The following is a 57671-nucleotide window of genomic DNA, read 5'->3' as shown; positions in this document are numbered from 1 at the left end:
ACCGGGCAGAAGCTTGGTGCCGCCGCTAAAAAACGCCGGCGCCGAGCACTCATCGGTCTCGATATGGGCCAGCCGGTGGCAGACGACCGCATCATAGGGCCGGCACAGCGAGGCGAGCGCCAGAGCATTGCCGGCGGTGCCGTTAAAGACGAAAAACACCTCGCAATCGGCCTCGAACAGTCCACGAATACGATCGATTGCCTGCTTTGTCCACCAGTCGTCCCCATAGGCCGAGGCGTGTCCCTGATTGGCCTCGGCCAAAATGGACCAGGCCTGCGGACAGATTCCGGCGTTGTTGTCGCTGGCAAATTGCTGCGCTGCTTTCATGGTCTGCACTCTCCTCCCCCTGTTCGGCTGGACGAATATACTTGTTCCAGCGATTTTTGCAAGGAAAGTACGTCACCTCGGACGCCACCGGAACCTTTGCGGCGCCGGCGCGACAGGCGTAATCGGGATCAGCCGTTACTGATCCGGAAGTGAACACTCAACGGGTTGTGGTCGGAACTCTGAACCGGGTAACTGCGCGCGCTGACGACCTCAAGTCCCCTGCAGTAAACGGCATCAACAGTGCGGTTGAAAAAGCGACTGCGATGATCGGGATGAAACGCTACCGGCTGCAGGTCCAGCGCCGCCATTGCCGAATCGATCAACTCCAGCCGCGCCTCACTCCAGGTGTTGAAATCACCGGCAACGACCACCGGTCCGCGATGGGAACGGATCATCCCCTTTATCTCATCAATCTGGCTGCGCACCGAATCGAGGGCGAGGGTAAAATTGACCACGTGGACATTGACGACCAGCAGCACCTCGGACGTGCCATGCAATGGATAGGTGCTGGTCAGGGCCATTTTGGGGATCCTGATAATCGGTTCCGTCTCTCGCAGGGCGCAATAATCGTGGGGCCTGACCGGGGAAATCGACATCACGCCGGTCTCTCCCGCGGCCGATTGAAACGCCGGCGCCAACTGCCAGTCCCGGCCCATCAGGGAAAGCTGGGTCCGAAGATTTTCTCCGAGAGCGGCCTCCTGCAGCAACACGATATCCGCATCGTTTCCGAGAGAGACGAGATCTCGTTGCCACTCCGGATCGTCGCCCTTATGGGTGTTCCAACTGAAAACGGAAAACCCGGCCGGATCGATGCCGACGACCGGTTCTGCAAGGCCAGCGCCGTCGCCGCCACAGGAACCACTGCTGCGGATTGACACCTTACCTTGGCCCCCGCTCAAAACATAGGCGTGGTCCGGCACGGCGAAGCCATCGCTCAACAGGATCGACAGCGCTCCGATTGCCGCCAGGGTCAGGACCAGAAAAAGCTGGCCGCGCATTGTCTTCATTGTCTGCATCACTACCTCATCATCAATAAACGCATATCCTGACAACTATAAACCACCATACCGATAGACGCAATGAGCAAAGTCCGGCTGCACGTCCTGATCGCCTCCGCCCTGACCGAAGAGAAGCTATGACAAAGCCCAGCCATGCGCTGCGCATCTGCACCGTGAAGCATCGAGCGTCGCATCTTGTGCCGACGGTCGATACTCAGGCCGGATGGGTGCTGAATTGATAACGGGTGGTGTGCTGATACCTCTTTCCTGCCGGCAGGATAACCGAGGGGAAGGCGCGGTGATTGGGCGAGTCGGGGAAGTGCTGGGGCAGCAGGCAAAGTGCTGCGCGCCGGGGCAGCGGCCGGCCGCCGTTGTCGAACATTTGTTCGTCCAACTGATTGCCGGTGGAAAGCTGCAGGCCCGGCTGGCTGGTCCTGATGGTCAGAGCTCGGCCGGAGCCTTGATGGTACAACGTGGCGGCGACCGCGTCTGCGTCACGACCGCCGTCAAGCACAAAGAAGTGGTCGAGCCCCCCGTCGATCAGCAGGTCCGCGCTGATTTCGTCGATGGCCCGGCCGATCAGCCGCGGTGAGCGAAAATCCAGATCGGTACCATCAACCGGTTTCAGCATGCCGACCGGGATCCGATCACGATCCATCGGGATATACCCGGAAGCGCGGATCTGCAAACGGTGGTTGTCAATCGTGCCGCTGCCGGCCAGATTGAAGTAGGCGTGCTGCGTCAGGTTGACCACGGTCGACCGATCACCGGCCGCGGTGTATTCGATAATCAAAGAGTTATCGGCAGTGAGCAGGTAGAGTACCCGAACATCGACAATGCCCGGATACCCCTCGTCACCATCCGGGCTGGTCAAGAGCAGCCGCAAACCGCAGCCGCGGGCTTCGCGGACCGGCTCGGCTTCCCAGATCTTCTTGCTGAACCCTTCATGTCCGCCGTGCAGATGATGCGCGCCCTCATTGGCCGCAACCCGGTGTAATTTGCCGTCGATCTGGAAGCGGGCCTGGCCGATACGATTGGCACATCGGCCGATGATCGCCCCGGCATACGCCCGATCGTCGACATAAGCGGCCAGATTATCATAACCGAGAACGACATTGCCCGGGACGCCGCGACGATCGGGAACCCGGATAGCAGTGACAATGCCCCCGAAATTGGTCAGCGAGACGACCAGACCATGATCGTTGCTGAAGGTATAGAGATCGATATCTCTGCCCTGGTGGCTGCCAAACGGTTTCCTGACAAGATTCACCCGCGTCACCCCATCTCGAACGATAGCGAAAGCCCCGGCACAACCCCGAGTCCCTCCCTGCGCCTGCACGTCTTTTTGCACCATCTTCGCCGGGGAAAAAGATTTTCCGGTCACCGGCTCCCGTTGGGTTTCCGCTCCGGCAGATCGATCACCATGGTCGAGTGATCGTCCAGGTCGGTGACCAGCAAGCGGTTTCTCAGGGCTGCCGGCCGCCCGAGGGCCACGGCAACCACCTCGGCGCATTCCACGGCGGCCATGGCCATTGCGGTAAACGGTAGGGTTCCCAGCCTTCCCTCGGCACCGACCACTGTCGCTTCGTTGCCGCGATAGATACGGTAGAGCCCCTCATCTCCGGGCATAATCACCGTTGCCTGACCCGATGTGCCGCCGATCGCGGCAGAGACCAGGACAAGTTCCTGCGATGCGCACAGATCCTGGAGGAGCAACCGGGCCGGTATCGAATCGAGGCAATCGACGGCGACGGTGACTCCGCCCAGCAGATCGACACCGTTTTCGGTGGTCAAGAACTCAGGAACCGGCCGACAGATCACCGCCGGATTGACGTTTCCGATTCGCCGGGCGGCAACCTCCGCCTTGAAGTGACCGAGCGATTCGGTGCTGGAGAGGAGCTGACGGTTCAGGTTACTGTCCGCGAAGCGGTCGCCGTCGATCAGGGTGAGTCGGCCGATGCCGATCCTGGCGAGCATTTCACAGACGGCGCCGCCGAGCCCCCCGAGACCGATGATCGCGACCCCGGCACGCAGCAACTCGAGCTGCTCCCGACAGGATAAACTCGTCTGGTTGCGCGCGTAAACCTCCGGGACAATGTCCAGCTGCAATGCCGCAATTTGGACGGCGTGATGATCGCTCCCGGATTGCGCAGCCAGCTGCTGCTGCTCGGCGTAGGGCAAGCTGCGATAAGCCGAGCCATCGGGTCGTCGGCGAATCTCGGCAACCGCACTGATCTGCTGCTCCAGGCTCATTGCCATGCTCCGAGCATTGTTGTCGAAGCGAACTCTCTGGTGAAAGCCGCACAGCCGACCGGCCGCAGATCATCTCCTCTTCCAGGTCTTCTCCTCACGACGCCACAACCTCCCGATGTTTTCGTGATGCTTCAACCAGATCAACGCCGCGACGATACCACCTGCCAGCACGGTCGCCGGCGGATGGCCGAAGAAAAACAGCCAGCAGGGAAACAGCGCTGAGGCGGCCAGCGAGCCGGCCGAGACGAACCCGGACGACAGCACTACCCCGATAAAGACTGTCAGGCTGATGGCAATAACCGGCGGAGACAAGAACAAAAACACGCCGAGCGCAGTGGCCACTCCCTTGCCGCCTTTGAAACCGAGATAGATCGGAAACATATGGCCAACTACCGAGAGAATGCCGCAGAGCAGCACAAGCCAGTGGCGATACGGCCCGGCGGGCAACAAGAGTGTAGCGAGAAAAATCGGCAGAAATCCTTTCAGGCAGTCGAGTACCAGCGTTATCACACCGAATTTTTTGCCGAGCAGACGATTGACATTGGTCGCGCCGATATTGCCGCTGCCCGCCGTCCGCACATCGATCCCCGCCAGTCTGCCGACCAGCAGGCCAAAGGGAATGGCACCAATGAGATAACTTGCAATTGGCCACAGGATGTTCATAATATAGTCGATAATCCCCCGCGCATGGTGTTGAGATATGGTTCCGGCAGGCCGCCAGTTTACCGTTTCGCCATCGACAAAGCAACAGCTCTGCAACGCCCATGGGGCCGGGGCAGCAATCACCATTGGTCAAGAAAACGTTGCTGTGGTACATTGTCCGCCCAGCGCCGATCTTGATGAAAAACAAACGTGCATACCAATGACCATACAGACAATCAAGGAATACCCCGAACCCGTCCTGCGCCTGAAGGCACAGCCGGTCAAAGCGTTTGACGATAGCCTGCGAACCCTGATCGCGGACATGGTCGAAACCATGTACGATGCCCCCGGCATCGGCCTGGCCGCGCCGCAGATCGGCCGGTCGTTGCGGGTAATCGTCGTCGACACCACCGCACCCGATGAACCGCAGCGCTACCTGGCCATGATCAACCCGGAAATCATCGCCCGCGAGGGACATCAGGTCGACGAGGAAGGCTGCCTCAGCGTGCCCGAGCTGACGGCCCAGGTCCAGCGGTATCTCAAGGTCACCGTCACCTATCAGGACGAAGACGGAACAGCGCATCAGCTGGAGACGGAAAATCGCTTTGCCGTTGTGCTGCAGCATGAGATCGATCACCTCAACGGGGTTCTCTTTATCGATCACCTCAGTCCACTTAAACGAAATCTCTACAAGAAAAAGCGAAAAAAAATGCTGGCCGCGGAGCAGGCCGCTTAATGGCTCAAGAGAGATTTCGCATCATTTTCATGGGAACGCCCGACTTTGCCGTTCCCAGCCTGAACGCACTCATCCATGGCCCTGACCGGGTCGTCGCCGTGGTCAGTCAACCGGATCGACCGAAAGGCAGGAGCAGGCGGCCGATGCCGCCCCCGGTCAAGATCTTGGCCGGCGAACACGACCTGCCGGTCCTGCAGCCGGAAAAAATCAAGACTCCCGAGTTCGCCGCCGCCCTGGCATCCTATGAGCCCGATCTCATCGTCGTGGCGGCCTATGGCAGGATCCTGCCGCCGCCTCTGTTGAACCTGCCGAAGCACGGCTGCATCAACGTTCACGGCTCACTGCTGCCCCGTCATCGGGGCGCCGCGCCGATCCAATGGGCCCTGATCAAGGGTGATGCCGAGGTCGGGGTGGCCATCATGCAGATGGACGAGGGCATGGACACCGGGGATATCCTGCTCACCGCCGCACTGCACCCCGATCCGGATGAGACGGCCGGGTCACTGCTGCCCAAGCTGGCCGAACTCGGCAGCCAGGTATTGATGGATACCATCGACCTGCTCGGTCAGGGTGGGCTGGCAACCATTAAACAGGATGAAACGCTGGCAACCGTCGCCCCGATGTTGAAGAAAGAGGACGGTTGTATCGACTGGCACCGGCCGGCATTGCACATCCACCGTATGATCAGGGGGCTCGATCCGTGGCCGACCGCTTACAGCTATCTCGACGGCAGAAAACTGCAGCTCTTTGCCCCGACCGTGATCGGCGAAGAGAGCAGTCAGGAGCCGGGCACCATTCTGCGCGCCGACCGTGAGGGCCTGCTGGTGGCCACGGCTCATAATTGTCTGCTGATCAGGGAAGTCAAACCGGAAGGACGGGGTCGGATGAGCATCGCCTCCTTTCTCAACGGTCATCCGCTGACGACCGGCTGCCGCCTGGCGGGCCTGCCGGCATAATCCGATGAAGATCGCCTACCTCGATTGTTTTTCCGGCATCAGCGGCGACATGCTGCTCGGTGCGCTGCTGGACTGCGGCCTCGATGTCGAGCAACTGCGCGGTGAGTTGGCCGGTCTCGTTTTCGATCCCTGGGAAATGAAGGTTCGCCGGATCACCAGACAGGGTATCAGGGCCACAGCGGTGCAGATCAACGCCCCTGCCGTCCGGTCGCTGCGCACCCTGCCCGATATTTGCGCAATCCTGGAAAAGAGCCACCTCGATCCGGCGGTTGCCCGGCGCGCGCTGCAGATTTTCACCCGTCTGGCTGAAGCCGAGGCCCGGGTTCACGACCTGCCGGTGGAGCGGGTCCACTTTCACGAGATCGGTGCCATCGACACCATTATCGATGTGGTCGGTGCGGTCGTCGGCCTACAGCTCATCGGCGTCAACGCCGTGCACTGCTCACCGCTGCCGCTCGGTCGCGGTTTCGTCTCCTGTGCTCACGGCCGGTTGCCCTTGCCGGCCCCGGCCGTTTGTGAACTGCTCCGCGACATCCCGGTCCGCGGTATTGAGGCCGAGCGGGAGCTGGTCACGCCCACCGGCGCCGCCCTGGTTGCCGGGCTGGTCGAACGCTTCGGTCCGCTGCCACCGATGCGCATCGAGGAAACCGGCTACGGCGCCGGTCAAGCGGAGGGTGAAGAGCAGCGGCCCAATCTGCTCAGGATGATGATCGGCCAGACTCAATCCGTCGGCGAGGCGGCAGAAGTCGAGGTGATCGAGACCCATCTCGACGACTGGCACATGGAAGGATTTCCCCTGCTCTGCGACAGACTGTTCGCCAGCCGTGCCCTTGACGTGAGCCTGACGCCGATGCAGATGAAGAAAGGGCGCCCCGGCTTCTGTCTGCGGGTGATCGCCGCTCCGGTCCACGGAGCGCACCTCAAGGAATTGATCCTCAGTGAGACCTCGTCGATCGGGTTGCGCTTTCGCACGGAGCAGCGGCTCACTCTGCCGCGCCGCAGCGTCACCGTTACCACTCGCTGGGGCGCAGTGACCGCCAAAGAGGTGGACACCCCCATGGGTTCGAAGGTCTATCCCGAGTATGAAGCCTGCCGGGCCGTTGCCGAGCAACACCGGGTATCGCTGGACCTGGTCTATCGCGAGATTCTGCTGCGCAGCGAGCAGGGAGAATGACCATGGATCGGCTAATCGTCGCCATAGCCACCGGGCTCTATACCGGCCTGATCCCAAAGGCACCCGGCACCTGGGGCTCGGCGTTTGCGCTCATTCCGTGGTTTTTCTGCCGCAATCTGCCGCTGCCCACCTATCTGCTGGTCATGAGCGGCATATTTATCGTCGGCTATCTGGCGGCCGGTTCGGCCGAGAAGATCCTCAACCGGCCCGATCCGGGCTGCATCGTCATCGACGAAATACTCGGCATTTTCGTCACGCTGACGCTGGCACCCAATCACCCGTTGGCCTGGCTGCTCGGTTTTTTGCTGTTCCGGCTCTTCGACATCGTCAAGCCGTTTCCGGTCTCATGGCTTGACTCCCACCTGCACGGCGGCATCGGCATCATGGCCGACGATATCGCCGCCGGCCTCTACGCCTTGGTCTGCCTGCAACTCTGCTGGCCGCTGCTGATCTGGCTATCCGCCTGAGACACGGCGGCAGATCCAGCCCGGTTACAGTGGCTGCCCGTCCGCGTTCAGCAGCGTGGAAAACGGCGGCAGCCGACGATGCACCCGCTCGATGGCCGCATCGTCGCGCCTGAGCTGCTCGAGGCTGTCCCAAGTTCCGCCGAGCAGGGCAGCCCGCGCCGCCTCGTTCATGGCCAGAGGGAAGCGCTCGTCAGCACAACCGAACAGTAAGTTTTCGATATCGACCAGCAGCGGCAGCAACGGATCCCGCTGCACCCGGGCCTGCAGGTCGACCACGAGCGGCCGGGCCATGGTGGCAACGACCAGACCGATGCCGGCGCAGTTACCGGCGAAGATCTCGGCGAAGGATTCACCGACAATGGCTTTGATGCCGAAGCGCAGCAGGGCCTGCGGCGCATGCTCCCGACTCGAACCACAGCCGAAATTGGTGTTGACGATGAGGATTTCGGCGCCGTGATAGCGTTCGTCGTTGAACGGATGAGGCCGCGGCGCGCCGTTTTCGTCGAAACGCTCGTCACGAAAGACCTGCTCGCCCAGTCCGGCGAAGGTGATGGCGCGCAGGAAACGCGCCGGAATGATCTGGTCGGTGTCGATATCGTTGCCCGGCAGCACCAGTCCCCGTCCCTCTACTCGCTTGATAATGGACATCTGGCTGCTCATCTGGGCCCCTCCAAAAAATCCCTGACATCGGCGACCTCTCCGGCCACCGCGGCGGCGGCGACCATTGCCGGACTCATCAGCAAGGTACGGCCAAGCGGCGCGCCCTGTCGGCCGATGAAGTTGCGGTTCGACGAGCTGGCACAGAGCTGTCGGCCACTGAGTTTATCCGGATTCATGGCCAGGCACAGCGAACAGCCCGGCTCCCGCCAGTCGAATCCGGCCGCGCGGAAGATCTCGTCAAGCCCCTCCTCCTCGGCCCGGCGCTTGACACTGCGCGAACCGGGAACGGCCAGAGCCCGGACTCCGGGGGCGACGCGACGCCCCTTGAGTATGGTGGCAGCGGCGCGGAAGTCGGCCAGCCGGCCGTTGGTGCAGGAACCGACAAAGGCGACATCGACCGGTTCTCCGGCCAACCGCCGGCCCGGTCGAAATCCCATGTGCTCATAGGCCTTGCGCACGCCGTCCCGCTCCTCTTCGGCGCAATTGTCAGGCTCAGGCAACGGCTCGTCGATCCCCGTCACCTGACCCGGGTTGATGCCCCAGGTCAGCTGCGGCGCCATACCGGTGATATCGATGGTTACCCGGTCCGCGTAATCGGCATCATCGTCCGAGGTCATGGCCTGCCAGCGGCGAACGGCGGCGGCAAAATCATCGCCTGCCGGGACGAATGGACGTCCCTGCAGGTAATCAAATGTGGTCTGGTCCGGATTGATGTAACCGGCCCGGGCGCCGCCCTCGATACTCATGTTACAGACGGTCATCCGCTCTTCCATCGACAGGGCCTCGATCACCGGCCCGCCGTATTCATAGGCGTAGCCGATCCCTCCTTTGACGCCGAGGGTGGCGATGATCTTCAGAATGATATCCTTGGCATAGACTCCCAATCCCCGCCGGCCGACCACATCAATGCGCCGGACCTGCAACCGCTCCAGAGCCAGGGTCTGGGTCGCCAGCACGTCACGGACCTGCGAGGTGCCGATGCCGAAGGCCACCGCTCCGAAGGCACCGTGTGTCGACGTATGCGAATCTCCGCAGGCAATGGTCATCCCCGGTTGGGTCAGGCCGTTTTCGGGACCGATGATGTGGACGATACCCTGGGCCGCCGAGTCAAGGCCGAAGAACGGCAAACCGAAGACCCTGGTGTTGTTCTCCAGCGCTTGCAGCATCTCTTCGGCCAGAGAGTCGCCATAAGGCCGTACCAGCTGCTGCTCGGTGGGTACGATATGATCGACGGTAGCCACGGTCCGCTCCGGATATTTCACCGGCAGGCCACGCTCACGAAGGGCTTGAAAGGCCTGGGGTGAGGTGACCTCGTGTACCAGGTGCAACGCGATAAAGAGCTGGTCCCTGGTCTCCGACAGAGCGGCCACCTTGTGCTCGTCCCAGACCTTGTCAAACAGGCTTTTTCCCATCCTTCACTCCTACTCATGCTCTCCCGCCGGACAGGGCAAACCGCCTGCCGACCGGCCGGAGATCTTTACATCTTCTTGGATTTTTCGAGCACCTTGACCGATAACCCGTAGGACACGACAATCAACAGGCACCACAAAACCATTAATACCAGGTTCATCTCTCACACTCCTTGCAAAGAGCTCAATAGGCCTTGGAATCTTCAAGATCGTCGGGACCGACCTTTCTCGCGTTCATCAATTTCCAGACATAGGCGATGTAGCCAAGCACGAGCGGGATCACCAACGCCACATAGGTCATGGCCGTCAGCGTGTAATGGCTCGACGAGGCGTTATGAATGCTCAGGCTGGACTGGAGGTCTGCCTTGGACGGATAAAACGGCGTGTCGTTATACCCGGCAATGGCAAACACGGCCAGACCGACCAGAACCGTTCCCAAACCGCCGAACCAGATACCCCGGCCGCCGCCGAGAAACGCGGTGGAAACCACTCCCCAGATCACCAGCACCAGACCGGCGACGAGCAGGCCGAGGGTCACCGGCATGGCCAGCAGGTTCGCCAGATACTTGCCGGGAACCAGTGAAACCACCCCGCTGCCGTCAACAGAATAGCCCGGCATGACCAACAGTGAACCGAGAATGAAAAGCAAAAACGGCAGGGCACAAACGAGATTGACCAGGCAGGCCCGGCGCAACCGCTGCTCGAGCTGTGGCACCGTGGTGCAGTCGATATTGTTAACCAGGTACATCGCCCCAAGGACTCGGGCGTTGAATACGAGAAACAGGCCGAAGGACAGATTGAACAGCGAGAAAGCCGCCTCGAGTCCGTGCAGCGGGTGGGTCCAGCGAGCCTGATTGTACTGGTTCAACTCGAAATTGGAACCGGTAAAAAAGGTGCCGACCGCCGCCCCGATCAGCAGGATACCGATCGATCCGTTGATCAGCAGGAACAATTCAAAGACCCGAGCACCGAGCAGGTTATCGGGCTTTTTCCGGAACTCGTAACTGACGGCCTGGACGATAAAAGTGAACAGAATGAGCATCCACACCCAATAGGCGCCGCCGAAGCTGGTAGCATAGAATTTCGGGAACGCGGCAAACAAAGCCCCGCCGAAAAGGACCAGCGTGGTAAAGGTCAATTCCCATTTCCGGCCAAGCGAGTTGATGACCAGCGACTTTTCCGTCTCGGTTTTCGCCACCTGCCAGAGCAGGCTCTGCCCGCCCTGGACAAAATTCATGAAGAGAAAGAGCGAGCCGACAACAGCGACGAGCAGCCACCAGATCTGCTGCAATACGGAGATATCGAGTGAACCGATCATTTCGCGCCCTCCGGTCCTTTTTTGATCTGACTGAGCATGATTTTAATTTCGGCCAGCAGCAGCAGGGTGAACAGCGCGGCGAAGATCCAGAACGTAGCGATCACATTGCCCGTCGCCAGGTTGCTGGTGGCCATGCCCACCGGCAGCATATCCTGGATCGCCCAGGGCTGGCGGCCGACTTCGGCCGTCACCCAACCGGCCTGGCTGGCGGTCAGCGCCACGAAGAAAGAAGAGATGCCGAACGGCAGCAGCCAGCGCTTTTGCTCGATGGTGTCTTTCATCGTGTAGTAGAGATAGGCGGCACAGATAAAACCGAAGAACAGAGCGAGAAAAACCATGATGTGAAACGAATAGAACGAGGTCTGCACCGGTGGTACCGCGTCTTCCGGCTTTTCCAGATAGCCATGCCCGAGAAACTCGCTATTCTGCTCGAACCGGGCCAGCGCGGCGGCAGCCGCCGCCGTGTCATCGGCCGCCTTGGCCTCCTTATAGGCGGCCAGATCGGCAACGGCAATACGGCCGCGCTCGATCTTCTTGTCAATCCCGACAAGCCCTTCCGCTTCATTGCCGTATAGAAGATCATTGATCCCGGGAACGAAGGAATCAACGGATCGGTTGGCCAGGACCGACAGCAGATAGGGGATCTTGATCTCGAAGAGAAACGGCTGGCGATCATCACCTGGCCGTTTTGCCGGGTTAAGTATTCCGAGAGCAACAATATCCGCAGGTCGCTCGCCGTCATAGAGACCTTCGTATGCGGCCAGTTTCATCGGCTGGGTCCACGCATTGGAATAAGCCGACTCGTCACCGGTCAGGCTGACATAGAAAAAGGAGAGCAGGCCGAACACCGAGGCTACCAGGATCGAACGCTTAGCCATCAACAAGTGTCGGCCTTTCAACAGGTACCACGATGACACGGTGATCACGAACAGGGAACCGACGATAAAGCTGGCACTGGTCGTGTGGGTGAACTTGGCAACGGCCACCGGCGAGAAGAGCACCTCCCAGAAGTTCTGCATCTCGAAGCGGACCGTCTCAGGGTTGAACTGCATGCCAACCGGGTGCTGCATCCAGCCGTTGGCCACCAGAATCCAGAGCGCCGACAGGTTGGAGCCGACGGCAACCATCCATGTTGAGAACAGATGAAACCCCTTGGATACGCGGTTCCAGCCGAAAAACATCACGGCAAAAAAGGTGGCCTCGAGGAAAAAGGCGACGATGCCTTCGATGGCCAGCGGCGCGCCGAAAATATCACCGACCATCCAGCTATAGTTGGACCAGTTGGTTCCGAATTGAAATTCGAGGATGATCCCGGTGGCAATACCGATCGCAAAGTTGATGCCGAACAGAGTCATCCAGAATTTTGTCAGGTGCTTCCATTCTTCCTTGCCGGTCCGGACATAAATCGTCTCGAAAAAGGCACAAAGAAATGAAAGGCCAAGGGTCAACGGTACGAAGAGCCAATGATACATGGCCGTCAAGGCAAATTGTGCCCGGGACCAGTTGACCAGGCCCAGATCAATCTCGCCCATGCGAATTCCTCCTCTCGTCTTGGTTGGCGGCACCATTGGTTATCTGCTCCAGCACATAACCGGCCCGCTGTTCGTCTGTGTCAAACCGTGTCGTCAAAAAATCGGGAAAGAAAAACACCTTGAGCACCGCAAACATGATAAAAAGCTTGATAAAAATCAACTTCCACAAGGTCCGCCCCACGGTCATCGCAGCAAACCCGTCCCGGTAAAAGCGGAAGATCCTGATCGGATAGGACCAGATGGTCATGCCTTCCTCCTGCACGATCACATGTTTTCAGTGCAAAACTGAGCGGAGTTTCGTTCGTAGTGTACCCGCTTCGCTACCGTGATGACAACCCGGAAGGCGAAGTTTTTCACCATATTCTCAGGCAACGTAGCGACATTGCGATAACTTGTCAATAATAATTACCATTACCAGCAAACCCATCCGCTAAACCGTTCTGCTCCTCCGTCATCAGTTCACCTGCAGCAACGACGGCCTAGGTTTTCCTGGCACAATAAAAAAAAGCAGGCCCAGTGGTTGACCGCAGCCTGGAGGTTGATGATAATGCAGTGACACTTCTTTGAAATTTCTCCGTGCTTATTAAAACGTTCTCAGAGGAAACGATCATGAAACGAGTTTTCACCTACGGTCTGTTCGCCATCGCCGCCCTGATTCTGCTCCTGGTCGGAGCAGTCCTGATCGTGCCGCGTTTTCTCGATCTCCAGCGTTACACCCCCACCATCGAGAAAACCATCAGCAAACACACCGGCATGCCGGCCCACCTCAACGGCGAAATCACTCTTTCCCTGTTCCCCTGGATCGCCCTCACGTTCGAGGACCTGCAACTGGATGGCCCGAGCGGGTCCGGCCAGCAGCCGCTCCTCCAGGTCCGCTCCTTTGAGGCACGACTGAAGACGTTGCCGCTGCTTACCAAAAATATCGAAATCAGCAGGTTCATCATCGACGGACCACAGCTTTACCTGGAAAAAGACGAACAGGGCGGCGGCAACTGGCAGAAGCAGGCACACGGCGCGTCCTCAGCACCTTCGCCAACGGCAACCGCCGACCCTGACCGGGAGGGCAGCGGACCACCGGAAGCAGGCAGCCCTGCCGCCGCCGGCGCTTTCCAGCTCAATTCGCTGGAGGTTGCCGAGTTTTCTCTCAAAAACGGCAGCATCCGGGTGGTCGATCGTACCTCCGGGACCAGCCATGAGATGTCCGCCATCAATCTGCAGCTCAACGATGTCTCCCTTGATCGCCCGATCTCGTTGAACTTGGAGGCGCTGTTCGACAACCAACCGCTGCGCATAACCGGTTCAATCGGCCCGCTCGGCGCTCAACCCGGGAGCACCCCCCTGCCGATCGACCTGAATTTCACCGCCTTCGATACGATGAAGAGCCGCATCACCGGCTCTATCCAGGAGTTGGTCGCCAATCCGTCGTACCAGTTCGATATTACCGTCGATCCCTTCAATCCGAAGCAGCTGATCGACCGGGTCAAACCGGATGTCTCACTGCAGACCGCCGACCCGCAGGCGCTGGAGAATTTTTCCCTGAAGGCTAATCTGCGCGGCACTGCGCAGCAGCTGGAAGTTGCGGACGGCACCATCGTCATTGACGACACGACCCTGTCACTGGAGCGGATGATGACCGTGTTTGCCGGACCACGAATCGATTTGGCCATGACGATCGACCGTATCGATCTTGATCGGTATCTGCCGCCGGCGTCTGCCGACCAGGCAAGCCGTCCGAGCAGTGGTGCGCCTGTTGCACAGCAGCCCGAAAACACCGGTTCACACCCCCAGGACGACGCCCGAGATCAGCAGTCCACCGGTGAACAGACCGACACCGGTGCCAACCAGGAGACCGGCGCCGAGCCACCGACGTCGGCGGAACGCCCCGCCGCAACCTACGAGTCGCTGCGCAACCTGGTGTTGACGGCTGTCATCAAGCTCGGCGAGGTTCGTGTCCATGGGGCAACCGCCACCTCTGTCACGCTCGATCTCTCCGGAGAAGACGCTCTGTTTACCCTCAACTCGCTGGCCCTGGATCTCTACGAAGGGCATCTCAGCGCCACCGGCAGCGTCGACCTAGGCAAGAATGTGCCCGCTTCATCGATCACGGCTGCCATCGAATCGGTACAGGTTGGTCCGCTACTGCGGGATTTTGCCGACAAAGACCTGCTGGAAGGACGCCTCACCGCAGACCTTGATCTCGCCGCTAGCGGAGATCGGTCGGCGGACATCGTTTCATCTCTGAACGGTACCGGCACGCTCCACTTCAACGATGGCGCCCTGATCGGTCTCGACCTGGCCCGGCTGGCCCGCACCATCACCTCCGGTTTTTCCCTCGACGAGCAGGGCGAACGGCCGCGTACCGATTTCTCCGAGCTGAACCTGCCCGTCACCATCGCCCATGGTCTGATCACCATACCGGAGGCGACCCTCAAGTCACCGTTTATCAGGGCCGACGCCAGCGGAACCGCCAACCTGGTGACAAAAACGCTCGATCTGCGCCTCAGACCGGAACTGGTGGCCACCATCAAGGGTCAGGGGGACGAGGAGCAACGATCCGGCCTCGCGGTTCCCGTATTGGTCGGCGGAACCTTCTCCGACCCGACGTTCCTGCCGGATCTCGAGGCTCTTGCCAGAGAGCAGCTCCTGAATCGGCAGGATGTCCAGGACATCATCAAGGACGGTACCATCACCCCGGAACGCCGGGAACAACTTAGCGAGGAAGTGGAAAAGGCCAAGGGACTGCTGAAGGGATTGTTCGGCAATTGAGCGGTGCCGTGCGGACCGCCCGGCAGGTCGGCCCGCAGGGAGTCTCAGGGTTGCAGCAGCTTGAGGTCCAGCGGCGCCTCGTCGGCCCGCTTTGCCGTGGTATCGCAGATCTCGAATAGGATCACCTCCATCACATGCCAGACCGCCACCCCTGAGCGGATGCAGCCGGTAACCGTCTTCTCCCCGCGTCCGCAGGCCAGGTGCATATGCAACAGCGGCTGACCGTCCTCGTCGCGAAACAGTGTCCCGGTTCCGGTTATCTCGTGGGCGTGTTCCAGAATTGTCTGCATCGGTCGCAACGGCAAGCCGCGGTCCGTTTCCGGGCCGACCACGAGACGGCTGCCGCGATCGGCGCCGCCGACGATAATCAAGGCCGCCGCCGCTATCGCCTGTTCCTTTGCGAATCGTTCAATCTCCTGATGGACGATATCGCCATCTTCCAAGCGCAGGATAAATACCCGGCCCTGCCGTGCCTCTGAAAAACGCATGTTCGCTCCCCGGCTGTTCGGCAGTTCAGACCACAGCCGGAAAACAGCCGGCTTTGGTCTGAACTGCCCACGTTCACGATTTCACCTGCGCTCATATATACCATTTCTCCCTCACCCGGCAATAGTCTGGCCGACGACGCCCCGGTGATGAGCATCGGGGAAACCACTTGACTAATTCTTATTTTATAATATATTATTGTAGGATAATTTATTGTGAAATGATGTGCCGCTCAGCACCGAGCGCATTCCTCTCTACCGCCGATTTTCTCGACGGTGTTTTTTAGGCTGACCACTGAAACTGGACACTGAATTCACGCTCGCGGAGGTGCGTGACTGTCATGAATAATAATCATAACAATTCGGACAACAGCGAACCAATCGAGAAGATCGCCGTTAAAAACCTCTACAAGATTTTCGGGCCGGAACCACAGCAAGCCCTGGACCTTCTCAAGAAGGGAAAAAACAAGGAAGAGATTTACGAACAGACCGGACACACCGTCGGCGTCCAGGACGCCAGCATGAGCATCAACCAAGGCGAAATCTTCGTCGTCATGGGCCTTTCGGGCTCAGGCAAGTCGACGCTGGTGCGGATGTTCAACCGATTGATCGAACCGACATCGGGCGAAGTGATCGTTGACGGCGAGAATGTAATGGCGATGAACCATAACCAGCTGGTCAACTTTCGCCGCTCCAAGACGTCCATGGTTTTTCAGTCTTTTGCACTGATGCCGCATCTCAATATTATCGACAATGTCAGTTTCGGCCTCGAACTGTCCGGCATGAGCAAGGACAAACGGCAGGAACGGGCCCTGGTGGCCCTTGAACAGGTCGGTCTGGAGAGCTGGGGAAATGCTCACCCCCGGGAACTGAGCGGCGGCATGCAGCAGCGAGTCGGGCTGGCCCGCGGTCTGGCCGTCGACCCGGCCATCATGCTGATGGACGAGGCCTTCTCCGCCCTTGACCCGCTGATTCGCACCGAAATGCAGGACGAACTGCTCAAACTGCAGGATCAGCACCAACGCACCATCATCTTTATCTCCCACGATCTTGACGAAGCACTGCGCATCGGCGACCGCATTGCCATCATGGAAGGCGGCCGGGTCGTACAGGTCGGTACCCCCGAGGAAATTCTGCAGAACCCGGCCGACGATTACGTTCGGGCCTTTTTCCGCGGCGTCGATCCGACCGGGGTCATCTCGGCCGGCGACATCGTCCGCGACACCCAGCCGACGGTTATCTGGCATACCAGCCAGGGCGGCCTGCGGGCCACGCTGGAAAAGCTCAACGACCTCGACCGGGAGTACGCCTATATCCTCGATTCCCAGCGCCGCTTCTGCGGCGTCGTCTCTATCGACTCACTGCGCGACACCCTGGAGCGCAAGACCAGCGGTGCCAAGATAGAAGATGCCTTTCTACCCGAGGCGACCGCCGTTCTCGAGACCGACAGCCTACAGGATATCCTGCCGCTGGTCGCTTCCCATTCCTGGCCGATCCCGGTCGTCAACGAAGAGAAGAAATACCGGGGCGTCGTGTCGAAGAACCGTTTCCTGCGAACCTTGCATCGTGCGGAAAACGGTGACCATCAACAAAAGAGCACCGAACCGGGAGAAAACTGATGTTTCTGTTTGACGATAAGCTTATTCCGCTCGATGAATGGGTCAGTTCGTTCATCGACTGGCTGGTGGAAGGGTATCGCTGGTTTTTTCAAATGATCAAATGGCCGGTGGAAGTCACCCTGACCGGTCTGGAAAATGGACTGCACGCCGTGCATCCACTGGTCATCGTGGTATTGGTCGGCGTCATCGCCTGGCGGGTTTCCGGCCTGAGGCTGGCGATCTTCAGTGTCGTTTCAATGGTTTTCATCGGTATGCTCGGCCTCTGGCCGGACACCATGACCACGTTGGCGATGGTCTTCTCGTCGGTCATCTTCTGCACTATCGTCGGCATCCCGCTCGGGCTGTTAGCCGGGCGCAGTGATCGGTTCGATTCGATTCTGCGGCCCTGTCTCGATGCGATGCAGACGACACCGGCGTTCGTCTATCTGGTTCCGATCGTCATGCTCTTCTCGGTCGGCAACGTTGCCGGGGTACTGGCGACCATTATCTTTTCGTTGCCGCCCATCGTCCGCTTGACCAGCCTCGGCATCCGCCAGGTCCACCCGGAACTGGTCGAAGCGGGATTGGCCTTCGGCGCCACCGACTGGCAGGTGCTGCGGCGCGTCCAGATACCACTGGCGCTGCCGACCATCATGGCGGGGCTGAACCAGACCATCATGATGGCATTGTCGATGGTGGTCATCGCCGCACTGATCGGAGCCGGCGGACTTGGCGCCCCGGTCATCCTCGGTCTCAACACACTCGATATTGGTCGGGCAACCATCGGCGGTCTGGCGATCGTGTTGATGGCTATTATTCTCGACCGTGTAACCCAATCCATGGGTAAGAAAAAATAACAGAAAGTAAAGGAGGAATTCTGATGATGAAAAAATTCGTAATCTCAGCGGCAATCGCTCTGCTCACCGTGGGAGGAACCGCCCTCACCACCTCGGCGGCCGACATGCCCGGCGAGGGAGTTACCCTGAATCCGGCCCGGGCCACCTGGAACACCGGTTTTTTCCAGGAAGCATTGATCCGTCGCGCCATGGAAACCCTCGGCTATACAGCCAATGCCCCAAAAGACCTGACCAACCCGATTTTCTACAAATCAGTCACCCTGGCCGATGTCGATTACTGGGCCAACGGCTGGTTTCCGATGCATAACGCCCAGCTGCCGAAAGATTTTGATGAAAAAGCTGAAAAAATCGGCTTTGTCGCCAAGGCCGGCGGTATGGGCGGCTACCTGGTCTCCAAGAGAGATGTGGAAAAATTCGACATCAAAAGCCTTGAAGACTTCAAACGGGACGACGTGAAAAAAGCCTTTGACAGCAACGGCGACGGCAAGGCCGATCTGACCGCCTGCCCGCCCGGCTGGGGCTGTGAGAAGGTCATCGATCACCATCTCAACGCCTATGGCCTCAACGACCATATCAACGCCTCCAAGGCTTCCTACGAAGCCGGTATGGCCTCGGCACTCGGTAATTACAAAGATGGAAAACCGGTCTTTTTCTATACCTGGACGCCGAACTGGACCGTCTACAAATTCAAGCCCGGCGAAGACGTGATGTGGATTAACGTCCCTGAAATCAATGCCAGCGACGCCCAGAAAGGGTTTGAAGACCGCATGGAGGTCTCTGGTGTTGTCGGCGCGGTATCCGATCCCGTCAAGCTTGGCTTTGTCGCCTCCGATATCCGAGTTGTCGCCAACAAGGAGTTCCTTGCAGCCAACCCTGCCGCGAAGCGGTTTTTCGAGGTATTCACCCTGCCGCTCGCAGACATCAACGCTCAGAACACGCGGATGAACGAAGGCGAGAAGAGTGAGAAAGACATTGAACGTCATGTCGATGAATGGATAGCCAACAACCAGGAAACCTGGAACGGCTGGCTTGAAGAGGCCCGCAAGGCAGCGATGTAACACAGGATCCATCCCTGCGGCCCGGAGCGAACCATCGCTCCGGGCCGTTCTGCAGCACCCCCGCTCCCCGGCCGAACAAGTCCGCAATAAAAAGACTGGAAGAGAACTGCACAAACGTTTAAATAGCGTGACGGCAGACCTTCTTCCGGGAGAATTCATGAGCACCAGGACAACACACATACACGAGATTACCAGGGATCTGCGTATCTTGTTCAGGTCCATCCAGGCCCACGCCAAGCATGTCGAAACGACCTGCGGCCTGAGCGGCGCAAAACTTTGGATGCTCTACGAAATCAACGCCAATCCGGGAATCAAGGTCTCGGAGCTGGCAGCGGCCTTGACCATTCACCCGTCCACCTGCAGCAACATGCTCGATAAACTCGAGCAACAAGGGCTGATCAATCGCGACCGCAGCGGCAGGGATCAGCGGAGCGTCCACCTTTCCCTGACCAAACAGGGTGAATCACTTCTCAGCCAGGCCCCGCAGCCGGCTCAGGGCGAGTTGAGCAGGGCCTTGCAGCGGCTTTCCGATAAACATCTCGCCACGCTGCACAGCGGCTTGGCCGGCCTTGTCGAGGTTCTCAACGGGACGGGTGAGGATGACGATCTGCTGCCGATACCCGAAGATTGACAAGGTTCAAGCTCAATACCCCCACTGATCGGTCTCGCCTTTCTCAGGCAGAAGATTATCCGGATTTCGCATCTCACCGTCACTGGTAACAAAAACGGCCGCCCGTCCGGGCAGCGGGCATTTGGTCTCGCAAATTCCGCAGCCGATACACAATTCATCGACGATAAAGGGGCGCCGGATCTCCTGCTGTTGGCCTGTCAGGTCATCGACCATCACCACCGTTCGGAACTTGATGGCCTTGTCCGGTGTCGGGCAATGCTCTTCACAGACGATACAGGGTATCCCCTTGGCGTACGGAAGACAACGATCCTTGTCGAACCAGGCGTTGCCGATCTTGGTGCGATGCTTTTCAGCCCGGGTCAATTCCTTGATGGCCCCGGTCGGACAGATCTGCCCGCAAAGAGTGCAGTTGAATTCGCAATAACCGGTCCGGGCTACCAGGTGCGGCGAGAATATCCCCTCAATACCAGCCTCCAGCAGGACCGGTTGCAATCCGTTGCCGATGCAGACCTGGATACACTCGGCGCAACGGACGCAACGCTGCAGAAACTCGGCCTCGGTCAGGGCGCCGGGCGGCCGGATCAGCAGCGGGTTCGGTGCCGCCGTGAGCCTGCGCACCCCGAGTATCGGCGGGATCACACAGCCAAGGGCAATTGTACCGACCAGGCGCCGCCGCGACAGCGATACCCCGACACCGCGACTACCCGGCAGGAACGATCGAAAAGAGATGACCTGCCGCGGACAGCGGACCAGACAGTCGATGCAAAGGCTGCAGCGTTGCGGATCGATCCGCCGCCGCTCATCGATTGCCCCCATGCGGCAGATCCGGCTGCACAGCCGGCAAGCCCCGCAATCGTCGTCGCCGCCTCGCAGACCGGTCGGCCCGAGCCGGGCAAACCAGCCGAGCAGAGCGCCGAGCGGGCAGATATTGCGGCAGAAAAAGCGGCGCTGCACCGCTTCGGCAAGAAACACCGCCGCCAAAATGGCCAGGCTGAGCAGTGACAGAGAGAAATACTTCCGTTCGAAGGGCAGCACCGTCTCTTTCAAAAAACCGTAAACCGGTTCGGTAATCTGGTTGACCCATGCCGGTGCATGCAGGTAGGTCATGGTGAAAAAAGACTCGGCCAGGTTGTGGCTGGCCGGATAAACCGCCTGGGCGAGACCGCGCACGAGAATTGAAAACGGATCGACATAGCCGGCCAGCGGCAGCCCGAGCAGCGCCGAGACGAGCACAAAGATCAGCAGCGTGGCGGCCAACTGCGGAAACAGCGTGGTCTGCCGTCGCCGCCCCTGCTTCATTGCCGGCTGCACGCCGTCCACCAGACTGCCGAGCGGACAGACCCAGCCGCAAAAAAACCGCCCGAGCAGCAGACTCAGGCCAACAAGCAGCAGGGCCGGCAACATCAGCGCGATCACTGCCCGAACGGCCAGCATCGCCGTGATCGCCAACAGCGGGTCGATGCGAAACAACAGGTTGACGGCGTACTGGATGGTATCCGAGCCGCTGTAATCGGTATTGACGAAGAGAAACAGAAAGAGCAGTAGAAACCCGAGCTGACTGGCCATGCGCACCAGACGCAGCCGCCGGTACAGAGGTTTCTGCGCCGCCGGATCGCCAGGCCTCACAACCGCTGCTCGCTGATATGAATCCGGCTTGGGTCCATCTGGCCTAGACCCATCTGGAACGCGGCCACCGTCGTTTCGATCCGCTCCGGTTCGAGACCGAACAGCGTGGTGGCCACCGCATCTGCCGCCACCGGATCGGCCGAGGCGATGACCGTGTCGACCTGCCGAACATCCTCGAGCCGGCCACCCTGCGGTCCGTTTCTCAGCAGCAACCGGGTGGCATCGATCACCGTCAGGGTCGGTCTGACGACGGTGGCCAGATCGGCAAGTTTCTGCGCCAGTCCGTGATGCAGCCGGCCCCGGTTACCGCCGACCACACCCATCACGTTTTTCAAGCCGAGCGTCAACCCGCTCAGTCCGTGATGTTTGGCCACCGGCACGTTGATGTAGCAATCGGCGGTCAAGGCATCCCGATAGATCTCCCAACTGTCCAGCGACCGGCCGCCGGTGATCTTCACCTCGACGAACTTGCGACTGTCGATGTAGTCCAGCTTGACCCGCCGCTCAGCCATCGCACCAACGATGTCGGCGATGCCGCTGTTGACGTAGCAGCGCCTCTTCTCATTACAGGTATGATCGAAGATCCGCACTTCACCGGCCCCGGCTTGAAGCGCCAGTTCGACCAGCGTTTTCACCACCAGCGGATGAGTGGTCGCCCCATATTCCGGAGTCCGGTCCCAGGCGATATTGGGCTTGACGACAACGCTGGCGCCCGGTCGAACAAAGCGTTCCATGCCGCCGAGCAGCTGCAGGGCCCGGCGAACGACGGCCGAATAGTCGGCACCTGAGACCAGGGACAGCTCTGCTGCCCCAGTCGTTTCAGCCCCGGTCGCAGCCACCCCAAAACGGGGGGCAGACAATGACAGCCCCAACGAATAAAGGAGCAGCTGCCTGAGAAATGTCCGCCTTTCCATATGCTATCCTCCCGGTCTTTACGGTGCGTCCGACCATAGTAACATAAATGATAATTATTCTTCAATAACTGCCCGAACCTTTATCTTCCTCATGACAATTATCGTTTCAAACATTGCGTATCGACATGGTTTTCTACTATCATCACGATGATGCCCCATGACGAACCGGCTGCGCCCCCCTTCCGGAGACCGATGGATACCGACTGGACACAACGCGACATAATCGATCTCGAATATTGCCTCGATCGCGACAGCAACGAATCACACGAACAGCTGCACCGACGGGATCGGGCCATTTTTCTGGAATGCTGCAACGACCGGGAAGACAATCCGCGACGGCTGCTCCACCACTGGCTCACAGCCCGCAGGCGGGCGCTGTTCGACGCTTCCGGCATGAAAAGCCCCGGCAGCCAGGTCGCCACCTCGTTGCGGCTGCTGACCCTGCTGCTCTATGGCCTCGGTCTGGTCCTGGGCGGGGCAGCCGGACTGAGCTTTTTCAATTACTCCGGCACCAATCCGGTCAATGTCTTCCATTTTCTCCTCCTGTTCATCGTCCCGCAGCTGATCATGCTCGTGCTGCTGCTCGGCGCAACCGTCCTACGCCTCACCGGCATCAGGCTCTGGCCGTCACTGCTCGTCCGTCTCTTCATCGGTCTGCTGCCGTTTCTGAGCGGTCGGCATGGCGCCGGGGCCAAACGTCTTTCCGGCTTGCTACGGCGCATCACCACGGCCTACAGCTCTCTGCTCTATTGGCCGCTTTTCCTGATGGCCCAGAAGTTCATGGCCTTTCTCAACACCGGGCTGCTGGCGGCAACGCTTTTGAAAATAAGCACCACCGATCAGGCCTTCGGCTGGCAGTCAACCATCCAGCTGTCCACACCGCTGATCCATCGCATCGTAAACCTGCTTGCCGCTCCGTGGTCCTGGCTGGTGCCCGAGCGGTTCGCCTATCCCTCTCTTGCGGAAATCGAGGGGAGCCGGATCATCCTGAAAGACGGCGTCTATCACCTGGCCACCCAGGATCTCGTTTCCTGGTGGCCGTTTCTGGTACTCGCGCTGTTGACCTACGGCCTGCTCCTGCGCCTGCTCCTGGTACCGTTTGGCGCCATAATGCGCCATCGTTCTCTGCGTCGTCTGAACCTGCACCGTCCCGATCTGCTGCGCATCGTTCAGCGGATGCGCACCCCGCTGCTCGATTCCGTCGCCGCCGACGCCCCCGATCAACTGTCTGCATATTCTGCCGACGGCGACCGACAGCCCGCGTCAACACCGGATCGCTACACTCCGAGCGACCGACCGCTGCTGACCGTCGTTCCCGACGACCTTGCCGACAAACGCTTCACCGTACCCCTCGATCATCTCCTCAGCCGGCATGGTCTGCCGGTCGGAGACCGCGAAATCCTCAGGTCCGACGAACCGCTCCCGGCCGATCAACTGCAGCGCATAGCCGAAGCGTGCCGAAGCCAACAGACCGGCCTGCTGCTGATCACCGAAGCCTGGCTGCCGCCGATTAACGAATGGCTGCACACCCTGCGGCAGATCCGCGCAGCCATCGGCACGACAACTCCGATCTTTGTCGGCCTGGTCGGCAGCCCGACCGAGACGGACACCTTTGCCACCCCGCTGCCCCAGGACCGCCTGCTCTGGCAGCACAAACTGCAGGAACTCGGCGACCCCTTCCTGAGCGTCTTCGAACTCGGCGCCGGCAACCGCAGAGCAGGCCAGGACAGCCCATGATTCCGGAAATCGCCATTATCGGACACCCCAACGAAGGGAAATCCTCCGTCCTCTCGACACTGGCCGAGGACGACACCGTCCGGATCAGCCCCTTCCCCGGCGAAACGAGGCGCTGCCGCACCTTCCCAATTGTCATCGACAATCGCGAGATCATGCGCTTTACCGACACCCCCGGCTTCCAGAACCCGGCCCGGCTGCTGGCCGAACTGCGACGCAGCGGTGAAACCGGCCCGGCCGGACTGCGCCACCTGGTCGAGCTGACCGCCAGCCAGCTCGAATTTCGCGAGGATCACGAGCTGCTGCAACCCCTCGTGCGCGGGGCCGGCGTCATTTACGTGGTCGACGGTTCGCGGCCGCTGAGGCAAATCGACAAGGCCGAAATGGAACTGCTGCGCTTGATCGGACGGCCGCGCATGGCGGTCATCAACTGCAAGCGAAATGAACAGGGGTTTCTCCAGGCCTGGAAGGATGAGTTGGGGCAGCATTTCAACTCCTGGCGGCTGTTCAACGCCCATCGCGCCACCTATGCAGAACGGATCGACCTGCTGACCGCACTGCAAGCCATCGATCAAGACTGGCAGCCGGTACTGGCCGAAGTGGTCCGGACCTTCCAACAGGATTGGCAGCAGCGCTGCCGACGCAGTGCCGAGATCATCTGCTCCCTGCTCACCGAGATCCTGTCGCTGCAGTTGACTCATCAGTGTCGGCCGCAAGACGATGAAGAGATGCTGCGCACTCGCCTGCTGGAAAGATACGGCGGCGCGGTTGCGCAGGCCGAAAAAAAGGCCCAGCAACAGATCCGCACGCTGTTCAAACACAATATCTTCAATTGTGAACTGCCGCCTCACTCCATCCTGCACGAGGACCTGCTCAGCGAACGCGCCTGGCAGCTGCTCGGTCTGACTCGCCAGCAACTGATCCTGCTTGGCCTGTTCAGCGGCGCCGCCGTCGGGGCAGGTGTGGATGTCGCGGCGTTGGGTCACGGTCTCGGGCTATTCACCGCGCTCGGCAGTGCCGCCGGTGTGTTCGGTGCGCTGAGCGGCCGCAAACGGCTGAAGACCGGCGCCTCACTGCTTGGCCTGCGGCTGGCCGGGGCCGAACTGCACGTCGGCCCGGCAAAGGACATTTCCTTGATGTTCGTGCTGATCAACCGGGAATTGCTGTTCTTCAGTCACATCATCAACTGGGCCCATGGCCGCCGCGATTACTCGGAACAACCCGGCAAACAGCAGCACACCTCCCCCGACACCTTCACCGACACCTGGAGTGCTGCCGAACTGCGAACCTGTCACGCATTCTTCCGTTCGGCTCGTCGCACCGTCCCGCCGTCAGGGGATGACGTCTCCGAACAGATGGAAAATATCATCGTCAAAACGCTGATGAACATTAGCCTCGACACACGGGAGCAACGCTGAAAAAGGGGCTGTCTCTGTCATTGACGGGCACGTTATTCAGCCAGACAAAGCCACGTTGACAAACAGATTCCGCCGCTTAATTTTAAGCCAGCGAGATTCATACGCCGACAACAAGAAACCGGTCGCCACAGCGGAGAGCATCCCGAACCGGTACCTTGGGCAAGCAGTGTTTCGCAACGGTCGGCAGAAGTGATGGCCACCACCGAAATCATTCGCCAGCTGACATAAACGTTTCACCTCAACCCTGGAGGTATGGTTATGGCCGTTCCCAATCAGCCCACCGCTCATTACCAGTATCTGATCAAGACCTTTCCGGAAGTGATGGCGGCCGTCGAACAGGTCGGATCGACCGTTCGCCAAGCCGGCCCACTGGACCGAAAAACCACCGAGTTGATTCAATTGGCGGTTGCGGCTGCTTCCCAGTCAACCGGTGCGGTGCACTCCCATACCAAACGGGCACTGGCCGCCGGGGCCACCCGGCAGGAAATCGAACACGCGTTGCTGGTGCTCATTTCGACGATCGGCTTTCCCAAAGTCGCCGCCGCTCTGTCATGGGTGGCAGAGATCTCGGAATAGCTCGGTCCGGTCTGCCGGCGACCGATCATGGTTTACGGCATGCAGCGCCGTACGATCGGTCGCCCTCAGGCCCGCTTCTGCTCCAGCTCTTCCCAGCGCCGGTACAGTGCGTCCACTTCCTGCCGGGCCGCAGCGTGATCTTCCCAGCACTGGTGCAGGGCTTCGGGATCGACACCGATACCCGGGTCACCGAGCCGCCCCTCCAGGTATTCGAGCCGTTCCTCGGCCGCCATGATCTGCTCTTCGATCCGTTCGTATTCCTGCTGCTCCCGGTAGGTAAGGCGCGTTCCCTTTTTTGAACTGCCACCGCCCCGCTCCTTTTTTACGGGCGCGGCCGGTGCGGGCTTGCCGCCTTCCTTTCCTAATTCGTCAAGATCACGCAGCCATTGCTCATAGTCCCCGTAACGGCGCACGGTTCCGTCGCCGGTAAAACCGAGCACACTGTCGCAGACCCGATCGAGCAGGTAGCGGTCGTGGGTAACGAGCAGCAGGGCGCCGTCAAAATCGAGCAGGCCTTCTTCGAGAACATCAAGCGAAGCGATGTCGAGATCATTGGTCGGCTCATCAAGCAGCAGAATGTCAGCCGGCTGCCGCATCAATTCAGCGATCAGGATGCGTGCCTGCTCACCGCCGGACAGTTGCTCGACCGGAGTTTCCAACTGATCCGGGCGAAAGAGGAAGCGTTTTGCCCAGGAGACCACATGAACCGGCCGTCCCCGGAAGATAACACCGTCACCTTCCGGAGCGAGAGCCCGGCGCAGGGTCGCCTGCCGATCGATTCCGGAGCGGTCCTGGGTAAACGTGGCCACCTGCACGCCATCGGCAACATTGATCTCGCCGGCATCTGCGGTAAATGTCCCGTTGGCTGCCGAGGAGAGGATCTGCATAACGGTCGACTTGCCGCAGCCATTGGGCCCCACCAGGCCGATCCGGACACCGGGTGAGAGAACGAGGTCAAGCCCGCTGAACAGGAGTGTACCACCGACGCTTTTGTTCAGTCCCCGTGCTTCAAGTAGTTTTTTCGTTTTTCGTCCGGTCTCGCTGAAATCGATCCCGACCCGACCCTCGGCCCGGTTCAACGCTTTGACCCGGGCCAACTCATCCTGCAGCCGATACGCCTCGTCGACCCGATAGCGGGCCTTCGTCGCCCGGGCTTTCGGCCCGCGGCGCAACCACTCGTTTTCCCGCCTGACCTTGTTGGCCAGCCGCTCTTCCTGCTGCGCTTGCTGGTCCAGAAACTCCTGGCGTTTCTCGAGAAAAAGAGAATAGCTGCCGTCCACCTGGAACGTGCCGGACGGGTAACTACGGGACAACTCCACGATCCGGTTGACACTGGTTTCCAGGAAGCGCCGGTCATGACTGACCATGATAAGACCCGACGACGATCCGCCCGGAGAAGCCAGCACCTGCTCGAGCCAGACAATACCGGCGATATCAAGGTGGTTGGTCGGCTCATCAATGATCAGCAGGTCCGGCTCGACCACCAGCGCACAGCAGATTGCCACCCGTTTTCGCCAACCGCCCGACAGCCGGGACACCGGCAACTGCGGTTCGGGCAGCTGCGCTCGGCTCAACATAGCCTCGGCACGGCTCTGCCGTTCGGCCGGTTCAAGCGGCAAACCGGCCAGTGCCTGCAGCAGATTGTCCACACCGTTCAGATCGCCGTCCAGTTCATCTTCCTGGGCAAGGTGACTCACCACCAGATTCCGGCGGCGGATCACCTCTCCATGATCCTGTTCATCTCGGCCGGCGATGATCTTGAGCAGGGTCGACTTCCCGGAACCGTTGGGGCCGATCAAACCGATCCGATCACCCTCGGCGATAACAAGATTCAGCTCGGAAAACAGGAGCTGGGCGCCAAAAGACTTGGAAACCGAGCGGCAGGAAACGATAGCGGACATGAAAATAGTCTGTCGCTTTTCAGCGACGAAACGGCTTTTAAAATCAGCCTATTTTACCTTGATAGTTTGACACGATACGAGTATAAGCAAAGCATTGTTCGGGCGCCCGGAGCGTCCACGCCCGAACAGTCAGACATCATACAGACAGAGACAGCTTTTAACAACAACGAGAAGGGCTCTGCCATGAATGACCGATATCACATTATCGTCACCGGAGAAAATGGGCGCTCGTCCTCATTTCAAGTTTCCAAAAAGGGGGCTCTGCTCTCTCTCTCTTCAGCCATTATCCTGTTACTTGGTGTCTGCGTCTTTGGCTACTTCACTACCGGCTCATATCTCAGCAATAAATTACTGACCAAGAAAACCCATTCCCTGCAGACGCGGCTAACTACCAGCGAACAGACCACGAAGGATTACCTGCAACAGATCGCCGATCTCAAACAGGCCCATCAGACCGAGCTGCTCGCTCTCATTGAAGAACAGCAAGATACGCTGGCCGATCAGAAGATGTCCTTCGATCTGGAAAACACCAACCTGCAGCTGGAAAACCTGCGCCTGATGAACACCGCGGTCAGCGATCTGAACCAGCGCAGTGAGTTGATCGAAACGGTCATGCACACCATCGGCGTCAAGATCAAGGACGGCGCCTCCGGTGCGGAGGAAGGGAGCGGCGGTCCCTACGTCCCGGCGGACGAAACCTCCTATGACGACCTGCTGAAAAAAGTCGACGATTATCTTGAAGCCGTTCGCCTGATGCCGCTCGGCAGACCGGCGAGCGGCTCCATATCTTCAGCCTACGGCAAGCGTACCGACCCGATCAACGGGAAGAATGCCTTCCACGAGGGCGTCGACATTCGCGGTGAACGGGGTGAAAAGGTCTTCGCCACCGCTGCCGGAACCGTTTCCAAAGCATTCAAGAACGGCGGTTACGGCAATTACGTTGAAGTCGATCACGGCAACGGCTACCGAACCGTTTACGCCCATCTGCAAAACTATCTGGTAAAACCGGGAGAGCGCGTCGAACAGGGCCAGGTCATCGGGCAGATCGGCGATACCGGGCGATCGACCGGGGCCCATCTGCATTACGAGATCCGCTTGGGCAACAAGCCGATCAATCCGACCAAATTCATGAAAGTCGCAGACATTACCCAAACGGCAAAAGCCAAGCAGAAGTAGGGAATTTCATGTTCAACAAAAAAGGCAGCAGCGTCGAAAAGGAGTTGCAAAAAGCTGAGAGTGAAACAATTTCAGCCATTATCGACAAGACCATGCTCATCAGCGGGGAAATCTCTTTCAAAGGGAAAACCCGCATCGACGGCACCATCAACGGAGACATCAGCGGAGAGCACCTGATTCTCAGCGAGTCCGGCACAATCACCGGAGATATCAAGGTATCATCCTTTATCTGTCACGGCACCATTGAGGGAAATATCATCGCCAACCTGGTCACCGCCAGGAAAGGCTGCTCGATCAAGGGCCGGCTGGAGGCCGGCAGCCTGACCGTTGAACCCGGCGCCCGACTTGACGGCGAGGTAAAAGCCGCCGGCAGCAATTCCGGAACCGGCGAAGCCAAAAATCCCCAGAAAGCTCAAACCGCACCACCCCAGAAATCTTCATAACCCCACTAACCACTCCCGCCATGCCCTCCGCTCGACCACCCGGCATTGCCAACCGTCTCGTCTGTCCTGCCTGCGGCAACGATGAGACGTTTATCGAACTGGCTCACGACGTCCTGCTCACCTCTTACTACCACCAGAACAGTGACGGCAGCTTCACCCATGAAAGCGACGCCACCCAGATCAATGGTGAAATCCTGCTCTTCTGCGGTTCCTGCCAGGAAGACCTGAGCCACTACCATCAACGCTTCCGGGAGATGATCTTTTGAAACGGCAGCGCCGGATCATCACCGACAGCCAGACCGCTTTCACACATTTCCAACAACTCGAGCCAGACGACCTGATCTGCTGCCGTCTGAGGATCAGACCGGGCGAAGAACATCTGCTGCTCGATCTCGCCGAACGCGGAATTACCGGCTTTCCCTCATTTCGCAGCCAATTGTGCAGCAGATCGAAAGCGCTCCAGACACGGTTGTTCTCCTGGGCGATGATCCCCGGGTCCACGGTGATCTACACCATCCATGACCTGATCGAGACCATCGATGCCTACGGCCGGACCGGAACCGGCCGGGTTGTCCTCAAGCTTGAGGGGAAAAACGGCGGGCTGGGCGTTCTGCTCTTCTCATCGATTGAAGAGATCTACAACCAGGCCGTACTCGGGCTGATCGCCTACCCCTTTGTCGTCCAACCGTTTCTTGACGGTACCCGAGATATCCGGGTGATCATCATCGATGACTACCAGGAAGCCTACGAACGCACCAATGCCTGTGGTTTCAGGCAAAACCTGCATTGCGGTGCAACGGCCGCACCCTGCACTCTGACCGACAAGCAGCTTGAGCTCTGTCGACAGATCATGACCCGGGGTGGCTTTCCATACGCCCACCTCGATCTGCTGCACAGCGATGCGGCGACAACTTATTTTTCGGAGATAAATCTGAGAGGCGGCTTGCGGGGGGCCCGCATCACCAGTGACGATTACCGGCAACGCGTCAATGCCGTGCACCAGCGCTTCATTGACGGTGCGCAGCCGTTTAACGAGCGAGCCTTTTGCAAAACTTAGATTTTCGTTCAAAATCAAGGCATGCGAAAAATTTTACCGCAGGCATATACATGATATTCCGAGGATAAAATTTTGAGCATAACGCAGAGTTTGGGCGAAAAGATTGTTTTGCAAATGGCTCGAGCAATAAAAAAAAGGAGAAGCTCCAGGTGGAGCTTCTCCTTTTCAAGGTCAGAACTAAACCTGGTAGAAAATCAGACGCAACCGGTCGGCTTCGGCAGACCTGCCATTTTACAGGCTCCTTTGCCCGGTCCCGAGGGGAACAGCTCGTAAATCCGCTTCAGCGGATAGCCGGTGGTCTTGGAGAGGATCCGAACCATCGGGGCAATACCGTTCTTCTTGTAGTATTCCTGCAGTGCATCGATAACTTTCTGATGCTCGTCGGTCAACTCGGAAATACCCTCTGACGCCTTGACGTAATCGACCCATTCGGCATTCCATTCTTCCATTCCTTTCAAAAGGAATCCATCTTCATCAACCTGGAAGGATTTTCCATTGTGTTCTACTGTGGGCATTTCGTACCTCCTTGATATAGTGATTCTTTGAGACCTCGTAATAGTACCCGTAAGAAATTACTTCTCACACTCGCTATAGTAATTGGGCTTAATACTATAGGCAAAAGTATTTGTCAAGTGAATGAGTAATCATTTGTCTTTCAACGTCTTTTCGGCATGTTACATCGTGGTCTTCGCGGCGGTAACAGCTCCTGCCGGTATCGGTTCGACGACCAGCTCCAGTTCCGACCCACTCCGGCCGCCGGACCGGTTGCCGACCGTCCCATCTGTGCGATTTTCCTTGCACGAAGGGGATATCCAGGGTAAATCGAACCGCGATCATCCGTGTTTGATCGACGGTCCCGGACACCCCCGCCCGACCCGCCGCCGGCTCCTTTGCCGTTTGCTCAGAGCAAGGATTTCGTTCGTTGGACGGAAGGGGAGATTGTTCGATTTCAACGATAGATTGATTGCTTCGTTCCTCCCTTTCCGGCGGTACCAGACTCCCTGGACGAACGATCATGAAGCCTCAGCCAACCATAGCCCATGCTAGCATTTCTCCGAAAACGAGCCCAATCTCTGGTTATTCAAGCCATTGTTGTCGTCATCGCCCTTGTCTTTATCTTCTGGGGAGTCGGCACCAATATGATGAACAAGCAGGAAGCCGCCATCATTGTCAATGGTGAAGAGATTTCCTTTCAAAATTATCAACAGGCCTATGATCGTGCCTATGCCAGGATCGGCGAGCAATTTGGCGGCACCATCCCGAAAGCGCTGGCCGACAATCTCGATATCCGAGGCCAGGTCATCAACCAGTTGATTCAGGAAGCCCTGCTCCGACAAGGTGGCCAGGCCATGGGTTTGCGCGTCAGCGCTCGGGAAATCCAGGATGAAATCGAATCGATGGTGCAATTCCAAGACAACGGCGCCTTCGACCTGCAACGCTATCAATCCCTTCTCGCGGCCAACCGGCTGTCCCCGAAGAAGTACGAACAGTCGCTCAGGCATGACCTGCTTGATGCGAAAACGGCTCAGTCCCTCTCCTCGTTCGTCACCTCCGTCAGTGACGGTGAAATAGAGGACTTGTACAACCTGGAAAACGAGACAGTTTCCGTTGCCTACACCGTTGTCGCGCCGGATCGCTATCTTGCCGGAATCGAGATTGACGAAGAGGCGCTCAAGCAGTGGTATGACGAGGCCGGTGACCGCTACAAAACGGAGGCGGCGGTCAAACTGACCTACCTGCCGTTCAGTTTCACTGAGACTGCCGCTAAAATTTCGCTCGACGACGAAGAAATCAGTGCGTATTACGATCAGCATCAAACGCAATACCAGACCGTGGAATCGCGCAACGCCCGTCATATCCTCCTGAAAGCCGCCCCGGACGCCGACGAAGCGATCCACCAGCAGCAGCGTAGTCTCGCCGAAGAGGTGCTGACGAAGGCACGCGCCGGAGAGGACTTTGCCGCACTGGCCAGCGAGTATTCCGACGACGCAACGGCCGAATCCGGCGGCGAGCTCGGGTTTTTCAACCGGGGCCAGATGATCAAGCCGTTTGAAGATGCCGTCTTCGCGATGCAGGAAGGCGAGATCAGCGACATCGTCCAGACCGATTTCGGCTACCATATCATTAAACTGGTCGCTGTCCGGCCGGGCGGGGTACGTACGCTCGATGAAGTTCGTGAGGAAATCAGCGCCAAGCTGCGCCTCGACAAAGCCCGATCGCTTGCTTTTCAGCAGGCCGGCACGGTCTACGAACAGATCATCGGGGCTGGCAGCCTCGACGCCTCTCTGCAGGATCACCCCGAAACCAACGTCATCACGACCGATTTCTTCAGTCGATCGGCACCCCCTGAAGGAATGACGGCAGATCCGAACTTTCTCGATGTCGCCTTTTCTCTCAAGGAAGGGGAACTCAGTTCTCTGATCGAGGTTGACGACGGTTATGCGATTATGGCGATCGACGATATCAGGGAACCGCGCGTTCCGGAACTCGAGCAGGTCAGACAACAGGCCGAGCAGGATTTCCGCCGCCAGCAGGCCGCCGACAAGGCGCGCAGCGTGGCCCGGCAGGTAATCGAAAAACTCGGTACCGGCACATCATTCGCCGACGTCACCGCTGAGAGCAACCTGACCCTCGAAAACTCCGGCCCGATGAAAAAAAACGAGCCGGCCCCGTCGTCACCCCTGCCGCAGCAGCTCGTGCAGGAGGCCTTTCGGCTTACCCGTGCCGAGCCGGTGACCACGGAGCCCCGCATGGTCGACGATGATTTTTACGTCCTGCAACTCGAGGAACGAAAAGCCCCGGAAGAGCCGATCAGCGATGCCGATCGGCAGCGCTACCGGGAACTGCTCATCGAGTTCAAGCAACAACAACTTGTCGAAGCCTGGCTGGAAAGCCGGCAAAACCAGGCCAAGATATCCATCCATCAAAGCCTACGACGTTCCTGAACCACAAAGCTCGCATTCGACCGCAGAACGGCAAAGCAGGGTGGCGGCGGCTACCGCTCCGCCGGCACACTTGCACCACCCTGCTCGCGCTCTTTTCTGGCCCGGTCAGCGCTCAAAATACGCCGAATCCCTTCATGGGACAGGCTGATGCCCTCTTCATCGCCAAGGCGGCCGGCAATCTCCCGGAAAGAGTGCCCGGCACCACGCATTTCCTTGATCGCCTCGATTACCCGCTGCTGGTCCGCGCGCTGCCTGAGAAACCCTTTGTCATCGACTTGCCAGCCGAACGGCACCGGTCCCCCGATATAACGACCCTGGCGCCGGCTCCTGCGCTTGGCGGCCTTGATGGCCTCCCCATGACTACTGCTCTCACATGCCGCCAGGGCTTCAAGAAGACCACGCACCAGTTCCTGGTTGCCCTCCGAGACTACGAGACGCCGCTCGACCGGCAGGGTAAGGTTTTCATTGAGATCGGCGCAATACAGCGAGACGCGTCGCTTGCGCAACTCAGCAAGTAAACGAACCGCCGAGCCGGCCGAAGCGAGTACCCATTCGGACCGAAGAACGACCACAACATCCCCGGGCTGCAGGTGCTCGAACAGCATTCCACCCTGGGGCCGATCGCGAAACGGCTTTTTCAGCGAGTCGCCCTCTTCAACACAGATCTCCGTCACCTCCAGCCCGAGGGAGGCGGCAAAAGCGGCAAGTCCGGAGGACTGGTCGGCCACCGGAACACGATGTTCCCGGTCGGCCGCAAGAAACAAGTACCCATAAACGGTCATCATTCACTCATCAGTCGGTCTGTTGGCATTCTTTGTTGACAACATTGAGCCTTTTGCAAAACTTAGATTTTCGCTCGAAATCAAGGCATGCGAAAAATTTTACCACAGGCATATAATTGATATTCCGATGATAAAATTTTGAGCATAACGCAGAGTTTGGGCGAAAAGATTGTTTTGCAAATGGCTCCGTTGTGTCAACAATCATTAGCACGCGTGACTCCCCGTGTCAATTATAGCGAGACAGTTGACACGTTCCACCGCCCGTCACCACATTCTGTCAACAATACCTGCCGAACGCCGTGCAGTGAGCCATCCTTCTCTGGGTGATTTGCCACTTTTTCGTTTCTATCGAGGCATGACAATGCTATAGTTCCCTCTTGCCCCGCGGATTTGCGGTTTTTACCGACACCGCATCCGTGGCTTGAACGGGTCAATCGATCTCTTGTGATCTCTCATCATGCCGAGCAACGAAGACATCCTCAGCGACTTCAAGAAACTCAACAGCTTTGAAAGGACCCTGCTGCAGATCCTTTCCATCGTTTACGAACCGGCCCATTCCACCCTGCTCGTCAGCTGTCTGCGCAAATTGGACATCAAAGGCCCGCGCGGTAATCGACCGACCACATCCAGCGTCAACAACTGTCTGACCAAGCTCGAAACCCTCGGCTTTCTCGACGACAACCGGCAGTGTCGGCTCGATCTGGTAGAATCGCTGAGCCGGGCGGCGGTCGCCGACGGTTCGTTTCAACGCTTCGCCACAGTCATCCGCAAAGAAGCACCGCTTTCCTACTATTACGGAAAATGGACCACGAGGTGCTGGCGGGCGATGCGAGAATTGCGCGTCGGAATCTACCTGCAGGATCTCGGTCTCATCGACCAGTCCCTGCACTTCCTTTACGCACAATGCCGGGAAATGCTGACCCCGCATCCTCCGGCGGTCCAGGTCGTGACCTGCCCGTTTGAGCGATCCTGGTTCCGCTCGCTGGCCCCGTCATTGCGGTTTTTTCTGCTCAATTATATCCTCCGTTATGCCCAGAGTCGCCTGTTACGGTTCCCGGACGTTCTTGCCTATCTCGAAGATGATGCCGAATTCAGTCAGCTCGACGACGACGAGCGACTACCCTTTCAGCGGCTGCTGTTCGACCAATACCTGCTGCAGGGCCGTATCGATGCCGCCGTCGGGATGCTCGAGAACCAGCCCGATGCATTCCGGGCCACCGGCTCAGCCGGCAGTATCGCTTTTCTGAAGGGTTCCTACGAAACAGCCCGCCCCCTGTTTAACGACGACCTGGAGCAGCTGAGGGAGATCAGCGATCGCCGGGATGTCGCCTTTTTCGGCATTCCCGGCCTGTTCCATGTCCTGTCCCTGATCGCCCGGCAAAGCCGGTCCGGCCTGGAGCAGGCCCTGGAACAGATCACCATCGCCCTGACTCGTTTTGAGAACAGCGAAGAGAGCGAGACCTATGGCATCCTCGCCACGTTCCTGGAAAGCCAGTTGCATCGTTCCGGCCAGACCGCCGCCATCGTCTTGCCGGAAACCGGCTCGCCGCCCAGCCTGACCGTGCTCTTTACCGGCCTCGCCCAGTTCTGGCTCACCGCGGTGCTCGAACCTGACGTCGAGACTGAGGCCCGCCGACTCTTCGAGCAAGCGCAGCAGCACGGGTATCACTTTTACAGTCTCTGCCTGGCCGACTTGCTCGGGCGACTGTCCCGGCAGGACAGTGCTTTCCACCAGGAGACGACCGCATCGCTGGCAAACAAGACCGGCATTACCCCGCTCGTTGATCTGGTCGAACCCGAGGAGGCCTGGAAACGCAGCCTGCAGGCCCTGATAGCGATCTCTTCCACCGCGGTCCAGGAATACGTCGACCAGGATACGAGGCTCACCTGGCTGCTCGACTACCAGCAGGGCGACATCACCGTCCGCCCCCGGGAACAGAAACGCACCGGTGACGGACTGTGGAGCAAAGGACGGCCGATCTCGCTGGAGAGACTGTTCCCCCCGACCCGGCTGCCCTATCTCACCCTGCACGATCGAAAGATCTGCCAGGCGATCGGCAAGGACGAATCGGGAGATGGCCAGGCACACTATTTTTTCGACCGGACAAAGCTGCTCCCGGCGCTCGTTGGCCACCCCCTGCTCTTTCTCGGCGAGGCACCGTCGACTCCGGTCGAATGCGTCGCCGGTGAGCCGGAGCTGCTCATCGAGGAGCACGACGAACACCTCCATATCAACTTCTCCCTGCCGATCAGCAACGCGAACATCATGGTCATCCGGGAGACCCCGACCCGCTTCAAGATCGTCCGAATCGACGACAACCACCGGCGTATCGCGCAAATCACCGGCACCGACGGCCTGATCGTACCGATCGAGGCCAGTGAGCAGGTCCTGACCGCCATCGGCAATATTTCCTCTTTCATGACCGTCCACTCGGCCATTGCCGTCGATGCATCGGCACGCCAGGCACAGGACATCGTGCTGGTCGATGCCGATCCGAGCATTTATATGCACATCCTGCCGTTCGGCAGTGGTTTTCGCCTGGAAATGTTCGTCAAACCGTTCCGAGAAGGCAATCACTACCTCAAGCCTGGTCAGGGTGTCGAGAACGTCATGGCGGAGGTCGGTGGCCGGCGCCTGCAGACCAGGCGCAACCTGGCCGAGGAAGAGCGGCGTGCCCGGGAAGTCGAAGAACTGTGTCCCATTCTCGATCTGGCCGTCGACCTCGAACACGGCAACGATCGCGAATGGCACCTGCATGGTGCCGATGACTGTCTGCAGGCCCTTTTGGAACTGCAGGACGCCAGCGACCGGGTCATCGTCGAATGGCCGGAAGGAGAAAAACTGAGCATCAGCCATCGGGCCTCGTTTGCCAATCTGAACCTGAAGATCAGGACCAACCGGCAGAACTGGTTCGGGCTCAGCGGCGAGGTGCAACTCGACCAGAACGTGGTGATCGATCTCAAGGACATGCTCAACCGGCTCAAAGATCACCCCAGTCGCTTCGTTCGCCTCAGCAACGGGCAGTTCATCGCCTTGACCGAAGAGTTCAGAAAGCGTCTCGACGAGTTGAATACCTATGCCGGCGATCACCAGTCCGAAGACAAGCAGGAGATACTCATTCATCCCCTGGCCGCACTGCCGCTGGAAAAACTTGCCGAACAGGCCCGGACCGCCGCAGACTCCAGCTGGCGCGATCACTTGCTGAAAATCAGGCAGATCCAGTCCTACGTCCCGAAACTGCCGTCCACCCTGCAGGCAGAACTTCGCGACTATCAACTGGAGGGTTATTACTGGCTGGCCCGCCTGGCCCGCTGGAACGTCGGCGGCTGTCTCGCCGATGACATGGGTCTCGGCAAGACACTGCAATCACTAGCCATTATCCTGCAACGGGCAAGCGAAGGCCCTTCGCTGGTGGTCGCTCCGACCTCGGTCTCCACCAACTGGCTCAGCGAAGTGGCCCGTTTCACCCCAACGCTGACAATCAAACAACTGGCCGGCAAAAATCGCGAGGAAGTAATCGCCGGCCTCACCAAATTCGATCTGCTGATCACCACCTATACCCTGCTGCAGCAGGAAATCGACGCCCTGGCCAAAATCAACTGGCAGACCATCGTCCTCGACGAGGCCCAGGCAATCAAAAACGCTGCCACCAAACGGTCGCAGGCGGCCATGGCCCTGCAGGGAGGGTTCAAGCTGATCACCACCGGCACCCCGATCGAAAACCACCTCGGCGAGTTGTGGAATCTGTTCCAGTTCATCAACCCCGGACTGCTCGGCTCCCACAAGCAGTTCAATGAGCGCTTCGCCGTACCGATCGAGCGGTTCAACAATCGCGAGTCCAGGTTACGTCTGAAAAAACTGATTCGCCCCTTTATCCTCCGCCGCATCAAGGCGGAAGTCCTCGAGGAACTGCCGCCGCGCACCGAGGTCACCCTCGAGGTGACAATGAGCTCCCAAGAGCAGCATTTCTACGAGGCGTTGCGCCAGAATGCGCTGGATCTGCTGGAACAGGCAACCGACAATCAGGGCCGTCATCTGCAGATCCTCACCGAGATCATGAAGCTTCGCCAGGCCTGCTGCAACGCCCGGTTAATCTCCAAGGAGTCGACGCTGCCGAGCGCCAAGCTGGAAGTGTTCTCGTCGCTCATCGAAGAGTTGATCGCCAGCCGGCACAAGGCGCTGGTGTTCAGCCAGTTCATCGGCCACCTCGACATCATTCGCGAGTATCTCGATGCCAGGGGAATCAGCTATCAATACCTGGATGGTAGCACCAGCAGCAAACACCGCAAGGAGCGGGTCGAGTCCTTCCAATCCGGCCATGGCGATCTCTTTCTGATCAGCCTCAAAGCCGGCGGCCTCGGGCTCAACCTGACCGCCGCCGATTACGTGATTCACATGGACCCCTGGTGGAACCCGGCCATCGAAGACCAGGCATCAGACCGCGCTCACCGCATCGGCCAGACCCGACCGGTCACCATCTACCGCCTGGTCTGCAAAGACACCATCGAGGAAAAAATCGTCAAGCTGCACCAGGAAAAACGAGACCTGGCCGACAGCCTGCTGGAAGGGACCGACACGAGCGCCCGGCTCAGCTCGGATGAATTGATCAAGTTGATCCGCGAACACTGAAACTGCCGGCGGCAACCATCGCACCGGAACTCAATCGGCCGTCAAGCGGTTGACGATCAGCCCGAAAAAGGCAGCCTCCCCGCCAGAAAAATACCAGCCGAGGTGCTCGAGGCAGAGCGAGCAGAAAGCAACCCGCCAGCTATAACCGGCAAACCAGGAAAATTCCCCGCTCGCCGCTCCGGGGGCGACACAGCCCGGGGCCTGATTAAAGCAGCCGATCTCGTAAACGATACCGGCCGGGTTGAACATGGTATGACGGTGTTGTCCGCCGCGGCTGGTCCGCTCTTTCATCGTGGTGATCGGCGCGTTGCACTGGCGGCAGCGCAGAGCGCGCTCTCCCTTTTGCTCCTGCTCATCCGAATCGTCGATGGCGACGACAACGTCACCACCACCATGGTCGGCATCATGTTCACGCAGCAAAAGTCCGTCGCCAGTCTCGCTCAGCACGGTAGCGGGCATCGGCGAACCTCCTCCCAGACCGGTCGGGTTATCGGTAGGTCTCGATAATCGCCTGAATCAGGTCAGGAATCGTATATCTTTCCGGCTGAATATCGACCGTCAGCCCGCCATCGGTCACCGTCTTCGCCGTTATTGGACCGATGGTGGCAATCTTTACACCGGCCAGCAGTCGGTCGAGTTCCTCCTGGTTTTCAGCCGCCACCATGTCGAGAAAATTCTTGACCGTCGACGAACTGGTAAAGGTGATCAGATCCACGCGACCAGTCGCCAACTCTGCACGCAACTCATCCGTGCGCCCTTGGACCGGAACGTTGCGATAAAGAGGGGCGACCGTCACCTGGGCACCGGCGCCGCGCAGGGTCTCGGGCAGGATTTCACGGCCGGCCGCGGCCCGCGGCAGCAGGATGTTGCGCCCTTCAACGCCGAGATCGAGCAGGCTCTGGGCCAACCCTTCGCCGGTAAAGACCGGCGGGATCAGATCGGCATTGATGCCGTAGGTAAGCAGCAGATCGGCGGTGCTTTTGCCGACCGTCGCGATATCCGGACCTTTCAGGTCACGGGCATCCATGCCCTTGAGATAGAGCCTGTTGAAAAAATAACGCACCGCGTTCAGCGACGTGAACAAAATCCAGTGATACTCGCCGATCCTCTCCAGCGCTTCATCGAGAATTTTATAATCGTCGACCGGCTCGATATTGATCGTTGAACACTCGAAGCAACTCGCGCCGGCTTCCTCGAGTCCGGCCACCAGCTCGCTGGCCTGTTCCCGGGTCCGCGTAACAATGATCCGCTTGCCGAACAGCGGGCGTTTTTCAAACCAGTCGATGGTCTGCCGCAAGTTGACTACGTCGCCGATAACGATCAGGGCCGGCGGTTTGATGCCGGTATCCCGAACCACGTCGACAATATTCGCCAGCGTGCCGACCACCGATTGCTGCTCCGGGGTCGACGCCCATCGGACCACGGCCACCGGCGTTTCGGGTGAGCGCCCGTTGTCGACGAGGCTCTTGACGATATAGGGCAGATTCTTGATGCCCATATAGATGACAATGGTACCGATACCGGTGGCGATCTTGGACCAGTCGATGGTCGATGTCGGCTTGTCCGGCGATTCGTGACCGGTCAGGAAGGCAACGGACGTGGTGTAGCCACGATGGGTGATGGGGATGCCGGCATACGTGGCCGCCGCTGTGGCCGACGTGACACCGGGGACGACCTCGAAGGCGATACCGTGGTGGGCCAGCTCCTCCACTTCTTCACCGCCGCGGCCGAAAATAAACGGGTCACCGCCCTTCAATCGGACCACCATTTTACCCTGCCGGGCAAAATCGATCAGCATCTGGTTGATCTCGGCCTGGGTATGGGAATGTTCGACGCCGCCGCGTTTGCCGGCATAAACGAGCTGCGCCTTCGCCGGCACATGCTTGAGCAGCCGTTGATTGGCGAGATAGTCGTAGACGACGACCTCGGCCCGCTCGAGCAGATATTTGCCGCGCAGGGTGATCAGCCCGGGATCGCCCGGTCCGGCGCCAACGAGATACACTTTGCCCACACCCGGTTTCTGCTGCTGTTCCATAAGCAAAAAATGGCCGTCCGACGCATCGGGACTGGCCACTCCTCTCCTTGAATAAAAATCTGTGAACCGCTCGATCAGCCAGCGATACCGACCGGCCTGTCGGACGTCTTCGGCGGCACGCCGGTATGCAGGGCTTCTTCTGTGAACATCGTCTCTATCGACCGACCGAACACATCCCCCGCGAGGTTTTTTTACCAGCTTTTTCCCATTTCTTCAAGCCGCCAACCACCGACCGTTGCCGCCCCCGCCGTTCCCCCGCAGAACCTCTGTAATTTCGCTTCACGGCCAGACAAAAACGGGGAGATGCACGCAGCATCTCCCCGTTTCATATACTCCCGCCAAGGGAGATCTATCGAATAGTGATTGACTTACAACTGGGCCAGGATCGAGTCGGTCACTTCTTTGATCGACTTAGCCCCGTCCACGGAGATCACTTTCGGCCCACCGGCGTTCTTGAAGTAATTGACCGCCGCCATAGTGCCGGTCTGCTCGTCGTAATAGATATTGTGACGCTTGTCGATGGCGTCGACATCCTGATCGTCGGCCCTGGTCTTCAAATCGCCGCCACAGACCCGGCAGACCAGCTTGCCGTCTTTTTCCACCGGCTTGATGGCATCAAAGGCAATGTGGTTCGGATGGTTGTTGTCATTGACGCAGAGACGACGGCCCATGATCCGCTCTTTGGCGATCTCCCGGTCGAGAACGATCTCGATCACGTAATCCAGCTCGATCCCCGCTTCCTTCAGGGTTTTGTCCAGCGTAATAGCCTGCTCCTTGGAGCGGGGAAAGCCGTCGAGGAGCCAGCCGTCCTTGCAGTCATCCTTCTGCAGCCGCTCGACCATCATCGGGATGGTAATCTCGTCGGGCACCAGGTCGCCGCGATCGATATACTCTTTGGCTTTCTTGCCAAGCTCGGTACCGCCGCCGATATGCTCGCGGAAAATGGCTCCGGATTCGATATGGGGGATGTTGAACTTCTCTTTGACGATCGCTCCCTGGGTGCCTTTGCCGCTGCCGTTCGGCCCAAAAGCCAGAATGTTCATGCTCATGCCTTCTCTCCTTTTCTCTGGTAAAAACGATATGCTGTTATCCGGGGCCCCGCTCCCGTCGACGAGTTGATCACCCGTTACGATGCGGCCGGCGGCCCCGGAGCGGTTCCGCAGAAAGCACACCCCTCCCGAGGCGCAGCGAGGTGTGATTATAGCCGAAATGGCGGGCAGGGGCCAGAAAAATATCGGCCGATTACTTTGACTTTCATCCTGAAAATGGGTACTTTTGCCGGATCATCCGCACACCGGCCCGGCAGCACAGACGGCCTGCCGCAGCGCCGGGCGGCAATCCCTGACACCAGACACACTATGAAAGATGCAATACGCGTAGGACTTATCGGCTTCGGCACGGTCGGCAAAGGGCTGGCCAAGACATTGTTGTCGCAACACGAACGGCTGACCCAGAAAGTCGGCGTGCCGATCATTCTCAGCCGAGTGGCCGATATCGCCTGCACCTCGCTGCCGGACGAGTATCGCGATGTCGTGCTCAGCAACGACGCCGGCGATATCTTCACCGACCCGGCCATCGACATCGTCGTCGAGCTGATCGGCGGCATCGAACCGGCCAGGACCTTTCTGCTGACCGCCATCGAGCACGGCAAGCACGTGATTACCGCCAACAAGGCGCTGCTCTCCACTCACGGCAAGGAGATCTTCGAAGCGGCGGCGGCCCGCAACGTCGAGGTCGGCTTCGAGGCCAGCGTCGGCGGCGGCATCCCGGTCATCAAGGCGCTCAAGGAAGGCCTTGCGGCCAACCGCATCGAGTCGATCCGCGGCATCATGAACGGCACCGCCAACTTCATCCTGACCCAGATGACTCAGCACGGCACGCCGTTCGAGGAAGTCCTCGCCGAGGCACAACGACTCGGCTTTGCCGAGGCAGACCCGACCTACGACGTGGAAGGCATCGACACCGCCCACAAGCTGGCGATCCTGATGTCGATCGCCTACGGCAAACACGTGCACCTCGACGACGTCGCCATCGAAGGCATCAGCAGCATCAAACCGATCGACATCGATTTCGCCCGGGAATTCGGCTATTGCATCAAACTGCTGGCCATCAGCCGCAACCACGGCGACCATGTCGAGGCGAGAGTGCACCCGACCATGGTGCCGACCGACCACCTGCTGGCCAATATCAACGGCTCGTTCAACGCTATCCAGTTCACCGGCGATACCGTCGGCGACGTGCTTTTCTACGGGCACGGCGCCGGTATGATGCCGACCGGCAGCGCCGTGGCAGCCGATGTCGTCGATATCGGCCGCAACATCCTGGCCGGCGCGATCAACCGGGTGCCGGCATTGTCCTACCTGCCGCAGCACTTCAGCCGGCCGACCATCACGCCGATGGGCGAACTGACCTGCCCCTTCTATTTCCGGGTCACGGCGCTCGACCAGCCGGGCGTCCTGTCGGCCGTTTCCGGTATCCTCGGCCGGCACAACATCTCGATCAAGTCGGTGATCCAGAAGGGCCAGCAGCCCGGCGAACCGGTCCACGTCGTGTTGCAGCTTCACGAAGCCCGCGAAGAAGACGTCACCCGGGCGCTGGCTGAAATCGACGCGCTGGACGCCTGTCCTGAGCCAACCGTGAAAATCCGCGTGCTCATCGACGAGCACTGAGACCGCCGAAACCGGATCAAGCCATGAAATACCTGATCCTCGTCGGCGACGGGATGGGCGACCACCCGGTCGCCGAACTCGGCGGCAAGACCCCGCTCCAGGTCGCTGCCACCCCGGCCATGGACCGGCTGTGCCGCCTGGCCCGGCCGCTGCGCCTCGCTACCGTGCCGGACGGATTCCTGCCCGGCAGCGATGTCGCCAACATGTCGCTGCTCGGCTATGACCCGGCCCGCTATTACACCGGCCGGGCGCCGCTGGAAGCGGCGAGCATGGGCATCTCCCTGGCCGCCGGGGAAACCGCCTTTCGCTGTAACCTGGTAACCACCGAACACGGCCCCGGCAACAACCGCGCGATGGTCGATTTCAGCGCCGGCCACATCAGCTCCGAAGAAGCCGCCGAACTGATCGACGCCCTGCAGCAGGCCTGCGACCAGAGCATCTTCCGCTTCCACGCCGGCATCAGCTACCGCCACCTGCTGGTAGTAAAAGAACCGGCCCCACTGCCGGCCACCGTGCCGCCCCACGACTACATCGGCAAGGATATCAGCGACGCCTGGCAGGCCTATCTCGACCTCGACGCCTGGCGCGAGCTGGTACAGCAAGCGGAAGCGATCCTCGCCAACCACCCGGTCAACCGGAGCCGCAAGGCTGCCGGGCTCCTGCCGGCCACCGCCATCTGGCCCTGGGGCGAGGGCACCTCCCCGACCATGCCGACCCTGACCGAGCGCTTCGGCATCAGCGGCACGATGATCTCCGCGGTCGACCTGCTCAACGGCCTCGGCGTTTACGCCGGCCTGGAGATCGTCCGGGTACCGGGGGCCACCGGCTATATCGACACCAATTACGAGGGCAAGGCCCAGGCCGCGCTGACTTCCCTGCAGGACCGGGATTTTGTCTTCGTCCACCTCGAAGCCCCGGACGAGGCCGGCCATCAGGGCCGTCTCGATCACAAGATCCAGGCCATCGAGGACTTCGACGCCCGCATCGTCGCGCCGATCACCGCAACCCTGGACCAGCGCGGCGAGCCGTACCGGGTGATCGTCACCATGGACCACTTCACCCCGCTCGCCCTGCGTACCCACACCGACGAACCGGTACCCGCCCTGCTCTACGACTCGCGCGAACCTTGGCCCGAGGCGATCCACCCGTTCGACGAGCAGCTGATCAAAGACCCAAACCACCCCCTGCCGCTCACCCCCGGACACCGGATGCTCGAAGTGCTCCTGCAAACAGACGACACGACCCCATGACCACCGACAACCAGGCAGTCCACCGGATGACCTGCCGCGTCCTCTACGGCGACACCGATGCCGGCGGCGTCGTCTACAACGCCAATTACCTGCGCTACTTCGAACAGGGCCGCACCGAGATGATGCGGGAGCGAGTCTGCTCCTACCGGGACATCGAAAAACTCGGCATCGTGCTGCCGGTCACCGAATGCTTCGTCCGCTACAAATCGCCCGCCTTCTACGACGACCTGCTGATCATCGAGACGACCATAGCCGAACTGCACACCTACACCTGCAAATTCACCTACCGCATCCTCCGCCAGGACGAAGGCCGCACCCGCCCGACCCTGCTAACCAGAGGCTACACGATCAACGCCGCCATCACCCGGGCCGGTAAGCTGACCAAGCTCCCCGACCATATCACAACCGCCCTCCACCGCCTGCTCGGCAAAGAAACACCCCCTCCCCCAACGAAAGAACTTGACTAACCGCCGGACCATGGTATAGTGGGAGATTGTGACGCGGGGTGGAGCAGTCCGGTAGCTCGTCGGGCTCATAACCCGAAGGTCGGAGGTTCAAATCCTCCCCCCGCTACCACAAAATACTCAAGGGATTAAGCGAGGCGCATCGCTTAACCCCTTTTTTTGTTTGGTTTTTATTCTCCAGGCATTTTGAAATCGGTTTCCTGCCGCCCACCAGGCAATGCGAAGAAACGCCGAGCGTACTGGTTCCAACCGACAACCAAAGCTGAACGCCTGCTCTGAGAGCACTTCTCAAGTAAAGCCTGTTTCGATCCAGGCAGGTATGGTATAATCAGTTTATGAAAAAAACCTCGCTTCTTGCCACCAACAGCTATCTCAAGGATCCCCGTGTCCGCGACCGCCTGCTGCGCAGAACAGTGATCAGTTCAAGCGCCGTCGAAGGTGCCCAAACGGCGGCCGCAAAGGCCCTGGACGTATCGCGGAAAAACTCATTTGCTACGCCTGCCGCACAGTCCGGCCTGAACCGCTGCAAATAAGCGCCAGCACCTGACGAGCCATGGCAAATGGGAAGCCGCCTTTCATGATGTTGACCTGCCGATAATTTCCTGCCCACTCATAGACCGGCCCCAACCAAATCTCATGCATCCGGCAGATATCTTGCGCATTAAACCGGTGATCCCGGTCATACACCTCAAGAAAATGACCGAGGGCGCCGAACTGTTCCCGTGCCTCAACCTCATCCATTGCCCGTTTCCCGGTAATTCTCAGCTTGTTCTGCAGCACCCGCCCGCGAGCCTAGCTCAAAGCTGTCCTCAATAAGTTCGCTGGTCCGATAACGACCACTTTTTTTCATCCAGTCCCTCGCTACCAAAATTCAGTCCAATTGGGCACAAATATAGTCCGCAGTTACCAACTTATTCCGATTCGCAATCAAGATGATTCTGATATCCACTGCCATCCGGTCAACGGTTGAAGCTGGGCAGAAGACCGATCCAATCGATTCCGCCCACGCGCCGCCTGCGCCAGTGCGGCGCCGAGTGAATCAAAGACCTTGTTGGCAAATACTTTTTCGCGCAATTCTTCCCACAGCCTTTCTGCCGGGTTCAGCTCCAGTGAATATGGCGGCAGGCGGAGCAATTTCATATTATCCGGCACGGCCAAAGGTGTCCAACGATGTGACGGGGCACCGTCGACTACCATTGCCACAAACTCCCCCGGGTGCCAAGAGATGCATGGCGAAGAAACGAACTCATGCTCAGCGTATCCATCTTCACCGCCGACATCCAATCCAATGCGCCGTCTGCTGGCGTCACAGCCGCGTACGCAATGCATACTCTTTTACCAAAGCCACAGGAACCAAGGGGCGCAGCGGAGCAGGTGCCCAACAGCGCCGCGGATCACTCAGCCTGCCAAAGCGCGCCTCGTCTTGGAAGACCACTCGTTCCGGCAGCTGCGCCTCATTCTCTGTTACTGCTTCCACCAATATCTCCGCGAAGTTTTTTTAAAAGCATCCTGCTCCTCAGTGTCTCGTTTTGGATGGCAGGTATCAGGGGGCACCTTGCGCCAACTATGGCGAGCCAGCAAGCGGTAGACCGTCGAAGCAGGAACAGAGCGACCAAGTTTTTCCTCAAGGGCGGCCTTGATGGGCGGCACGACCAACACACCACCGGATTCAGCGGCGCGCACCCACGGATCGAGAAATGCTTTTTCTTCTTCCGGGCTCAACAATTGCCGACGACGGCCACCCCAAGATTTTTTTACCTGTGCCGTTCCACTCGCTTGATTGCGAATTTCCCGTTGCATCCGCACAACGGTTGCTACGCTGACCCCGAGAATAGCACTGGTTGTACGATTCGTCGCCTCACACTGTTTCGGAATCAGTACGCTCAAGCCTGCCCACAAATCTCGCGCTGTCTTGGCCTGCCGGACAAGTTCCTGCGCTTTTTGAACCATCTCATCGCTGATCTGTGCCGGTCTTGCCATAAGTCACCACGGCCTCTACGAAGATTGATGGATAAATGGGTTTGGGCATAGTATACTTGAATGCAAATGTTAATCAGTCCATTTTTTCTTTGTTTTTTCAGAAATTTCGAAGGTACTTTCCAGCTGTCCACCAAACATTGTGAAACAACATTCAATTCTGCAGTACCCGATTCCGCGCTCCTGACCTAACGAAATCGCCAATTATCTTTAGCGGTTGCTCCTAATATCCGGCTATGGTAGACAAGAATGGATCAACGGGTGTTATGGTATATAGCAAGATCCAATTGGCCTAACTCAAGAGGATCGCGTGTCCGAACGATTAAAGTTCGAGCGCTTTATCTGGTTTCATTCCCAGATCAAGCGATTGCGTTTCCCAAACTCCAGGAAGCTGGTTGAGGAATTCGAGATCTCGGAAAGGACCGCCCAGCGGGACATCGAATTCATACGAGACCGCCTCCAGGCTCCCCTTGTTTTTGACCGCCGAAAGAACGGTTACCGCTACACTGATAACTCCTTCGAATTCCCGGTACATTGGCTGGATGAGGCCAACCTCCTGGCCTTGGTCCTGGCATCACGATTAGCCACAACCATCCCCGATACTACCATCAAAGAAGATCTCTGCCGTTTAATTGGCCGGATGCTGAGTCTTTCCCGCACTGAAGGATTCGCCTGTCTGGACAAGCTCAGTGACAAAATCTCCGTAAAAAATATCGAGTATGCCAGAGTCAACGAGCAATTTTTCAGAGTGGTAGTTCGCGCTCTTTTTGATGAGCGTTCGTTGTGGATCAAGTACCGATCTCCGCACAGTGGGACCATTTCGGAGAGGGTGATTCAGCCCCTTCACCTGATGCACTATATGGGAAGCTGGTATTTGTTGGCGTGGTGTTCAACACGGCAAGCCATTCGGGATTTTGCTCTGGCACGGTTACAAGAGGTTGGGTTCGCGGAAAACACAGTTCAAATGCCCGACAATCTTCTGCCGATCAAGGAGTTGACCCGCCGCCACTTCGGCATCATGCAGGGTGGCACCACCACCTCGGTAATTCTTCGTTTTTCGCCCACGGTTACTCCGCGCATCCTTGAGCAAATCTGGCATCCCGACCAACAGACTCACCTCAAGCCAGACGGTAGCCTTTTGCTCAGTTTCCCAACCGCCGATTTCCGGGAACTGACCAGAATTGTCCTCAGTTACGGCGCCGATGTTCAAGTGGTTACTCCCTCGGATTTACAAATCATGGTCCATACAGAAATTGAAAAAATGCGCAAAAATTATATACGCCCTGACATCGTTTGACGGGGCAAGGGTGGTAAAGTGTATAACACCGATTGATTATCGTCGTTTTCGTGTTTGGTATTCAACATCCCGGACCTACTCAATAAAATCGGCAAAGACTAATATGATTTACTACGCTCATTCAACTGAAACGACAGATAAATCAGACTGGCAGCCGCTTCATGAACATTTGGAAAACGTAGGCAAACTATCCGAACATTTTGCTTCTGTTTTTACGGCGGGAGACTGGGGGCGATGTGTTGGGATTCTGCATGATGCCGGGAAGGCTTGTCCTGCTTTTGTTAACCGACTCGAGGGGAAAGCAAACTGTGTTGACCATGCAACTTTCGGAGCTCAATTAGCACAACTTCGCGGAGGAAAGCTTGGTTTTTTACTCGCCTACGTAATTTGTGGGCATCATGGAGGATTGCCCAATGGTGGTGTGCAGGAAGGACAACTGCACCATCGGTTGCGTAAAGAAATCATGGCTGCTGAATTGCTGCCGGACCTTAACTGTTCAGGTCCATTAATCTTTCCTTTTGAGCTGGATAAAAGATGGACAATGTTCAGTCTAGGGTTCTTTACACGCATGCTGTTTTCCTGTCTTGTGGATGCGGATTATCTCGACACCGAGTCTTTTTATGACTCTGAAAAGTCGGTAACTCGGTGGGCCTTGCCACAGGAAGACCTCAACAAACTACGCAGTTTGTTGAAGTCCTTTATTTCCCAAAAGCAGGCGACGGCAAAACCGAGCAAAGTGAATGAAGCTCGGCACAGGATTTTGACAAGGTGTATTTCTGAAGCCAAAGGACCGCAAGGATTTTATTCTTTAACAGTACCGACTGGCGGCGGGAAAACGCTTTCTTCTCTGTCATTTGCTCTGGAGCATGCGGCAGTGCATGATCTGAGTCGAGTAATTTATGCCATTCCATTTACTTCCATCATTGAACAAAATGCACAGGTATTTCGCCAGGCCATCGGCGACCCTAACGTTCTTGAGCATCATTGTAATTATCACACTTGGGGACACAGCACTTCCATTATTTCTAATAGATTGCGAGGGCTTGCGACGGAAAACTGGGCCGCTCCGGTGGTGGTAACAACTAATGTGCAGTTTTTTGAGTCTTTATACAACAATAAGCCCTCACGCTGTCGCAAGCTGCATAATATTTCGGGGAGCGTGATAATCCTCGACGAAGCCCAGGCTATCCCCACGGAATTTATTGAGCCTTGTCTCCTCGTGCTGCGTGAACTTGCAGCCAATTACCGGTGCACAATCTTATTTTGTACCGCCACTCAGCCTGCGCTGGATAATGTGAGGCTGAAGCGTTTGAACCTGCCGAATACCAGAGAACTCGTTGATGAGCCTGACAAGCTCTTTGAAGAACTGGAAAGAACTCGTGTCGAGTTTATCGGCAAAATGACCGGGGATGAACTGGCACGACAACTCGACAAACACCAACAGGCACTTTGTATCGTTTCGACCAAAAAACAGGCTCAGCAGGTCTTTGTCCTCATTCAAGAGGACGAAGGCTCCTTTCACTTATCAACAAACATGTATCCAGTGCATCGACTGCGAGTGCTCAGTGCCATTCGACAACGACTTGCTGATGGACTGTCGTGCCGGGTGGTCTCAACTTCTTTGGTCGAGGCTGGAGTGGATTTTGATTTCCCTGTCGTTTACCGTGCTATAGCTGGGCTTGATTCTATTGCTCAGGCAGCTGGAAGGTGCAACCGTGAGGGACTGGCAGATTACGGTTTGGTTTATGTGTACGAACCGGAAGAATTGCCGGCCATGCCTTGGTTACGACGTCGGATTTCACGAGCCCAGGAAACTCTGCGAGCACTTCCTACTGAAAACTGTCTGAATCCTGTCTCAATGCATCGGTATTTCGAGTTGCTCTACGATGTGGAAAGCTTGGATGCAAAAGACATTACAAAACGAATGAATCCAAAGCTGCACCCGGAACTGATCATCCCATTCCAAGAGGTAGCGAGGGATTTTCGCCTGATTGAAGATGAGGGAGCCGGGGTGATTATGCCGGGGCTTCCTGAGGATAGAGATGAAATCCACAGGTTGGTGGAAAAATTGAGACACTCTCAATATCCCCAATCAGAAGGGAGGATTCTGCAGCGGTATGCAGTAGCGGTACGAAATATGTCGTTTATGAACTTGCAACAGAAAGGGGTGATCGAACTAATTCATGATGCCTATCCAGTTATGCTCAATGCTAATGCCTACGATCAAAATATGGGCTTGTTGGAGAATATGGCCGAACTCTGGGACCCTGAATATCTTTTCCTGTAAACGTTATTTACCATCAGAGAGATAGTCGAACAACAATTCTACTGAAATCTTCGAATCAAGGAGGTCAATGATGGGGTATGGTATCAGACTCCGTGTCTGGGGAGATTACGCTTGTTTTTCCAGACCGGAGATGAAAGTGGAAAGGGTGTCCTATGATGTTATAACTCCCTCGGCGGCAAGGGGCATTCTTGAGGCCATTCATTGGAAACCGGCTATACGCTGGGAAGTGGACAAGATCCAAGTGCTTAACCCTATTCGTTTCGACAATGTCCGTCGTAACGAAGTGAAGTCAAAAATTCCCAAGCCTAATCCGGTAACAGTGATGCGCGAAAAGAAGCAGCTATTTTACCTGGTTGACGATGGCGATAACAGGCAGCAGCGAGCCGCCACAATACTTCGCAACGTAAACTATATCATTGAAGCTCATTTTGAACTGACCCATAAGGCTGGGCCGAAGGATAACGAAGGAAAGCATCTCGATATCTTCAATCGTCGTGCCCGGAACGGTCAATTTTTCCATCAACCTTGTTTCGGGTGCCGCGAATTTCCGGCCTTTTTTGAATTGCTGGAAGGCAAATCACCTGTCTCCTATTACCAAGGGAAGACAATCGAGTTGGGGTACATGCTGCTTGATATCGATTTTGCCAACGACATGAAGCCCCTTTTTTTCAAGGCCACCATGCAGGACGGGAGTATCTCCCCACCTGCACAATGGTCCGCAGAGGTGCGGTCATGATTCTCCAGGAGTTGAACCGCTATTATGAACGTAAAGCGGCTGAACCCGAAGCAGCGATTCCTTCGTATGGCACCAGTATAGAAAATATTTCGTTCGCTTTGGTTCTTGACGAAAACGGCAAATTATTGAACGTGGAGGATCTGCGGCAGGAAGGCGCACCAAGGAGGCCTCGCAAAATGGTTGTGCCTGCGGCTGAAAAAAAAGCCAATGGAATAAAACCAAATTTTCTCTGGGATTCAACTAGTTATGTGCTTGGAATGGATAACAAGGGAAATCAGAAGCGAACAAACCGATGCCATGATGCTTTCATCCAGCAAGTCCGCACTTTTTGTCTAATCAATGACCCTGGTCTTCAGGCCATCATTTCATTTTATGAACGCGATTACCAAACCATCGCTGATCGTCCAGATTGGCCGGAAATATGTGGCACAAATTTGGTTTTCCGTTTGAGCGGAACTCCGGGTTACATTCATGAACGTGTAGCAGCGAGAGATGCTTGGAAACATTGCATGGGACAACGGGAGATTGGAACAATTGGGCAATGCCTTGTCTCCGGCAAAGCCGGGCAGCCTCTTTCCCGTCTACATCCTTCAATAAAAGGAGTTCGCGGCTCTCAACAAGGAGGGGCTGATATTGTTTCTTTTAATAAACAGTCCTTCGAATCCTATGGCAGGGAGCAGGGAGCGAATGCGCCAATTAGCAAAGAAGTGACTTTCAACTATGTGACAGCACTCAATCTCTTGTTGGCGAATTATAGTCGTCAGAAAGTTACGATCGGTGACACAACTATTGTTTTCTGGGCAGAACATAAAAGCGTCGCTGAAGAATTGTTCGCCAACCTGCTTGCGCCTGAAGAAAGCAAATCACAAACCGCGAAAACTGAAGAAGACTCGCAAACTGCAGAGAAAATTTTCCATTTGCTTAAAACCATCCGTTCCGGCAAACGACCGGGCGATATTGTACCGGAATTAGATGAATCTGTTCGTTTTTTCATCCTAGGGCTTGCCCCTAACGCTTCACGCTTGTCCATCCGTTTTTGGATATCGGATAGCGTTGAAACCTTTTTAATCCATATCGGCAATCATTTCAGTCATCTGGAAATGGCCCGCCAGTTCGATAACGAACCGGAATTCCCTGCTCTTTGGCGTTTACTTTGCCAAACTGCCACCCTTGGAAAAAATGAGAATGTGCTGCCTGCACTCGCAGGAGGAATGGTCAAGGCCATGCTTAATGGCGGATTCTATCCGCAGAACCTACTTGCTGTCGTCCTGGGTCGTATTCGCGCAGAGCACAAAATCAATTATTTCCGTGCTGCATTGCTTAAAGCCTTTCTTGTACGCAACAAAAAAATGGAGATCCCCATGTATTATGACCCCAACAGAAAAGACGTACCTTATTTGCTTGGCGGCTTATTCGCGGTCCTTGAGAAGGCACAGTCAGATGCAATTCCGGGGACAAACGCCACCATGAAAGATCGTTTCTTTGCAGCAGCTCCGGCAACCCCGGCCAGAGTCTTTCCCTTGCTACTGAAAAATGCCGCCAATCACATTGCGAAATTGCGCAAAGATCCCGCCAAGACTGGATGGGCAATTAATATAGAAAAAGCAATACAGGATTCGATTGCTCATCTCGCGAACTTCCCAACCACATTGTCATCAGAAGATCAGGGGCTCTTCATGATCGGCTACTACCAACGTGTTAAAGACCTCTATACCAGCAAAAATAATACCGTCAACACGAGCGAGGAGAATTGAACATGAATGCAATCACCAATCGTTACGAGTTTGTGCTGCTCTTTGATGTCGAAAATGGCAACCCCAACGGGGACCCGGATGCCGGCAATACCCCTCGCATAGATCCGGAAACAGGCCATGGCCTGGTGACCGATGTATGCTTGAAACGAAAAATCAGAAACTATATTTCCCTATCAAGAGGAAATGCTATCCGTTACAAGATTTACATCCAAGAAAAAGCCGTTTTGAACAAACTCCACGAAGCAGCTTATGCGGAAATACAAGAACCGCCAGTATCAAAGAAACTTCCGAAAGATACAGAAAAAGCAAAAAGACTTACCCAGTGGATGTGTGACAATTTTTACGACATTCGCGCTTTTGGAGCAGTTATGACCACGGAGATCAATTGTGGTCAAGTGCGTGGCCCGGTGCAGATGGCTTTTGCGAAAAGTGTTGAAAGCATCATGCCCCAGGAAATCAGTATTACTAGGATGGCAGTAACCAATGAGAAAGATTTGGATAAGGAACGCACCATGGGGCGCAAACATATCGTTCCTTACGGTTTGTACGTGGCCCACGGATTTGTTTCTACAGCCTTGGCGGAAAAGACAGGCTTCTCTGACGACGATTTAGAATTGTTGTGGGATGCACTCATGAATATGTTTGAGCATGACCGATCTGCTGCCCGTGGCTTGATGAGTAGCCGCAAGTTATTCGTGTTCAAACATGACAAAAAGATGGGCAACGCTCCGGCGCATAAACTGTTTGATCTCATTGACATTCAACGTGCGAAGGCTTCGACTGGTCCGGCCCGTTCATTTAAGGATTATGAAGTGCATGTTGACGCTGTACCTGACGGGGTGACGTTACAAGAGAAACTGTAAGCCATTTCATAGTTCCGGAGGTGCAATGGAGGATTCTACCCATCCACAGCAACCTTATTTCAATCCCGGCCTGATCATCCTTTATCAAACCGAAGACGGACAAACCTCTTTAGATGTCCGACTTCACGAGGAAACCGTTTGGCTTTCGTTGACCCAAATGGCCGAGCTGTTCTATCGTGATAAGTCGGTTATATCCAGGCATCTCCGGAACATCTTTCGGGAAGGCGAATTAATCAGAACGGCAGTTGTTGCAAAAAACGCAACAACTGCCGCGGACGGCAAGACATACCAGGTTGAATATTTCAACCTCGATGCAATCATCTCTGTCGGTTACCGGGTCAATTCAAAGCGCGGTACCCAGTTTCGCATCTGGGCTTCCTCAGTGCTCAAGGAGTATTTAGTCAGGGGCTATGCCCTCAACCAGCGGCGGTTGGCAGAGCAGGGCGCGGCAGAGTTGCGCGGGGTGTTGGATCTCCTGGCCGAAACCCTGGAACACAATCAACTGACCGATCAAACCGGGTTGGCGGTTGTTGATCTAGTACGTCGATATGGTCTAAGCTGGCACTTGTTGCTCCAGTATGATGAGGACCGATTGCCTTTGCCAGCCGGGCTTTGTCGAAAGGACTCGAAAGAGATTGACCTGGTAGCGGTTCGACGTGGAATTTCATGTCTGCGTGACGATTTGGCCGCCAAAGGCGAAGCAACTGATCTCTTTGGCCGGGAGCGTGGTGAGAGCCTGGCAGGTATCATCGGTGCCATCCATCAAACCTTCGGGGGTCGGGATCTCTATCCCAGCATCGAAGAAAAGGCTGCTCATCTGCTCTATTTTGTGATCAAGGACCATCCTTTCAGCGACGGTAATAAGCGTATCGGTTCCTTTCTTTTTCTCCTTTATCTCCAGGAAAACGGTCTGCTTGAGACGGCCCGCATCGACAACAAAGGCCTGGTGGCTTTGGCCCTCCTCGTTGCAGCATCCAAGCCGGATCAGAAAGATACGCTTATTCGCTTGATTGCCAATCTACTGGATGAACCTGCCCAATCTGCCGGAGATCAGGTACGTGGTTGAGTCGGGACGGTTAGAAACCGGGCAGAATGATGGTCGTTTGCCTCTGTACGACGAGGACGATCTGGTGATGATTTCCACCCTGCAGCATTTCCTGTTTTGTCCCCGCCAGTGCGCCCTGATCCACATAGAACAACAATGGCTTGAAAACCGATTGACCGCCGAAGGTCGTATTCTCCATGAACGAGTGCATGGCGGTGGCCGGGAATCGCGGCGAACCGTGCGGGTGGAATTTGATGTGCCTATCCGTTCGCTACAACTTGGAGTGGTCGGGCGAGCAGACATTGTCGAATACCATCGTCAGGAGAATGGAGTCAGGCACCCCCTGCCGGTCGAATACAAGCGCGGTCGACCGAAAAAAGACGACATAGACCGGGTTCAACTTTGTGCTCAAGCCCTCTGTCTGGAGGAAATGTTGCAGAAAGAGGTACCAGTTGGCGCTTTATACTACGGCCAGAAAAAGCGGCGGACAGAGGTGACTTTTGATTCCGGTTTGCGAGAAAAGACCATCAAGACAGCGTCGCTAGTCCACTCCCTGCTGACCTCCCGAAAAACACCAGCGCCCCATTACACCAAACGGTGCGAAAGCTGCTCGTTTCTGCCGTTGTGTCTGCCAAAAGTGGCAGGACGGAAAAAAGTTGGTGCCTATCTGCGTAAAATGGTGGAGCTATGAAGAAGCATCTCAACACTTTGTTCGTTACCACTCAGGGTGCTTACCTGGCCAAGGACGGCGAGACAGTTGCGGTACGGATCGAGGGGGAAACGGCTCTGCGAGTTCCTGTGCACACCCTGGATTCACTGGTCTGTTTCGGTAATGTCGGTTGTAGTCCGTTCTTGATGGGAATGTGCGGTGAACGTCAGGTTGGGTTGAGCTTCTTAAGTGAAAATGGCCGTTTCCTGGCTCGGGTACAGGGGCCGACTTCGGGCAATGTGCTGCTGCGGCGAGAACAATATCGCCGTGCTGATGATCCAACGTTTTCCTCAGCTGTGGCTGGGGCCTGCGTGTTAGGCAAGATCGCCAACTGTAAGACGGTGTTGCTACGAGCGCTGCGGGATCATGGCGCCAAAATCAATCAGCAGGCCATACAAGAAGCCATTGACCGATTGGGGACAGCCATCAGACGACTGCAAGGTGGATTGGACCTTGATTCGGTCCGCGGTGTGGAAGGCGATGCAGCACGAGTCTATTTCAGAGCCTTCGACCATCTCATCATCCGCGACAAGGATCATTTCTTTCTGCGCCAGCGAAATCGCCGGCCACCGCTTGATCGTATCAACTGTCTGCTGTCGTTCCTCTATACCTTGGTACTCAATGACATTCGTTCGGCTGTTGAAGCTGTAGGTCTCGATCCAGCGGTGGGCTATCTCCATCGAGATCGACCGGGGCGAGCCGGATTGGCCCTTGATCTAATGGAGGAGTTTCGGCCTATGGCAGACCGACTGGCGGTTTCGCTGGTCAACCTGGGCCAGATGCGCCATGATGATTTTACTATCAGTGACAGTGGTGCCGTCCGAATGACTAACGAGTCTCGCAAAATCTTGTTGATAACCTATCAAAAGCGAAAACAGGAAGAGATGGTCCATCCATTTCTGGGAGAGAAAATGACCCTGGGCTTGTTTTTCCATTTGCAGGCCCTGCTGTTTGCCCGCTACTTGCGCTGCGAACTGGATGGCTACCCACCGGTGATCTGGAAATAGAGGAAGCGGATATGATGGTTTTAGTAAGCTATGACGTACGCACCAGTGAACCCGGAGGAGCCAGACGACTGCGTCGAGTAGCTAAGGTATGTCGGAATTTCGGTCAGCGTGTACAGTTCTCAGTATTTGAATGTTTGGTAGACCCAGCGCAATGGGCAAAGCTGCGGCAAACATTGATAAAGGAAATCGACATTGAAGCCGACAGCCTCCGGTTCTATTTCCTCGGTGCCAATTGGCGCAATCGAGTCGAGCACATCGGCGCAAAAGAAAGTGTGGATCAAGAAGGTCCTTTGATTGTGTAAAACGGTACCGCGAACCACCTTCACCCATTAAAACCCTGGAGTATTCGCGATAGCCGTTACTGCAATGGTTGACCCAATATGACAGAACAAAAGGATGTGAAATTCCCCTTCTGATGCTTGCTTCGCGGAATTCACTGAAAAAACTAACTGGTTGCGAGATGTTACCAGTCAACGGTCGCCCCCCGCGCGGGGGCGTGGATTGAAACG

52 protein-coding genes and 1 tRNA gene (1 of these 53 only partly in view) are annotated in these 57671 nt (G+C 57.4%); 31 read left to right on the top strand and 22 right to left on the bottom strand.

Translation table 11 applies throughout. The annotated features are described in order from the left end of the window. The 5 genes from BUC26_RS12390 to plsY form a co-directional block, all read right to left on the bottom strand. Positions 1–327, bottom strand: partial view of a threonine aldolase family protein gene (locus tag BUC26_RS12390; RefSeq protein WP_073376455.1) — the beginning only. 723 nt of this gene lie to the left of the window's left edge; 327 of the gene's 1050 nt are visible here — the first part of the coding sequence; it begins with the start codon at positions 325–327; the stop codon falls past the left edge of the window. A gap of 128 nt (positions 328–455) precedes the next feature. Then, complete coding sequence (locus BUC26_RS12385; protein WP_073376454.1) at positions 456–1343, bottom strand: endonuclease/exonuclease/phosphatase family protein; 888 nt, start codon at positions 1341–1343, stop codon at positions 456–458. A 196-nt stretch (positions 1344–1539) separates the two neighbouring features. Further along, on the bottom strand, positions 1540–2709 hold the full coding sequence (locus BUC26_RS12380; RefSeq protein WP_161949849.1) for an aldose epimerase family protein: 1170 nt from the start codon (positions 2707–2709) through the stop codon (positions 1540–1542). Next, positions 2706–3578: a HesA/MoeB/ThiF family protein gene (locus BUC26_RS12375; protein WP_161949848.1), complete on the bottom strand. Its 873-nt coding sequence runs from the start codon at positions 3576–3578 to the stop codon at positions 2706–2708. Before BUC26_RS12375 ends, BUC26_RS12380 begins: the two co-directional genes overlap by 4 nt. A 69-nt stretch (positions 3579–3647) precedes the next feature. Then, positions 3648–4367, bottom strand: a complete 720-nt coding sequence (gene plsY, locus BUC26_RS12370; RefSeq protein WP_244155846.1) for a glycerol-3-phosphate 1-O-acyltransferase PlsY — start codon at positions 4365–4367, stop codon at positions 3648–3650. 73 nt (positions 4368–4440) lie between these two features. On the opposite strand from plsY, the gene def reads away from it, so the two are divergent. From def to BUC26_RS12350, 4 genes are read left to right on the top strand one after another with little or no spacing between them, the layout of a single operon-like run. After that, on the top strand, positions 4441–4956 hold the full coding sequence (gene def, locus BUC26_RS12365) for a peptide deformylase (protein WP_073376452.1): 516 nt from the start codon (positions 4441–4443) through the stop codon (positions 4954–4956). Beyond that, complete coding sequence (gene fmt / locus BUC26_RS12360; RefSeq protein WP_073376450.1) at positions 4956–5912, top strand: methionyl-tRNA formyltransferase; 957 nt, start codon at positions 4956–4958, stop codon at positions 5910–5912. Before def ends, fmt begins: the two co-directional genes overlap by 1 nt. Before the next feature lie 4 nt (positions 5913–5916). Next, complete coding sequence (gene larC, locus BUC26_RS12355; protein WP_073376448.1) at positions 5917–7086, top strand: nickel pincer cofactor biosynthesis protein LarC; 1170 nt, start codon at positions 5917–5919, stop codon at positions 7084–7086. Between the two features lie 2 nt (positions 7087–7088). Beyond that, positions 7089–7553, top strand: a complete 465-nt coding sequence (locus BUC26_RS12350) for a phosphatidylglycerophosphatase A family protein (RefSeq protein WP_073376446.1) — start codon at positions 7089–7091, stop codon at positions 7551–7553. Positions 7554–7577: 24 nt separating this feature from the next. Here the strand turns inward: BUC26_RS12350 and leuD are convergent, their stop codons facing one another. The 5 genes from leuD to BUC26_RS12325 form a co-directional block, all read right to left on the bottom strand. Next, positions 7578–8213, bottom strand: coding sequence for a 3-isopropylmalate dehydratase small subunit (leuD, locus tag BUC26_RS12345; RefSeq protein WP_084540632.1), 636 nt, complete (start codon positions 8211–8213; stop codon positions 7578–7580). Beyond that, positions 8210–9625 carry a 3-isopropylmalate dehydratase large subunit gene (gene leuC / locus BUC26_RS12340; protein ID WP_073376445.1) on the bottom strand — a complete coding sequence of 472 codons (1416 nt, stop codon included), beginning with the start codon at positions 9623–9625 and terminating at the stop codon, positions 8210–8212. The genes leuD and leuC overlap by 4 nt, the downstream gene beginning before the upstream one ends. A 181-nt stretch (positions 9626–9806) precedes the next feature. After that, positions 9807–10940: a cytochrome d ubiquinol oxidase subunit II gene (cydB, locus tag BUC26_RS12335; protein WP_073376444.1), complete on the bottom strand. Its 1134-nt coding sequence runs from the start codon at positions 10938–10940 to the stop codon at positions 9807–9809. Beyond that, positions 10937–12472 (bottom strand): cytochrome ubiquinol oxidase subunit I, encoded by a 1536-nt coding sequence (locus BUC26_RS12330; RefSeq protein ID WP_073376443.1) that lies wholly within the window; start codon positions 12470–12472, stop codon positions 10937–10939. Before BUC26_RS12330 ends, cydB begins: the two co-directional genes overlap by 4 nt. Next, the gene (locus BUC26_RS12325; RefSeq protein WP_073376442.1) at positions 12459–12719 is read right to left on the bottom strand and encodes a DUF4492 domain-containing protein; all 261 of its coding nucleotides are present in this window, start codon (positions 12717–12719) and stop codon (positions 12459–12461) included. The genes BUC26_RS12330 and BUC26_RS12325 overlap by 14 nt, the downstream gene beginning before the upstream one ends. A gap of 362 nt (positions 12720–13081) precedes the next feature. On the opposite strand from BUC26_RS12325, the gene BUC26_RS12320 reads away from it, so the two are divergent. Next, positions 13082–15238: an AsmA family protein gene (locus BUC26_RS12320; RefSeq protein ID WP_073376441.1), complete on the top strand. Its 2157-nt coding sequence runs from the start codon at positions 13082–13084 to the stop codon at positions 15236–15238. A gap of 44 nt (positions 15239–15282) precedes the next feature. Here BUC26_RS12320 and BUC26_RS12315 read toward each other — a convergent pair whose 3' ends face one another. Continuing rightward, complete coding sequence (locus BUC26_RS12315; protein ID WP_073376440.1) at positions 15283–15726, bottom strand: PPC domain-containing DNA-binding protein; 444 nt, start codon at positions 15724–15726, stop codon at positions 15283–15285. Between the two features lie 377 nt (positions 15727–16103). Here BUC26_RS12315 and proV point away from each other — a divergent pair, with 377 nt between their 5' ends. The 4 genes from proV (at position 16104) to BUC26_RS12295 (ending at position 19867) form a co-directional block, all read left to right on the top strand. Further along, complete coding sequence (gene proV, locus BUC26_RS12310) at positions 16104–17342, top strand: glycine betaine/L-proline ABC transporter ATP-binding protein ProV (RefSeq protein ID WP_208609784.1); 1239 nt, start codon at positions 16104–16106, stop codon at positions 17340–17342. Next, positions 17342–18178: an ABC transporter permease gene (locus BUC26_RS12305; protein WP_073376438.1), complete on the top strand. Its 837-nt coding sequence runs from the start codon at positions 17342–17344 to the stop codon at positions 18176–18178. The genes proV and BUC26_RS12305 overlap by 1 nt, the downstream gene beginning before the upstream one ends. A gap of 20 nt (positions 18179–18198) precedes the next feature. Next, a complete protein-coding gene (gene proX / locus BUC26_RS12300) occupies positions 18199–19236 on the top strand; it encodes a glycine betaine/L-proline ABC transporter substrate-binding protein ProX (RefSeq protein WP_073376436.1) in 1038 nt (345 codons plus the stop codon). Positions 19237–19393: 157 nt separating this feature from the next. Further along, a complete protein-coding gene (locus tag BUC26_RS12295; protein ID WP_073376434.1) occupies positions 19394–19867 on the top strand; it encodes a MarR family winged helix-turn-helix transcriptional regulator in 474 nt (157 codons plus the stop codon). A 12-nt stretch (positions 19868–19879) separates the two neighbouring features. Here the strand turns inward: BUC26_RS12295 and BUC26_RS12290 are convergent, their stop codons facing one another. Next, positions 19880–21493, bottom strand: a complete 1614-nt coding sequence (locus BUC26_RS12290; protein WP_084540631.1) for a 4Fe-4S binding protein — start codon at positions 21491–21493, stop codon at positions 19880–19882. Next, positions 21490–22407: a DUF362 domain-containing protein gene (locus BUC26_RS12285; protein ID WP_073376432.1), complete on the bottom strand. Its 918-nt coding sequence runs from the start codon at positions 22405–22407 to the stop codon at positions 21490–21492. The genes BUC26_RS12290 and BUC26_RS12285 overlap by 4 nt, the downstream gene beginning before the upstream one ends. Before the next feature lie 192 nt (positions 22408–22599). On the opposite strand from BUC26_RS12285, the gene BUC26_RS12280 reads away from it, so the two are divergent. The 3 genes from BUC26_RS12280 (at position 22600) to BUC26_RS12270 (ending at position 26135) form a co-directional block, all read left to right on the top strand. Then, a complete protein-coding gene (locus BUC26_RS12280) occupies positions 22600–24144 on the top strand; it encodes a DUF2868 domain-containing protein (protein WP_073376431.1) in 1545 nt (514 codons plus the stop codon). Beyond that, entirely contained in the window at positions 24141–25559 is a 1419-nt protein-coding gene (locus tag BUC26_RS12275; protein WP_073376429.1) for a GTPase/DUF3482 domain-containing protein, read from the top strand. Before BUC26_RS12280 ends, BUC26_RS12275 begins: the two co-directional genes overlap by 4 nt. 258 nt (positions 25560–25817) lie before the next feature. Further along, entirely contained in the window at positions 25818–26135 is a 318-nt protein-coding gene (locus BUC26_RS12270; protein WP_073376427.1) for a carboxymuconolactone decarboxylase family protein, read from the top strand. A 65-nt stretch (positions 26136–26200) separates the two neighbouring features. Here the strand turns inward: BUC26_RS12270 and BUC26_RS12265 are convergent, their stop codons facing one another. Further along, positions 26201–28036, bottom strand: coding sequence for an ABC-F family ATP-binding cassette domain-containing protein (locus BUC26_RS12265; RefSeq protein ID WP_073376425.1), 1836 nt, complete (start codon positions 28034–28036; stop codon positions 26201–26203). 183 nt (positions 28037–28219) lie between these two features. On the opposite strand from BUC26_RS12265, the gene BUC26_RS12260 reads away from it, so the two are divergent. The 4 genes from BUC26_RS12260 to BUC26_RS12245 are packed head-to-tail and all read left to right on the top strand — an operon-like array spanning position 28220 to position 30712. After that, a complete protein-coding gene (locus tag BUC26_RS12260; RefSeq protein WP_073376423.1) occupies positions 28220–29212 on the top strand; it encodes a M23 family metallopeptidase in 993 nt (330 codons plus the stop codon). A gap of 8 nt (positions 29213–29220) precedes the next feature. Continuing rightward, entirely contained in the window at positions 29221–29655 is a 435-nt protein-coding gene (locus tag BUC26_RS12255; RefSeq protein ID WP_073376421.1) for a bactofilin family protein, read from the top strand. Between the two features lie 20 nt (positions 29656–29675). After that, positions 29676–29921, top strand: a complete 246-nt coding sequence (locus BUC26_RS12250; protein ID WP_073376419.1) for a hypothetical protein — start codon at positions 29676–29678, stop codon at positions 29919–29921. Further along, complete coding sequence (locus BUC26_RS12245; protein WP_073376417.1) at positions 29918–30712, top strand: ATP-grasp domain-containing protein; 795 nt, start codon at positions 29918–29920, stop codon at positions 30710–30712. The genes BUC26_RS12250 and BUC26_RS12245 overlap by 4 nt, the downstream gene beginning before the upstream one ends. A gap of 194 nt (positions 30713–30906) precedes the next feature. Here BUC26_RS12245 and BUC26_RS12240 read toward each other — a convergent pair whose 3' ends face one another. Beyond that, positions 30907–31227, bottom strand: a complete 321-nt coding sequence (locus BUC26_RS12240; protein ID WP_073376415.1) for a TusE/DsrC/DsvC family sulfur relay protein — start codon at positions 31225–31227, stop codon at positions 30907–30909. A 525-nt stretch (positions 31228–31752) separates the two neighbouring features. Between BUC26_RS12240 and BUC26_RS12235 the strand changes: the two genes are divergently transcribed. After that, positions 31753–33657 (top strand): SurA N-terminal domain-containing protein, encoded by a 1905-nt coding sequence (locus BUC26_RS12235; protein ID WP_073376413.1) that lies wholly within the window; start codon positions 31753–31755, stop codon positions 33655–33657. Positions 33658–33707: 50 nt separating this feature from the next. On the opposite strand, the gene BUC26_RS12230 is transcribed toward BUC26_RS12235, so the two are convergent. Beyond that, positions 33708–34442: a recombinase family protein gene (locus BUC26_RS12230; protein ID WP_084540629.1), complete on the bottom strand. Its 735-nt coding sequence runs from the start codon at positions 34440–34442 to the stop codon at positions 33708–33710. 454 nt (positions 34443–34896) lie between these two features. Here BUC26_RS12230 and BUC26_RS12225 point away from each other — a divergent pair, with 454 nt between their 5' ends. Further along, the gene (locus BUC26_RS12225; RefSeq protein ID WP_073376410.1) at positions 34897–39069 is read left to right on the top strand and encodes a DEAD/DEAH box helicase; all 4173 of its coding nucleotides are present in this window, start codon (positions 34897–34899) and stop codon (positions 39067–39069) included. 30 nt (positions 39070–39099) lie between these two features. Here BUC26_RS12225 and BUC26_RS12220 read toward each other — a convergent pair whose 3' ends face one another. The 3 genes from BUC26_RS12220 to BUC26_RS12210 form a co-directional block, all read right to left on the bottom strand. Then, entirely contained in the window at positions 39100–39528 is a 429-nt protein-coding gene (locus tag BUC26_RS12220) for a cereblon family protein (RefSeq protein ID WP_143165997.1), read from the bottom strand. 28 nt (positions 39529–39556) lie between these two features. Beyond that, positions 39557–41104 (bottom strand): uroporphyrinogen-III C-methyltransferase, encoded by a 1548-nt coding sequence (cobA, locus tag BUC26_RS12215; RefSeq protein WP_073376508.1) that lies wholly within the window; start codon positions 41102–41104, stop codon positions 39557–39559. Positions 41105–41472: 368 nt separating this feature from the next. Next, complete coding sequence (locus tag BUC26_RS12210) at positions 41473–42147, bottom strand: adenylate kinase (RefSeq protein WP_073376506.1); 675 nt, start codon at positions 42145–42147, stop codon at positions 41473–41475. Between the two features lie 315 nt (positions 42148–42462). On the opposite strand from BUC26_RS12210, the gene BUC26_RS12205 reads away from it, so the two are divergent. From BUC26_RS12205 to BUC26_RS12190, 4 genes are all read left to right on the top strand, one after another. Then, positions 42463–43773 (top strand): homoserine dehydrogenase, encoded by a 1311-nt coding sequence (locus BUC26_RS12205; RefSeq protein WP_073376408.1) that lies wholly within the window; start codon positions 42463–42465, stop codon positions 43771–43773. Positions 43774–43796: 23 nt separating this feature from the next. Continuing rightward, a complete protein-coding gene (locus tag BUC26_RS12200) occupies positions 43797–45023 on the top strand; it encodes a cofactor-independent phosphoglycerate mutase (protein WP_073376406.1) in 1227 nt (408 codons plus the stop codon). Beyond that, complete coding sequence (locus BUC26_RS12195) at positions 45020–45490, top strand: acyl-CoA thioesterase (RefSeq protein ID WP_073376404.1); 471 nt, start codon at positions 45020–45022, stop codon at positions 45488–45490. Before BUC26_RS12200 ends, BUC26_RS12195 begins: the two co-directional genes overlap by 4 nt. A gap of 32 nt (positions 45491–45522) precedes the next feature. Beyond that, positions 45523–45599 (top strand) — tRNA-Met (locus tag BUC26_RS12190). Positions 45600–45979: 380 nt separating this feature from the next. Here the strand turns inward: BUC26_RS12190 and BUC26_RS12185 are convergent. The 3 genes from BUC26_RS12185 to BUC26_RS12175 form a co-directional block, all read right to left on the bottom strand. Continuing rightward, a complete protein-coding gene (locus BUC26_RS12185) occupies positions 45980–46228 on the bottom strand; it encodes a Fic family protein (RefSeq protein ID WP_073376403.1) in 249 nt (82 codons plus the stop codon). 186 nt (positions 46229–46414) lie between these two features. After that, positions 46415–46684, bottom strand: coding sequence for a transposase (locus tag BUC26_RS12180; protein ID WP_073376401.1), 270 nt, complete (start codon positions 46682–46684; stop codon positions 46415–46417). 267 nt (positions 46685–46951) lie between these two features. Beyond that, entirely contained in the window at positions 46952–47467 is a 516-nt protein-coding gene (locus BUC26_RS12175) for a winged helix-turn-helix domain-containing protein (protein ID WP_073376398.1), read from the bottom strand. A gap of 307 nt (positions 47468–47774) precedes the next feature. Here BUC26_RS12175 and BUC26_RS12170 point away from each other — a divergent pair, with 307 nt between their 5' ends. The 9 genes from BUC26_RS12170 to cas2 all read left to right on the top strand — a co-directional run bounded on the left by BUC26_RS12170 (position 47775) and on the right by cas2 (position 57464). Next, positions 47775–48761: a helix-turn-helix transcriptional regulator gene (locus BUC26_RS12170; RefSeq protein WP_073376396.1), complete on the top strand. Its 987-nt coding sequence runs from the start codon at positions 47775–47777 to the stop codon at positions 48759–48761. 103 nt (positions 48762–48864) lie between these two features. Further along, a complete protein-coding gene (locus BUC26_RS12165; protein WP_073376395.1) occupies positions 48865–51048 on the top strand; it encodes a CRISPR-associated helicase/endonuclease Cas3 in 2184 nt (727 codons plus the stop codon). 70 nt (positions 51049–51118) lie between these two features. Further along, positions 51119–51784, top strand: a complete 666-nt coding sequence (gene cas5c, locus BUC26_RS12160; protein WP_073376393.1) for a type I-C CRISPR-associated protein Cas5c — start codon at positions 51119–51121, stop codon at positions 51782–51784. Next, a complete protein-coding gene (gene cas8c, locus BUC26_RS12155) occupies positions 51781–53538 on the top strand; it encodes a type I-C CRISPR-associated protein Cas8c/Csd1 (protein ID WP_073376391.1) in 1758 nt (585 codons plus the stop codon). Before cas5c ends, cas8c begins: the two co-directional genes overlap by 4 nt. A 2-nt stretch (positions 53539–53540) precedes the next feature. Then, entirely contained in the window at positions 53541–54401 is an 861-nt protein-coding gene (gene cas7c, locus BUC26_RS12150; RefSeq protein ID WP_073376389.1) for a type I-C CRISPR-associated protein Cas7/Csd2, read from the top strand. A 25-nt stretch (positions 54402–54426) separates the two neighbouring features. Continuing rightward, a complete protein-coding gene (locus BUC26_RS12145) occupies positions 54427–55467 on the top strand; it encodes a virulence RhuM family protein/type II toxin-antitoxin system death-on-curing family toxin (protein WP_073376387.1) in 1041 nt (346 codons plus the stop codon). Beyond that, positions 55427–56137, top strand: coding sequence for a CRISPR-associated protein Cas4 (cas4, locus tag BUC26_RS12140; protein ID WP_084540627.1), 711 nt, complete (start codon positions 55427–55429; stop codon positions 56135–56137). The genes BUC26_RS12145 and cas4 overlap by 41 nt, the downstream gene beginning before the upstream one ends. Next, positions 56134–57162 (top strand): type I-C CRISPR-associated endonuclease Cas1c, encoded by a 1029-nt coding sequence (gene cas1c, locus BUC26_RS12135; RefSeq protein ID WP_073376386.1) that lies wholly within the window; start codon positions 56134–56136, stop codon positions 57160–57162. Before cas4 ends, cas1c begins: the two co-directional genes overlap by 4 nt. Before the next feature lie 11 nt (positions 57163–57173). Next, positions 57174–57464: a CRISPR-associated endonuclease Cas2 gene (gene cas2, locus BUC26_RS12130; protein WP_073376385.1), complete on the top strand. Its 291-nt coding sequence runs from the start codon at positions 57174–57176 to the stop codon at positions 57462–57464. Positions 57465–57671: the final 207 nt, after the last annotated feature.

The sequence above is a fragment of the Desulfofustis glycolicus DSM 9705 genome, assembly GCF_900130015.1.
Classification (GTDB): Bacteria; Desulfobacterota; Desulfobulbia; order Desulfobulbales; family Desulfocapsaceae; genus Desulfofustis; species Desulfofustis glycolicus.
Note: the sequence above shows the minus strand (reverse complement) of the source record. Positions and strands in the feature narration are given on the sequence as shown.

Bases quoted from the DNA above. Each gene is read 5' to 3' on its own strand.
- BUC26_RS12385 (WP_073376454.1), bottom strand. From the start codon at position 1,343: ATGCAGACAATGAAGACAATGCGCGGCCAGCTTTTTCTGGTCCTGACC.
- BUC26_RS12375 (WP_161949848.1), bottom strand. From the start codon at position 3,578: ATGAGCCTGGAGCAGCAGATCAGTGCGGTTGCCGAGATTCGCCGACGA.
- plsY (WP_244155846.1), bottom strand. From the start codon at position 4,367: ATGGTGATTGCTGCCCCGGCCCCATGGGCGTTGCAGAGCTGTTGCTTT.
- def (WP_073376452.1), top strand. From the start codon at position 4,441: ATGACCATACAGACAATCAAGGAATACCCCGAACCCGTCCTGCGCCTG.
- fmt (WP_073376450.1), top strand. From the start codon at position 4,956: ATGGCTCAAGAGAGATTTCGCATCATTTTCATGGGAACGCCCGACTTT.
- larC (WP_073376448.1), top strand. From the start codon at position 5,917: ATGAAGATCGCCTACCTCGATTGTTTTTCCGGCATCAGCGGCGACATG.
- BUC26_RS12350 (WP_073376446.1), top strand. From the start codon at position 7,089: ATGGATCGGCTAATCGTCGCCATAGCCACCGGGCTCTATACCGGCCTG.
- leuD (WP_084540632.1), bottom strand. From the start codon at position 8,213: ATGAGCAGCCAGATGTCCATTATCAAGCGAGTAGAGGGACGGGGACTG.
- leuC (WP_073376445.1), bottom strand. From the start codon at position 9,625: ATGGGAAAAAGCCTGTTTGACAAGGTCTGGGACGAGCACAAGGTGGCC.
- cydB (WP_073376444.1), bottom strand. From the start codon at position 10,940: ATGATCGGTTCACTCGATATCTCCGTATTGCAGCAGATCTGGTGGCTG.
- BUC26_RS12330 (WP_073376443.1), bottom strand. From the start codon at position 12,472: ATGGGCGAGATTGATCTGGGCCTGGTCAACTGGTCCCGGGCACAATTT.
- BUC26_RS12325 (WP_073376442.1), bottom strand. From the start codon at position 12,719: ATGACCATCTGGTCCTATCCGATCAGGATCTTCCGCTTTTACCGGGAC.
- BUC26_RS12320 (WP_073376441.1), top strand. From the start codon at position 13,082: ATGAAACGAGTTTTCACCTACGGTCTGTTCGCCATCGCCGCCCTGATT.
- BUC26_RS12315 (WP_073376440.1), bottom strand. From the start codon at position 15,726: ATGCGTTTTTCAGAGGCACGGCAGGGCCGGGTATTTATCCTGCGCTTG.
- BUC26_RS12305 (WP_073376438.1), top strand. From the start codon at position 17,342: ATGTTTCTGTTTGACGATAAGCTTATTCCGCTCGATGAATGGGTCAGT.
- BUC26_RS12295 (WP_073376434.1), top strand. From the start codon at position 19,394: ATGAGCACCAGGACAACACACATACACGAGATTACCAGGGATCTGCGT.
- BUC26_RS12285 (WP_073376432.1), bottom strand. From the start codon at position 22,407: ATGGAAAGGCGGACATTTCTCAGGCAGCTGCTCCTTTATTCGTTGGGG.
- BUC26_RS12280 (WP_073376431.1), top strand. From the start codon at position 22,600: ATGGATACCGACTGGACACAACGCGACATAATCGATCTCGAATATTGC.
- BUC26_RS12275 (WP_073376429.1), top strand. From the start codon at position 24,141: ATGATTCCGGAAATCGCCATTATCGGACACCCCAACGAAGGGAAATCC.
- BUC26_RS12270 (WP_073376427.1), top strand. From the start codon at position 25,818: ATGGCCGTTCCCAATCAGCCCACCGCTCATTACCAGTATCTGATCAAG.
- BUC26_RS12265 (WP_073376425.1), bottom strand. From the start codon at position 28,036: ATGTCCGCTATCGTTTCCTGCCGCTCGGTTTCCAAGTCTTTTGGCGCC.
- BUC26_RS12260 (WP_073376423.1), top strand. From the start codon at position 28,220: ATGAATGACCGATATCACATTATCGTCACCGGAGAAAATGGGCGCTCG.
- BUC26_RS12255 (WP_073376421.1), top strand. From the start codon at position 29,221: ATGTTCAACAAAAAAGGCAGCAGCGTCGAAAAGGAGTTGCAAAAAGCT.
- BUC26_RS12250 (WP_073376419.1), top strand. From the start codon at position 29,676: ATGCCCTCCGCTCGACCACCCGGCATTGCCAACCGTCTCGTCTGTCCT.
- BUC26_RS12240 (WP_073376415.1), bottom strand. From the start codon at position 31,227: ATGCCCACAGTAGAACACAATGGAAAATCCTTCCAGGTTGATGAAGAT.
- BUC26_RS12235 (WP_073376413.1), top strand. From the start codon at position 31,753: ATGCTAGCATTTCTCCGAAAACGAGCCCAATCTCTGGTTATTCAAGCC.
- BUC26_RS12230 (WP_084540629.1), bottom strand. From the start codon at position 34,442: ATGATGACCGTTTATGGGTACTTGTTTCTTGCGGCCGACCGGGAACAT.
- BUC26_RS12225 (WP_073376410.1), top strand. From the start codon at position 34,897: ATGCCGAGCAACGAAGACATCCTCAGCGACTTCAAGAAACTCAACAGC.
- BUC26_RS12220 (WP_143165997.1), bottom strand. From the start codon at position 39,528: ATGCCCGCTACCGTGCTGAGCGAGACTGGCGACGGACTTTTGCTGCGT.
- cobA (WP_073376508.1), bottom strand. From the start codon at position 41,104: ATGGAACAGCAGCAGAAACCGGGTGTGGGCAAAGTGTATCTCGTTGGC.
- BUC26_RS12210 (WP_073376506.1), bottom strand. From the start codon at position 42,147: ATGAACATTCTGGCTTTTGGGCCGAACGGCAGCGGCAAAGGCACCCAG.
- BUC26_RS12205 (WP_073376408.1), top strand. From the start codon at position 42,463: ATGAAAGATGCAATACGCGTAGGACTTATCGGCTTCGGCACGGTCGGC.
- BUC26_RS12200 (WP_073376406.1), top strand. From the start codon at position 43,797: ATGAAATACCTGATCCTCGTCGGCGACGGGATGGGCGACCACCCGGTC.
- BUC26_RS12195 (WP_073376404.1), top strand. From the start codon at position 45,020: ATGACCACCGACAACCAGGCAGTCCACCGGATGACCTGCCGCGTCCTC.
- BUC26_RS12185 (WP_073376403.1), bottom strand. From the start codon at position 46,228: ATGGATGAGGTTGAGGCACGGGAACAGTTCGGCGCCCTCGGTCATTTT.
- BUC26_RS12180 (WP_073376401.1), bottom strand. From the start codon at position 46,684: ATGGTAGTCGACGGTGCCCCGTCACATCGTTGGACACCTTTGGCCGTG.
- BUC26_RS12175 (WP_073376398.1), bottom strand. From the start codon at position 47,467: ATGGCAAGACCGGCACAGATCAGCGATGAGATGGTTCAAAAAGCGCAG.
- BUC26_RS12165 (WP_073376395.1), top strand. From the start codon at position 48,865: ATGATTTACTACGCTCATTCAACTGAAACGACAGATAAATCAGACTGG.
- cas5c (WP_073376393.1), top strand. From the start codon at position 51,119: ATGGGGTATGGTATCAGACTCCGTGTCTGGGGAGATTACGCTTGTTTT.
- cas8c (WP_073376391.1), top strand. From the start codon at position 51,781: ATGATTCTCCAGGAGTTGAACCGCTATTATGAACGTAAAGCGGCTGAA.
- cas7c (WP_073376389.1), top strand. From the start codon at position 53,541: ATGAATGCAATCACCAATCGTTACGAGTTTGTGCTGCTCTTTGATGTC.
- BUC26_RS12145 (WP_073376387.1), top strand. From the start codon at position 54,427: ATGGAGGATTCTACCCATCCACAGCAACCTTATTTCAATCCCGGCCTG.
- cas4 (WP_084540627.1), top strand. From the start codon at position 55,427: ATGAACCTGCCCAATCTGCCGGAGATCAGGTACGTGGTTGAGTCGGGA.
- cas1c (WP_073376386.1), top strand. From the start codon at position 56,134: ATGAAGAAGCATCTCAACACTTTGTTCGTTACCACTCAGGGTGCTTAC.
- cas2 (WP_073376385.1), top strand. From the start codon at position 57,174: ATGATGGTTTTAGTAAGCTATGACGTACGCACCAGTGAACCCGGAGGA.